This is a genomic window from Nocardioides dilutus, assembly GCF_054779555.1.
The window spans coordinates 617,400-672,568 of record NZ_BAAGYA010000001.1 but is presented as its reverse complement, the minus strand read 5'-3'; the positions used below and the strand labels follow the sequence as shown (position 1 = coordinate 672,568).

The following is a 55,169-nucleotide window of genomic DNA, read 5'->3' as shown; positions in this document are numbered from 1 at the left end:
GAGAAGACGGCCGAAGAGCTCGGTCGTCCCCCCGACGCCGTCGAGAGGAGTGGAGCGAGCCGCGATCCCGGCGTTGTTGACCAGGATGTCGAGGCCTCCCAGCCAGGTGGTCGCACGGTCTAACACCTCGGTCACCTCGTGCGATCGGGTCAGGTCGGCCCGGAAGCTGCGCAGCTGACCTTCACCTCCCGCATCGGCGACGTCGATGACCGCCACCCGGGCGCCGGCGCGGACCAGCGAAGCGGCGAACTCGCGGCCGAGGCCGCCGGCCCCACCGGTGACGATCGCCCGGCGGCCCGACAACGGCTGTGACATCACGGTGCACCTCCTGCTCGGTCCGAGAGTGCTCCCGGACGGGTGGGCCGGCCAAGGGGTCGGCCGCACCCGTCCAGGCAAGACGGCCTCAGCCGACCTGCCAGAGCGCCTTGAACTTGTCCTCGAAGCCCTTCGGGCCGAACCAGTCCGCGTCGGTCGGGAACACAGTGCCGACGTTGGACTCGTCCGCCACGGCCAGCGGAGCGTAGGCGTACGTCTCCGGGTCGATGCTTTCGCCGGCGTCGAGGCGCAGCATCGCGTCCATGACCATCCAGTACACGTACGGCTGCGCGTTGAGCGTGCCCGCGTCCATCCCCTCGCCCTTTGCAATCGCGGCGAGATCGGAAGGATTGGCACTGGCACTGATCAGCTTCACCTTGTCCGCCAGGCCCGCGGCCTCAAGGGCCTCGTACACCCCGGTGCCGAGGTCGGCGAACCCGAAGAAGATGTAGTCGATCTCCGGGTCGGACTGGAGCTTCGACACCACCTGGGAGGGGATCGACCCGTTGCTCATGTCGGGCACGCTCAGGCCGAGCTCCTCGTACGAGCAGGTCGGGCACGCCTCCTTCATGTGGGCGGCGTTGGCGTCGTTGGTGACCTTCATGATCGGGATGTCCGGGACATTGACGTAGAGCATCTTGGCCTTTCCGCCGGACTTGGCGATCGCCCAGTCCACGGCCGCCGGGTAGATCTTCCCGACCCACTCGGGACCTGCGCTCGAGACGTAGACGCCGTTGCCGTCGGCGCCCTCGGCCGGATCTGTCCCGTAGGTCACCATGACCGGGATACCTGCCGCCTTGGCCTTGGCAACCGCCTCACCAGCAGTCGCGAGCGAGAGCGCGGCGCCAACGATGTAGTCCGCCTCAGCGGCGATCGCCTGCTCGACGCCCGCCGAGAAGGCCTGCGCGTCGGTCGGGTCGAGCAGGACGGTGGTGAGGTCCCACCCGACGGCCTCGGCCGCGGCCTTCATGCCCTCCTGGGCGACCTGCGTCGTCGGCAGGTTGAGGACCAGGAAGTGCACCGACCGGCCCGTTGCCGGCTCGCCGGGCAACGGCTCGGAGACGTTGATCGTGCCGGGGTCGACGAGGTAGTCCTGCAGCCGGGTCGACGCCGCGTCCGCGGCCTCGGTGGCGGCGGCGTCGTCGCCGCTGGACGGGCTCGAGGTGCCCGACTTGTCGTCGGAGTCGCCGCAGGCGGCAGCGCCGAGAGCCAACACCAAGGCGGCGGCTGCGCCGCACGTGCGGCGGATGATGCGGTTGCTTCTCATGGACTTCCTCACTCGGGATCGGTCGGACAGCGGGCCGACAGGCACGTCTCCCGTGACGTCCTTGTGACTGGCGTCACCGTCAGCAGCGATCGCAAGCCAACACCTTCCGAACCGTTGTGGTCAAGTATTTCTCATGATAAATACCTGAAGTGAATCCAACTTGTTTCCAGTGCCCCGTGGGGGCCGGCCCAGCCGTCGGTCTCAGAGGCCACGTTCGGGAAGGAGCGTCATGCAGCCGTCGATGGCTCCGCGGACCGAGAGTGTCCGGTCCAAGCGAGGATCCATCGTGGACGCGGCAATCGACCGCTTCGGCAGCGATGGCTACGAGCACACGAAGTGGTCCACGATCGCCGACGACGTCGGGCTCGGGCAGACGGCCCTGTACCACTACTTCGAGTCGAAGGCGCACTGCCTCCTGACGATCATGCGCATCGAGCTGACGCAGTCGCTCGAGCGGTTCCGCCGCGTGACGAGCGTCGCGGACGACCCGGTCGAGGCGCTTCGCCTCGCGGTCCACTCGGCGTACGAGGGCACTCCGCGGGACGCCCTCCAGCGTCGGATCCTGCAGAACCATTTGGATCTGCTCAGCACGCCGAGGCCCTGGGAGAAGGAGGAACAGGAGCGCCAGAGGTCCCGCGCACTCGTCCGCGAGATCGAGGAAGCCTGGACCGATCTGATCGCGCGGGGGGTGCGCAGCGGTGAGTTCACCCAGCGCGACCCGCTGATGTCGGCACGAATGGTCCTTGCGCTCGTCGTGGGCGTGTGGCGCTGGTACCGCCCGGGCGGCCCACACACGCTGGACCAGATCGGCGCACTCAACGCGGACGCCGCTCTCCGCATCCTCGAGTAGGCCGTGGTTCTTCCCAGAGCTCCTCAGGACGACTACCGGTAGCGGCCCGACAGCATGCCACCGTCGACGACGTACTGGCCGCCGGTGCAGTAGGACGAGCGCTCCGAGAGCAGGAACAGCACCAGCTCGGCGACTTCCGCCGGGAGCCCGTAGCGGTTGATGGGCAGCTTCGGTCCGAGCCCGCTCGGCATCCCGGTGTCGACGGGTCCGGGGTGCACGGAGTTGACTCGAACGCCGTACTCGCCCAGCTCCATGGCCGCGGCCTTGGTCAGTCCGGTGACCGCGAACTTCGAGGCGACGTAGCCGATGGAGTTGGTGAAACCGGTGAGACCTGCCACGGACGAGATGTTGACGATCGAGCCTCGGCCGGCCGCCCGCATCACTGGCGACACAGCGCGCAGGCCGTAGAAGACACCGGTCTGGTTGACGGCGACGACGTCGGCCCAGTCCTCGTCGGTCATCTCCCAGTGCACCGCCCTGCGGATGATGCCGGCCACGTTGACCAGACCAGTCGGGCCGCCGTGCTCGGAGAGTGTCCGGTCGACGACGCGGTCCCAGGACTGCGCCTGCGTGACGTCGTGCTGGATACAGACGGTGCCGGGATGTTCGCGCGCGGGCTCGATGACGTCGGTGGCGACCAGGCGCCACCCCTCGTGCTCCAGTAGCGTGCAGATCGCCGATCCGATGCCGCCAGCCGCACCCGTGACGATCGCGACGGGCGAGTCCTCGCTGGAGTCGGTCACCGGACGGCGGGGATGACGTGGCGGCCGAAGAGTTCGAGCGACCTGGCTGCGGCGGCCTCGTCGGTGGCCTGGGTGACCACGCAGAGATGTGTTGCCGCGACGGCTGCGGCGTACTGCCGCACCTGGTCGGCGCATTCACCGGGTGTGCCCGCGATCGCGCGGTCCTCGGCGAACTCTCGGAGGGTCACCCGATCGCCGGCCTTGACCTTCGAGATGATCGCCGGGTCCTTGTCAGCCCGTGCGCCCGCGTCCCAGTAGTCGGTGTAGAAGCGCAGGACGGGCTCCAGCCACTCGGCCTCGACCTGTTGCTGCGTCTCGCCGATGCCCAACTGGCGCATCAGGCAGACGTCGCGGCCCCGTCCCTCGACCGGGGGTGCGGACCGGTACGCCGCCGACACCTCGGCCAGCTCTGACACCGGGCTGCTGAGCCCAGTCATCCACCCGTCGCCCAGCCGCGCCGCCCGCTCCATGGCGCGCCCGGTGCGGGCTCCGATCCAGATCGGTGGGTGCGGCGTCTGAAGGGGCCTCGGGACCAGGTTGGGCACGCTCTCGTCGTCACCCTGTGCTGTCCAGGCACGGGGGATCAGGTCGAGTGCCGCCTCCGTGCGGGACACCCGGTCCTCGTACGGCACGCCGAGGGCGTCGAACTCGTAGCGGCGGTAGCCGATCCCGACGCCCAGCACCGCGCGACCGCCCGAGATCTCGTCCAGCTGCGCGACCTGCTCAGCGATCTCGATCGGGTGGTGGAGCGGGAGGATGACGATCCCGGTGCACAGGCGCAGCCGCTGGGTCACGGCGGCGATGGCGGTGAGGACCTGCAACGGCGTCGAGAAGTAGCGGGGTGTGAAGCGATGCTGCCCGACGACCACGAAGTCGAACCCGACCTCCTCGGCCAGCTGGCACAGGCGTCTCGTGCCGCCGAACGGGTCGCGGTCGCTGCGGTCGATGATGTTGGGCAGAAGGAACCCGAATTGCATGGTGTGTGCTCCTGGAGGTCGGGCAAGGATGGATGCGATACCGGACGGTTGAGGCCGAGAGGTGCCCGTCCAGCGGCTACTCGCCAGCGGTCGTCCGCGCCGTGGCGGCGGCGGCAAGGCCGAAGACGACGGCCGATGCGACTCCTCCGGCATAGGCCCTGTTCCAGAGACCGCCGGTGTCCGACCCTGCGGCGAGCAACCCAGGGATGACCGCGCCCGTGGAGTCAAGAACTCGCGCTCGCGAGTCGATCTGGATCCCGCAGAAGGGGAACGTGATGGCCGGGATCGTCTCGAGGACGTAGAACGGCGGTTCATCCAGCGGAGCGGCGTCCAGGTGTCGCCCGGGGGTGAGTGTCCGACCGGCTCCGGCCCTGGTGTTGAAGAGCTCGATCGCCTCTCGGATCCTGCTGCCGTCGTACCCCCACTCCTCGGGGAGCAGGTCGAGCTCGTCGATCGTCCGTGCCACGCCGGTGCGGCCGCCACGGCGGGTGGCCAGCGCGAACTTGTCCAGAACGTCGGCGCCTTCCACATACGCCGACGCGTTCCAGGTGCGATGGACCCGACTGTCGAAGACCAGGAGCCCTCGTGCTTCGGGCTGCTCCGACAACGCGATGGTGGTCAGGTGGTCCCCGAGGGTCTCGTCGGCGAACCGCTCGCCGCTGAGATTGAACAGCAGCGCGTGCTCGCTGAAGTACAGCGACAGGTCGATGAAGTCGGCCGGGTCCGCGAAGGGGATGCCGCTCGGGACCAGGTGCCCGTAGAAGCCGGCTCGCTCGAACCCGACCGCGGCGCCGACAGATCGCGCCAGCTCCACGCCACCACCGCGGCTGTTCGGGTTCGAACGCACTGGGAGACTGCCCGCCCCCGGGCCCACGAGCTCCTCACGCAGCTTCGTACTTCCCTGGAAGCCGCCGGTGGCAAGCAGGGTGTGTCGGGCCCTCAGTTCGTGTGACCGTCCGTCGGCAGTTGTCACCCGCGCGCCGCCGATCACACCGTCGGCTTCGAGCAGCTCTGAGGTTGCGGCCCGTAGCCAGACTTGGCCGCCCGCCTGCTCGACCAGCTTGCGGCAGGTGTCGATGTAGTGGTTCGTGTCGAACTTGTGCCCGATTCCGAAGGGGAGGATCCGCTGCGGTCGGTCGACCTCCACGCCGGTCGAGTCGATCCAGGAGACCGCCTCGGAGAAGTTGTCCACGACGACCTCGCGCAACTCGCGAACCCCATGCGGGTTCTGCTCCTCCATGACTTCCCGTGTCGGCGCGGTCCAGATGTACCCCGCGTATCGTCCGGAACCCCCCACGTCGGTTCCGACCTCGATGAGCACGACTGACATCCCCTTGTGTGCGGCACTGGCCGCGGCGGTCAACCCCGCCATGCCACCGCCGATGACCAGAAGATCCACGTCGGGTGCCATCCACGATCCCTTGCGTTGAGGTGGTTCGCAGGCTAGCCCGGAAAACGAATTCGGTTCAAGTGTTCGGCCTCTATTCCTACGGAGGAATACTTGAACTCAGTTCACCTCTGGTGCGATACTCGTCGCAGTGACGGCCCTCACAACGCGATGCATCGGACGCCGATCACGTCGACTCGAGAGGTGACCACGTGTCTGCGGAACTGAGGTCAAGGTTTCAGGAGTTCATCCGGGCTCGCTCCGACGATCCCGAGTCCGTCCATGTCACCAACGCGCAGGCCCTCAGCGGCGGGTGGAGTCGCGTCATGTACACCGTCACGGTGGAACGTCAGGGCGTGGAGTCGAAGTACGTGTATCGGTCAGATCCCGATCCGATCGACGTCCATTTCCCCACGAGCCGATCTGACGAGTGGGAGGTGCTGACCGCCCTGGACGGGCTCGACACGGTTTCCATTCCCGAGCCGCTCTGGTTCGACAGCGACGGGTCGGACTTCGGACGCCCCGCGATCGTCATGGCTCATGTCGACTGCGAGAGTCTCCTGTCCATCGCTCGGCGGTCGGAGCAGCAGGACTTCCCATCCATGGCCTCACGCCTGGCGGAGCTGCTGGGATCCCTGCATCGCGTGCGCCCGGAGCAGCTTCCATCTCGACTTGGCCGCCACCGGGACTGGGACAGCTACATCGGCTCCCGGATCGAGCTGTGGCTCGATGCAGAACGACAAGCACTCGCTCCGGACCCGTTCCTGAGGCTCGTAGCCTCCTGGCTCGACGCCAACAGGCCCGAACCTGTCCCGCTGGGTTTGGTGCACGGCGACTTCCATCCGGCCAACGTCATCGTGACCAGTGACGACGAGTACATGGCGGTCGACTGGGAGCTGGCCCACGTGGGAGATCCCCGAGAGGACCTCGGCTGGATGGCCTTGGCCGCAGTGGCTCAACCTCCGGACCTCGTGGGTAGCGACCCTGACAGCTTCTACGCGAACTACTGCAAGGTGGCCGAGCTCCCAGTCGAGGCGATCGACGAGAAGGCACTCATGTACTTCCTCGTCCTGGGGTCGACCGACTGCTACCTCGGGAGCCTCGCGCGACTCGCGCGACTCTCGACAGGACAGTCGCGCACCGTCGGATCGGCCTACATGGCCCAGGTCTCACCCGGGATGGCGCGCATCATCTTCGACGCGATGAAGCGTCACGAACAACTGTCGAGGGGCTGACCCGCATGTTCACCCGACCCACCAGCGCTGAGCTGCTGGATGCTGTGAGCTCCCTTCTTCGCGACCTCCGCGACCACCCCGAGAGCGCGTCGGCTGCTCAGCTCGAGGTTGCCCTCGAGGTGACCGGTGTGATCGAGCGGCGCCTCGAGAACGAGCCACGCGGGCTCGTTGCCGGCATCCGGGAGATCGAGGATCTCTCGAGAACCGCCCTGGCGCTGCACGCCGACGACCCTGATCTGCGCGAAGCCATCGATTCCTACGAGCAAGCGTGGCCGGCGGGCCTCGACGCAGCTGAAGGTCTCAGCCAGTACGAGGCCGCGGGTGCGTTGCTCTCCGCGGTCTCCGATGTCTCGTACCGTCACTCGGACACCGATCTCATCGACCAGGTGTTCCAGGTTCACGCGCGTCGCTTCGAACGCCTCTCCCGTGTGGTGGGCGACTTCGAGGCGAAGGGACGCACCTGACGCACACGCAGAGCCACATGTCTCTGTTCGCCACAAGCGCACGTCACCTCGAAGGAGCGGCATGAGCAAGAAGCTGGACGGCAAGGTTGCGCTCATCACCGGCAGCACGCGCAGCATCGGCAGGGCGATCGCCGAGGAGTTCCTCGCCGAGGGCGCCTCAGTGGTCCTGAGCGGACGATCCCACGAAAAGGGCGCCTTGGCGCTCAAGGAGCTGGATGCGGGCGATCGCGCGCACTTCGTGGCGGCCGACGCGCTCGAGCAGGACCAGGTCGAGAAGCTGGTCGACCAGTCCGTCGAGCAATTCGGGGCGCTCGACATCCTCGTGAACAACACCGGCGGGTGTGACGGGTTCGCGTTGATCCACGAGCTGTCGGACGCGGCCTGGAACCGGGCGCTCGACTGGACGCTGAACTCCGCGTTCTGGGCGACTCGACGAGCCCTGCCCGGCATGCTCGAACGCGGATGGGGGCGGATCATCTGCATCTCGTCGGTCGAGGGCAAGCGCGCCAGCCAGCCCGCAATCGGCCACTACATCACCAGCAAGCACGCCCTGAACGGGTTCGTGAAGGCCGTCGCAGTGGAGTACGGCGCCCGCGGTGTGACCGCGAACGCGATCTGCCCCGGAGCCGTCGAGACTGACAGCATGGCGGTCGGCGGCCGCCTGGCTGCCGAGGCTGCCGGCATCAGCTATGAGGAGTTCCTCGGGCAGTACGCCGGTCAGGCGATGATCGGAAGGCTGAACACGGTCGAGGAGGTCGCCGCGGTCGCCGCCTTGCTCGCCGGCCCCGCCGGGGCCGGCATCACCGGCGCGCTCATCAACGTGGATGGCGGGACGAGCCCCTGGTGATCACCGCGGCCCGTTGTCCGGGAGCACAACGAGCCGCCCGGTCACCCCGCCCTCGTGCAGGCGGGCATAAGCCGCGACCACCTCGCTGAACGGCACCTCCTCCACCACGGGTTGCAGCAGTCCCTGCTGGGCGAGCTCCACAACGGCCACCAGGTCCGCTCGGGTCCCCCAGAACGGCGCGCTGACGCCCCAGCCCAGGGGCAGCGCCAGTCCCTTGCCGACCGCCATGCTGCCGCGCGCACCCCCGACGACGACCAAGCGTCCGCCCGGCTGGAGCACCGAGGCTCCGGCGGCCATGGTGTCGTCGGAGCCGACGAAGTCGAGGACGACATCGGCCCGGCCGCCGGCCATGGCCTCCTCGACCGTGGCTCCGGCAAGGTGGGCGCCGAGCTCCGTGGCCAGCTCGCGGGCCTCGGAGCGTGGGTCGACGGCGACGACCTGGGCCGACGTCGTCGCGCGGAGGATCTGCACGGCGAGGTGGCCGAGGCCGCCCACCCCGATGACGAGAGCCGTGCAGTCGCCCACCAGCGCGTCCTGCTCGCAGCGGATCGCGTGGTAGGCCGTGAGCCCGGCGTCGGCCAGAGGGGCGAGGACTGCCGGCGGGACGCCGTCGGCGGCCACGAAGTGGCGCTCGTCGGGCAGCAGGACGTAGTCGGCGAGCCCCCCGTCGCGGCCCAGCCCGCAGCCCACCCGGCCGCGCAGGTCGACGCAGTGGTTGTCCCGGCCGCGCAGGCAGTTGTGGCAGGACCCGCACGACCAGACGCCGTGGACCACCCCGTCGCGACCCACCAGCGCGGGGTCGGCGTCCTCGCCGACGGCGACCACCCGGCCCGCGACCTCGTGCCCGAGGGTCAGCGGCAGCTCGTAGGGCAACGTGCCGGCAGGGCACGTCATCACGAACAGGTCGGAGTGGCACAGGCCGACGGCGCGCACCTCGAGCAGCACCTCCCGCCCGCGCGCCACAGGCACCGGCACCTCGACGAGTTCCAGCGTCCCGCCCCAGTCCGGCAGGCGGTACGCCGACATCACGGCCAGTTCGGCACCTGCGGGCCGCGGCCGCCGACGGAGGCGAGGTAGCCGGCGGTGTCGGCCCGGCGCTCGCCCCACATGATCTCGAAGACCAGGCGCGAGATCTTCCAGGTGCCCTCGTGCAGGGTGAGCTCGTCGTGGTAGCGGCCGACGAGCAGGCAGACGTCGTCGTCGCCCTCGAACTTCTGGTACGACGTGTGGTAGACGAGCGCCGTCGCCCGGTCACCTTGCACGTCGACGTGGTAGACGCTCAGCAGGTGGTGCTGCCACACGCACGTCTTGGTCGCGTCCCGGATCCAGCCGATCACCGTGTCGGCGCCTTCGGCCGGGTCGGCGTTGCCGTACTGCGCCCAGAGGTCGGGGTGCAGCACGTCGACGAGGCCGTCCGGGTTGGCCGAGTCGATGCAGGATGCGTAGCGGTAGAGCGTGTCCTCGATGAGCAGGCGCTCCTCGACAGTGGTCATGGTCGGTCTCTTCCTGTTCGCTGGATGTGCATCAGACGGTCGCGCCGAGCCGGTAGCCCTCGGCGATCGCGTGGCCGATCCGCCGGGGAGTCACGCAGTCCCCGATCGCTGTCTCCGAGTCGCTGGGGCGTGCGCCGCGGATCAGCGCGTCGTCACCGATCCGCGGCTGGTGCCAGACGAGGAGGGCGGGCTCGGGGACCTCGAGGTCGGCGCCACCGAAGACGGGACGGAGCGCCGCGGGCCGCGCGGCGTCGTCCGGGACGACGAGCCGGGTGGCGACGTGCGTGGCCACGCCGGCATCGCCCAGCCGCCTCAGCAGCGGACCGACGCTCTCGTGGGGCACGCGAGGTGCCAGCGCTGTCATCGCGGTCGCGAAGATGACCTGCCAGCCCCGCTGGGCCAGCGCCTCGGCGGCGCTGTAGGCGGGCCAGAAGCCGTCGCCCTCGTCGTACACGACCGCCGGTCCGGGACCGGGTAGCGGCAGGGTGCCCGTGAGGACGTCCTCGACGGTGGCCGTCGGCCGGGAGCGCAGCGTGGAAGGCAGCGGCGCCGCCTTCGACCCGGTCGCGAGCACGACGTGGTCGGCGAGCCCCCGGATCTCTTCGAGGTCGTCCGGGGCGATCTCGGCTCCCAGGTTGACGTCCACCTTGAGCCGGCGTGTCTCCCGCTCCAGGTAGTCGACGATGTCGATCAAGGTCGCGCGGTGGGGCGAGGCCGCCGCGACCCGCACCATCCCTCCGAGCGCGGTGTCACGCTCGAACAGCGTGACCCGGTGGCCTCGTCCGGCACTGACGCGCGCGGCCTCGAGGCCGGCCGGACCACCGCCGATGACGTAGATCTCCTTGGGGCGGGTCACCTGGACCCCGACCGTCGCCGGTCGCCCGCGCCCCACCTCGGCGTTGACCGCGCAGTGGAGGTGCGGGTCGAAGGCGCGGCAGTCCTGGTTGATCCCCAGGCAGCCTCGGATCTCGTCGAGCCGCCCGGTCTGCGACTTGACCGGCAGGTCCGGGTCGGCGATGAGGGCCCGCGCCATGCCGACCAGGTCGGCGTGCCCGGCCTTGATGGCGTGCTCCGCGGTGCCGACGTCGCGAATCCGTTGCCCCACCAGGGTCGGGAGGCCCGTGGCGGCGCGGACCCGCGACGCGGACGGGACCGCCACCGCATCCGGACCGGTCGAGTCCTTCACGTAGGTTCCGCGCGTCCCGTGGGTGATGCTGAAGTAGTCCACGACGCCCAGCGCGGCCAGGTCCTCGCTGATCCGCACGCAGTCCTCGATGCCCATGCCTCCGGGGATGTCCTCCTCGCCGCTGAGGCGGACACCCAGCGCGAACCCGGCCGGGCTGACCGACCGCATCGCCTCGATCACCAGGTGGAGGAACCTCATCCGGTTCTCGAACGAGCCGCCGAAGCTGTCGGTGCGCCGGTTGGTCAGCGGCGACATGAACTGTGCAGGCAGGTAGCCGTGCGCGGCGTGGATCTCCACGCCGTCGAGGCCGGCTTTGACCAGGTTGTCCGTGGAGACCCGCCAGCCTTCGATGATCGCGTCGATGTCCGCGACGGTGAGCTCGTGCGGCGGGTAGGGATCCCTCGGTGTCTTGATCGACGACGGTGCCATGGGTGCCTGGTCGGACTCGCCCCCGATCAACTCCCGGCCGAGGTGGACGAGCTGCCCGACGAGGCGCGCACCGTGCCGGTGCACCACGTCCGCCTTCTCCTTCATCGCGGGCACGACGGCGTCCTGGTAGGCCTCGACCAGCTTGCCCGACCGCAGCGCGGACGTGGGATGGACGACCATGGCGCCGGCGACGACCAACCCCACGCCACCTTGCGCGAGGCGCTCGAAGTGCTCCACGTCGCGGTGCGTCGGGACGCCGTGCTCAACGAGGCTCGTGCCTGCGGGCAGCGCGACGAGCCGGTTGCGCAGGTCGAAGCCGCCGAGCCGGAACGGCGAGAAGACGTGTGGGTAGCTGTCTTCCATCAGTTGCTCCTGCGGACGGGTGTCTTCTGGGTCTGGGGCGACGAGGTGCTGCTGGTGCCGCGCCGGCCGGGTCTCGGGAGGGGCCGGCCGGCGCGGAGCCTGGTCAGGCCGCCGTGCCGGGTCCGGTCCCGCGGCGTACGCCGGCGGTGACGGCCTCGGGGAGCGCCTTGCTCGGGTCGACCGAGATCGTCTTGTAGTGCAGGAACTCCTGGTAGGCGGTCGGCCCGTGCTCGCGACCGATACCCGACTTCTTGTAGCCACCGAACGGCGAGCCGAGGTCGGCGGCGAACGTGTTCACGGAGTACGTGCCGGCCCGGATCTTGCGGGCGACCTCGAACCCGTGCGCGTCGTCGGCGGTGAACACCGCACCGGAGAGGCCGAGCTCGTTGTCGTTGGCGATCCGGATCGCGTCCTCCTCGCCGTGGTGAGGAATGAGGGAGGCCATCGGGCCGAAGATCTCCTCGCGGGAGACCCGCATCGTGTTGTCGGCATCGGTGACCAGGGTGGGCTCGTAGTACCAGCCCCGGTCCAGGCCGGCCGGCCGGCGACCACCTGTAGCGATCGTCGCGCCCTCCTTGCGGGCGAGCTCGACGTACTCCTCCACGCGGGCCCGCTGACGCTCGGTGACCAAGGGGCTGATCACCGTGTCGGCCTCCATGGGGTCGCCGATCTTCAGCGACCGGAAGCCCTCCACGAGTGCCTCGGCGTAGTCGTCGTACTGGGCGGCGGGGACGACGAGCCGGGTCAGGGCCACGCAGCTCTGGCCGGCGTTGGTGCCGACGCTGGCGCCGATGAGCACCGGAAGGGCGTCCTCCAGCTTGGCGTCGTCGAGCACGATGGCCGCCGACTTGCCGCCGAGCTCCAGCACACACGGCTTGATCAGCTCGCCGCAGGCGGCGGCGATGCGTGAACCCGTCTGCACCGACCCGGTGAAGCTCACCATGTCCACACCGGGGTGGCGGACCAGGTACTCGGCCTCGGGGGCGCGAGCGGCGACGATGTTGATCACCCCGGGCGGCAGGCCGACCTCCGCGCAGATGTCCCCGTAGATGAAGGTGGCGAGCGGGTTGGGCTCAGTCACCTTCACGACCGCGGTGCACCCGGCGATCAGTGCGGGCGCCACCTTCTGCGGGACTGCGGGGAACGCGAAGTTGTAGGCCGGGAAGGCGGCGACGACGCCGACCGGCTCCTGGACGACCAGGCTGGCGCCGGCCATCGGGATGATGCTGCCGCCCTCGGAGCTCGCCGCGAGCGGGCCGAGGTCGCTGAGCCGGACTTCCTCCGTCACGAGGCCGCGGCCGATCTCGGCGTTGTAGTTGAGGCTCATCACCGGGGAGACGACCTGGTAGACCTGCGAGAGGAACAGCGTGCAGCCGAGCTCCTCGGTGATCAGCTCGGCGAGCTCCTTCTGACGCCTGGCGATGGCGTCGGCCATCCGCGTCAGGTAGTCCGCTCGCTCGGCCGGGCTCAGCCGCGGCCACTCACCCTCGTCGAAGGCCCGGCGCGCGGCGCCGACGGCGGCATCGATGTCGGCCCGCGAGGCTGCCGGGACGTGTCCGATGACCTCTTCGGACCGGGGTGAGACGACGTCGAACCGGTCGTCGGTCTCGGCCCGGCGCCAGGCGCCGTCGATGAAGAAGTCCTGGTGGTCGAATTGCGTCATTGGGGTGACCCTTCACTGATGGGTTCGGGCCCTCGGCCCGCTGTGCTCTCGGATCCCCGAAGTGAACCAAGTTCGATTCAATTTAGAACATCGTGACGCCGACCACAAGAGGCAGATCCGCTCCTGGGTCGAGGTCTCTCGAAGGTCTTGTCACCGGCGCGTGACCGGCGTTACAGTCGAGGCTACTCGGACCCAAACCGAACTCAGTTCGTGCGCCGGTCACCGCCGACGCCTTCGCAGGGAGAGAGCACACGATGACCATGACCGACCCAGCACCCGTCGGCGGGGCGTCGACCGACCCGGTGGACCCGGCAGAGGTCCCGGCAGAGGTCCCGTCTCGGTTCTCCGGGCGGGTTCCCAGCGGCTGTCCCGTGGTCCACGTCGACGCCTCTCCTCCCCTGGAGGTCGGCAGTCACTGGCGCAAGGCCGCCGAGCTGCGCGAGACCAGCCCGGTCTTCCTCAACAGCCACGCTCAGGGCTACTGGATGTTCACCAGGTACGACGAGGTCCGGGAGATGTACCAGCACCCGGAGATCTTCTCCAGCGAGTCGATCACGCCCTGGGACCCCGAGCCTGCCTACCGGTTCGTCCCCACCCAGATCGACCCGCCCGAGCACAGCAAGTACCGCCAGCTGATCAGCCGCTGGTTCGCTCCCAACGCGGTCAACCGGATCGCCCCGCAGGCCCACGAGATGGGCAGGCGGCTGGTCAGCGACCTCGCGGGGCGCGGCGAGTGTGACTTCATCACCGACTTCGCGATGCGGCTGCCCACCGAGATCTTCTTGGAGATCATCGGCGTCCCGCACTCCGATGCCGACCTGTTCGTCCCGTGGGTGGAGGACTTCTTCGCCGGCTTCGGCGGCGACCTCGAGCAGCAGCAGGCGATGGGTGCGGCGCTGGGCTCGATCCGTCAGTACTGGATCGACGTGCTCGCGGCTCGGCAGGACGACACGGACCAGCGGGAGCACGACTTCGTGTCACTGCTGCTGCACTCGACCGTGGACGACGCCCCGCTGGGCGACGACCTGATCCTGGACATCCTGACCGTGCTGGTCCTCGCCGGCCTCGACACGACGCGCGGCCAGCTGGGCTACCTCTTCCGCCACCTCGCCGAGAACCCGGACGACCGGCGCCGCCTGGTGGCCGAACCGGAGCTGATCCCGTCGGCGGTCGAGGAGTCGCTGCGCCTCTACACGATCATCTTCGGTGACGGCCGCAAGGTGGCCCAGGACACGGAGTTCCACGGCTGCCCGCTGCGCAAGGGCGACATGGTCTACGGCCTGGTCTCCGGAGCCAACCGGGACCCGCGGGTCTACGACCGGCCCGACGAGTTCATCGTGGACCGCAAGGCCAACAACCACCTCGGGTTCGCGGGCGGACCGCACCGCTGTCTCGGGGCCCACCTGGCCCGGATGGTCATGAGAGTGGCCGTCGAGGAGTGGCTGAAGGTCATCCCCGACTTCGAGGTGGCGACGAAGACCCCCCTGATGGAGCGCGGCGGCGGCGCCATGATGACCCTGCTCAGCCTCCCGCTCACCTGGGAGGTGTCGGCATGAAGCTCGAGTTCAGTGCCACGCTGTGCCGGGGGCACGGCCGCTGCTACACCCTCGCCGAGGACCTGCTCACCGAGGACGACGAGGGCTTCGTGACCGCCCGCGGCCAGATCGTCGACGTACCCCCCGACCAGGTCGACGACGCGCGCAACGCTGCGGGTTCGTGCCCGGAGAGCGCGATCACGATCCTGGAGGACTGACCGGACCAGGTCAGGGATCAGGTGGCTCGACGCCCGGCGGCGATGCCGCCGTCGATGACGAGCTCGGCGCCGGTCACGTAGGCGCTGTCGTCGGAGACGAGGTAGAGCACGGCCTGCGCCACCTCGTCCGGCTGACCGCGGCGGCCCAAGGGGATCGTCCGCAGGTAGGCGGACCAGTCGACGTCGGCGAAGTCCGGGCGATCGGTGATGGCCGTGTCGATGCTGCCCGGGCTCACGGCGTTGACCCGGACGCCTCGCTCGGCGAGCTCGAGGGCGGCGACCCGGGTCAGCGCGGACACCCCCGCCTTGGAGGCGACGTAGGCGCCGAGGCCGGCGGTCGGCAGCACGCCGTTGAGCGAGGAGATGTTGACGATCGACCCGCCGTCGGCGAGGTGGCGACCGGCGACCCGGAGGCCCAGGAACGTGCCGGTCAGGTTGAGGTCCAGGATCCGGCGGAAGTCCTCAGCCGTGGTCTCGAGGATCGGTCGCCTCAGAGCTGCGCCGGCGCAGTTCACGAGCGTCGTCAGCCGGGACCCGCCCTTCTCGAGCTCGCCGACGGCCGCTTCCCACGCGGCCTCGTCGGTCACGTCGAGGGCGACGAACGAAGCCCGGTCGCCCAGCTCCGCCGCCAGCAGCCTGCCCGAATCCCGATCGACGTCGGCCAGGTGGACGACGGCCCCCTCCCGGTGGAGCAGACGGGCGATGGCCGCCCCGATGCCCGCCGCCGCGCCGGTGACGAGGGCGGTCCTGCCCACGCACCGCTGGGTCACCGGTCCCTCACCGCCACGCGAACGGGTCCGGCACCGTGACCGGTGCCGGACCCGCTCGAGGAGAGACCGATCCCTACTTGCCCCACAGCGCCTTGAACTGCGCCTCGTAGTCCTCCACCATCGGGAACGCCGCCGACGTGTCCTCCGGAGCGGTGTCCTTCTTGACCAGCCAGAACCGTGGGCCTGACTCGAGGACCGGCACCCCTGCCCAGTGGCGGGCGAGAGCGTCGAGCATCAGGTAGTCGTAGGAGTAGAGGTCGGTCGGCATCAGGGCCTCGATCGCCCCGGTCTCCAGGTCCGCGAAGTTCTGCGGACCGCCGCCCTGCCCGACGATCGTGACCTTGTCCGCGAGGCCCGCGGCCTTGAGCGCCGCCGGCAGTCCCGAGGCCAGCGCGTCGGTCACCGACAACGCCACGTAGTTGACGTCCGGGTGGCTCCGGAGGTAGGAGACGATCCGGTCGGGAGCGTCCTTGCCGAGGGCGGTCAGCGGGATGTCGAGGTTGTCGACACCGCACGAGGGGCAGTACTTCTTCATGCCCTCCTCGAAGGTGGCGCCGACCTCCGCCAGGATCTCGAACGCCGAGATGTTGACGTACACCGCGTCGGCCTTGCCCCCACTGTCACTGACGACCTCGGCGGCGAGGTAGTCGCCGATCGGGGCGTTCTGCTCGGCGGTGGCGGTGTTGTAGAGGATCCCGTCGTCGGTCGTCGCGAGCGAGCAGCACGTCACGAACTGCACGCCGGCGTCCTTCGCGTCCGCGATCTGCTTCGCGTAGGCGTCCTTGTCCGCGGCGTTGAGGATCACCGCGTCCGTGCCGTTGCGGATCGCTGAGTCGATGGCGCCCTGCACCTTCTCGGGAGACCCGTCGGTGGCGACCTGGTCGACGGTCCAGCCGAGGATCTCCGCCCCGCGGGCCAGGATGGGCCCTTGGACCGCACACGCCTCGACTCCGCAGCTGACGAAGGTGATCTTCTTGCCGGTCGGGATCGGCTTGTCGATGGGTGTGTCGACGCTGATCGTCGTGGGGCGCACAGCGGCCTTCGCGACCGTTGCCTTGGCGGCTTCGAGGCCGGCGGTGTCGACCTCCGTCGACGACGACGCTTCACTGTTGTCGCCGCAGGCGGTGGCGGCGAGCAGGATGGTGGCGATCGATGCGATCGTCACGACCCACCTCAGGCGGCGTTCGGTGGGGCTGTGTGCGGACATGGTTCTCTCTTTCTGTGTGGGCTTCTCTGTCCCGAGACGCATGAGTGACCCGTCGTCCGACGGCGTCATTTCGAGACGGGTTGACTGTCCGGATCCGGATCCGGATCCGGGTCAGCGGGACGGGCGGCGAGGGTGGTCCGGCGCTGCAGGCCGGTGACGGTGAGCGCGGCGATGAGGACGATCCCGACGAAGAGCGAACCCGACCACTGCGGTGCGTTGGCCAGACCGAGACCGGTGACCCCGGTGCCCAGCAGGAGAACTGCGATCACGGTCCCGCCCGCGTTGAACCGCCCGTTCTTGAGTTGGGTCGCCCCGAGGAACACCGCTGCGAAACCGGGAAGGAGGTAGGGCGTTCCGGCAGTCGGTGACCCCCCGCCGAGCACGGATGCCAGCACGATGCCGGCCGCCCCGGCGAGCACACCAGAAGTGACGAGACTGAGGAACTGCAGCCGAGCGACCCTGACACCGGCCAGCCGCGCGGCGTCCGGGTTGAAGCCCACGGCGTAGAGCCGTCGACCGGTCGCGGTGTGCTCGAGGACGTACCAGATGCCGACGGCGACGAGCGCGAAGTAGAACACCGGGAGGGTGATGCCCCCGACCGTGGTCTGGCCGATCTTGGAGAACCCGCCCGCGAGCTTGGCGTCGCTGATCGGGGTGTCGTTGGTGATCCAGGTGACCACCGCCTGGAGCAGCGAGCCGGTGGCGAGGGTCGCGATGAAGGAGTCGATCTTCATGCCCACGACGACGACGGCGTTGACGAGGCCGATCACGAGCCCGATCACGAACCCCATCAGGACCGCGGGCACCAGCGGGACGCCGTCGACCACCAGGTGCGTGACGGCGACACCGCACACGGTCATGTTCAACGCGAACGACAGGTCGAAGACCCGGGCTGCGAGGGGGATGGTGACCGAGAGGGCGGCGAGCCCGGTGATCGCGTTGGCGTTGAGGATCTGCTTGGCGGTCGTGATGTTGGGGAACGTCTCGGGCACCCACACCGAGAACACCGCGATGATGGCCAGCCAGACGTAGATGGCCCCGACCTTGTCGACGGCGAGGCGGGAGACCCACGTCGAGGCGACGCTCGGCGTGTGGGGTGCCGGGTCGGCTGGCTGGGCCGTGGTCATGACCCGTTCGTCGGCTTTCGAGCTCATTGGTCCGCTCCTTCGATGGCTCTGATCAGCACGTTCTTGGTCAATCCCTGGGCGGCGAGCTCCTCGGCGACCACGCCGTCGCGCAGGACGAGGATCCGCGTGCAGAGGGCGAGCAGGTCCCCCTCGTCGGACGAGGCGACGACCACCGCGAGACCTTGGGCGGCCAGCTCGGCGATGATCCGGTAGATCGACACGCGCGTGCCGATGTCCACACCCGCCGTCGGCTCACAGAGCACCAGGACCTGAGGATCTCCCGCCAGGCAACGGGCGAGGATCACCTTCTGCTGGTTGCCGCCGCTCAGGGTCGAGATCGGCGCCCCAGGTCCGGCGCTCACCAGGCTGAGTCGCTCGCTCCAGGTCTCGACGAGATCGGTCTCGTCCTTGGCCGACAGCCGCCCTCTGCTCCCGAGTCGCTGGAGGGAGGACAAGGAGATGTTCTCGGCGACCGTGAACTCCGCGATCACGGCTTCGGTCTGGCGGTCGGCGGGGACGAGCGGGATGTCGAGGTCGCGCGCCTGGCGTACGTCGTACCACCTGTCCGACAGCGCCGGAAGCCGGATCTGCCCGTCGGCGAGGACGCCGGCCTTCCCGGCAAGGGCGTAGGGCAGCTCGAGCGCGCCTGCGCCCGCGAGCCCCGCGATGCCGACGATCTCGCCGGCGCGCGCCTCGAGGTCGACGCCTCGCAGCCACTTGCCGCGGACGCCCCGGGCCTCTAGCCGGACCGGCTGGTCGGTCTGGGTGACGATCGGTGCGCGGAAGTCAGGATCGACCTCGTCGCCGACCATCCGGTTGGCCAACGCGCGGGAGTCGAGCGTGCTCACGTCGTAGGTGCCGACTCGTCGCCCTCCACGCAGGACGGTGACCCGATCGGCGAGGGAGAAGATCTCGTCCATCCGGTGCGAGACGTAGAGGACGCTCGTGCCGCGTCTGCGCACCTGGTCCACGACCTCGAAGAGCCGCTCGACCTCGTCGTACGGCAGCACCGCAGTCGGTTCGTCGAGGACCAGGACGCCACCGCCGTCCCAGCCCTGAAGCGCCGCCGCGATCGCCACCACCGTGCGCTGCACCGGGGTCGCCGCGGCCAGCGGCCGGTGGATGTCGAGGTCGACGTCGAACGCCGCGAGCACCCGGCGGGTCTCCGCCTCCTGCTGCTTCCACAGCACGCGCCCACCGAAGCCACGCGCGAAGCCTCCGTGCAGCGCCAGGTTGTCCTGGGCGCTGAGCTCCAGGATCAGACCGAGGTCCTGGTGCACGAAGCGCAGGCCGTCGGGCACCGACCTGCCCGCCTCGAAAGGAACGCCGTTGAGCTCCGCGGTGGCACCCGGATCCGCCGAGTGATAGCCCGCCAGCACCTTGATCAGCGTCGACTTGCCCGAGCCGTTCTGGCCCATGAGCGCGTGCACCTCACCGGGGCGGATGTCGATCGAGACGTCGTCGAGGGCCCGGGTGCCCGGGAAGGTCTTCGACAGACCGCGGACCGTCAGCACCGGCGCTGCCGACGCGTCGACCCGAGCCGGCCCTCGTTGGCCGCCGGACGCGTCACGTTGGGGGGCGTTCGTCGTCATCGGACACCACCGCTCTCTGGATCGAAGCGAACCGAGTTGAGTTCAGTTCATTCCAGAGTCAAGCACGCCATCCCGTGTGATGGCAACCACAGAGCACGACAAATTTGAACCGACTTTGGTTTCGTCAGGCGGTTGCCGAGCGAGACGAGAGCCTTGCCAAGTCAAAATGAATTCAGTTAAGTTACCGTCCTGCTGTCGAGCGCCCGAGGGGGACTCAGATGTCGTTCGTGCTGATCCATGGGGCCGCGTGCGGATCGTCGAGCTGGGAACGCCTGATCCCGCTGCTGGACGGCGAGGTCCTCGCTGTGGATCTGCCCGGGCGTGGCAGCAGGGCTGACCAGGACGTCCGCGCCGTCACCCTCGAGGACTGCGGCAAGGCAGTGGTGACCGACATCCTGGCCGCCGACCTCACTGACATCGTCCTGGTCGGCCACTCGTTCGGCGGGGTCACCGTGCCCCGGGTCATGTCCCTCCTGCCGGAGCGGATCCGCCAGGTCGTGCTCGTATCAGCCGTCGTGCCCGAGGACGGCACCCGGGTCCTCGACCAGATCGACCCCGACGTGCGCGCCGCGGTCGAGGCCAGCATCGCCGGAGGCATCTACTCGATCGACGCTGAGGCCGCGCGGGCGATGCTGTGCAACGACGCGGACGCCGAGCAGTCGGCCTTCATCCTGGAGCGGATGGTCGACGACTCAGCCGCGCTGCTCACCGAGGTCGTGGACCTGAGCGGCTACACCCTCCCCGTGCCGCGCACCTACGTCCACCTCTCCGAGGACCACTGCTATCCCCCGGAGCTGCAGACACGGTCGAGCGAGCGCATCGGTGCCGACGTCGTCACACTCGACGCGGGCCACATGGCCCTGGTGACCAGACCGGACGAGGTCGCCTCGATCCTCAACGGCTTGCACGCGAGCTGACACACATCCTCGCTTGCCTGGTGGCTCACCCCAGGCGAAATGGCCGACAGCCGGACCCCACGGGGTCCGGCTGTCGCCGATGTCCTGAGACATCACATCGGTCGGGCTGACAGGATTTGAACCTGCGGCCTCCTCGTCCCGAACGAGGCGCGCTACCAAGCTGCGCCACAGCCCGATCGCGGGCCCGATCCGGCTGGGCCCACAAGCCGGGGAGCATACCGGAGCGGACGGGGCGCTCCCCAATCGGTCAGGCGTCCCGGGACGTCAAGGTGAGAAGGGTGGCCTCGGGCCGGCAGGCGACCCGGATCCGTGCGTAGGGCGACGTCCCGAGGCCGGCCGACACGTGGAGCCACGAGGACCCGGGGTCGCCGGGCCGCGAGTCGGCGGGGTGTCGGTGCAGCCCCTTGGCCCGGGCGGGCTCGAGGTCGCAGTTGGTGGTGAGCGCGCCGACGCCCGGCAGGCAGACCTGGCCGCCGTGGGTGTGGCCGGCCAGCACGGCGTCGTAGCCGTCGCGGGCGAACTGGTCGAGGACCCGCAGGTAGGGCGCGTGCGCGACGGCCAGGCGCACGTCGGCGTGCGGGTCGGCCGGGCCGGCGACGTCGTCCAGCCTGTCGTAGCCGAGGTGCGGGTCGTCGACACCCGCGATCGCGAAGGTGAGGTCACCGACCTTGACCGACTCCTTCCGGTTGGTGAGGTCGGTCCAGCCGGCGGCGGCGAAGGAGTCGCGCAGCTCGGGCCAAGGGAGCTTCGGCGTGTGTGTCGAGCGGCGGCCGTCGTCGGGGAGCAGGTAGCGCAACGGATTGCGCAGGCTCGGCTCGAAGTAGTCGTTGGAGCCGAAGACGAACACTCCCGGCACGTCGAGCAGGGCGCCCAAGGAGGACGCCACGACGGGCACGGCGTCACGGTGCCCGAGGTTGTCGCCGGTGTTGACGACCAGGTCGGGGCGCAGCAGCGCCAGCCCGCCCAGCCACTCCTGCTTGCGCCGCTGGCCGGGTGTCATGTGGATGTCGCTCAGGTGCAGCACCTTGAGTGGACGCGCCCCGGCAGGGAGCAGCGGCACCTCGACCCGGCGCAGGGTGAACTGTCGGGCCTCCCAGGCGGCGTATGCCGTCAGTGCGGTGCCGGCGACGGCCCCGGCGCCGGTCAGGCCGCCGACAATGCGGGTGAGTGACACGCCGCCACACTGACACAATCGACCACATGAGCAACCTCAAGGACCGCCTGCGCACCGACCTGACCGCCGCCATCAAGGCGCGCGACGAGGTGCGGTCCTCCACGATCCGGATGGTGCTCACCGCGATCACCAACGCCGAGGTGGCCGGCAAGGAGCACCGCGAGCTCACCGACGACGACGTGATCGGCGTGCTCTCCAGCGAGGCGAAGAAGCGCCGGGAGGCGGCCACCGCCTTCGAGGAAGGCGGTCGCGCGGAGATGGCGGACAAGGAGCGCGCCGAGGCCGCGGTCCTGGCCGACTACCTCCCCGAGGCGCTCAGTGACGAGGACGTCGCCGCCATCGTGACCGCCGCGATCGAGCAGACCGGCGCCGCGGGCGAGGGCATGAAGGCCATGGGCAAGGTGATGGGCGTCGTGCAGCCTCAGGTGAAGGGCCGTGCCGACGGCGGCGCGGTCGCGGCGGAGGTGCGCCGCCAGCTCGGCTAACGGCCGCCGTTCCCGTTCCCGTTGCCGTTGCCCCCGCCGTTGCCCCCGCCGTTGCCCCCGCCGTTGCCGTCTCCGCCGCCGTCCTGACAGCGCTTGCGCTTGCACGGGGGCGGCGCGGCGACGGTCTCGCCCGCGCCGGGCACGGTGGAGGGGTAGACGAAGTCCACGTAGTCGAGGGAGTCGTCGTAGATCTTCATCGCGTCACCCCAGATGGGGGCGGCGAAGCCGGACCCGGACGCGGAGGGGACGTACTCCCCGCCGATGGTCTGGCCGGCGAGCCCGATCGGCACGCCCAGCGCGTTGGCGCCGCCGATCATCGCGGCGGCGGCCAGCTGAGGCGTGTAGCCGACGAACCAGACCGACTTGCCCTCCTGCGTGGTGCCGGTCTTGCCGGCGGCCGGCTGGTCCAGCGCCTGGGCCTGGGCGAAGCCGCCCTCGATCACACCGCGGAGCACGTCGTTGACGGCGTCGGCCGTGCTCTGCTGCATCACCTGGGCACAGTTGGACGCATAGTCGCGGATCTGGTTGCCGGCCGAGTCGAGGATCGCCTCGACGGGACGGGAGTGGCAGTGCAGGCCTCGGGCGGCGAAGGTGGCGTAGGCCTCGGCCATCTCCAGCGGGCTCACCGGCGCGACACCCAGGGTGAACGACGGGACCAGCTCCGCGCCGTTGCCCTGCCGGTCGCCGTTGGGGCTGGTCAGGTCGACACCCATCGCCTTGGCCATCTCGTAGGGCTTGCAGATGCCGGTCTCCCGGGTCAGCTGCATGTAGAAGGTGTTGACCGAGTAGCGGGTGCCGGAGTAGAGGTTCATCCGGCCGCTGGAGGTCGAGTTGTCGATGTTGAACGGCGGCCCGCCCTGCTCGGAACCGGGGCAGCTGGCGAAGTCGCTCGGGTTGAAGCTCATCGACGGCGGGGAGTTGTAGACCTTGTTGAGCGGGATGCCTTGCTCGAGTGCCGCGGCGAGCGTGAACACCTTGAACGTCGACCCGGCCTGGCAGCACTGCGAGTCGCCGAACTTCTGGGGGACGACGTAGTTGAGGTAGGTCTCGCCGGCTCGCTTGTTGCGCCCCATCGGCCGCGACTGGGCGATGGCCTTGACGTTGCCGGTCCCGGGCTCGACCACGGCGAGCGCGCCGATGGCCTGGTCGCGCTGGAAGACGTGGGCGCGGACGGCGTTGTCCGCCACCCGCTGCATGCCGACGTCGACGGTGGCCTTGATGGTGAGACCGCCGGTCTGCAGGAGGCGCATCCGATCCTCGGGGGTCTTGCCGAGGCGGGGGTCCTTGGACAGCCAGTCCAGCACGTAGTCACAGAAGAACGGCGCGTCGGTGCGCACACAGCCGTTGCGGGACTCCTGGACGTCGAGGCCGAGGTCCCGCTCCTTGAGCCGCTCCGCCTTCTCCCTGCTGATCACATTGAGCTCGGCCATCCGGTCGAGGACGACGTTGCGGCGGGCGACGGCTTTGTCCTCGCTGTTGGTCGGGTCGTACTCCGACGGGTTCTTCACCAGGCCGGCGAGCAGTGCCGCCTGCCGGGCCTTGAGCTGACTCGCGTTGACCCCGAAGTAGTGCTTGGCCGCCATCTGGATGCCGTAGACGCCGTCACCGAAGTAGGCGGTGTTGAGGTAGCGCTCGAGGATCCAGTCCTTGCTGTAGTTCTCCTCCAGCGCGGCGGCGTAGCGCAGCTCGTTGAACTTGCGCGCGTAGGTGTCGTCCGACGCCGCCGCCTGCTCCTCGGGTGTGTCGGCCTGCTGGATGAGGGTGAGCTTGACGAGCTGCTGGGTGATCGTCGAGCCACCCTGGACGACTCCGTCGTTGGCCTGGTTGGTGATCATCGCCCGCAGCGTGCCCTTGAAGTCGAGCGGGCCGTGGTCGTAGAAGCGGTAGTCCTCGATCGCCACCACGGCCTTCACCATCATCCGCGAGACGTGCCGCAGCGGCACGTTGACCCGGTTGCCGCCGTCGACGTAGAGGGTCGCCAGCACGTTGCCCTTGTTGTCCAGAACCAGGCTGCGCTGCGGCAGCGCCTCGGTGGTGAGCTCCTGGGGGAGCTCCTCCATGGTGTCGGCGAGGTTCTGGGTGCCCACCCCGGCCAGCCCGGCGAAGGGGATCGCCAGGCCGGCGACCACGACGCCGAGCACGACCGAGACGGCCGCCATGACCACCAGGTGTGACAGCACGCGGTGCGCCGGGAGGCGCTCGCTGCGGGGCATGGGCACGGCCCCAGAGTAATGGGGCGGCACCAACGGGCTGTTTTCGCGAAAGCCCGGGGTATACCCCCTGGGGTACATGCCCCAACCTGGGGTGCAGAACGCCTCATCAACGCCACGGACACGGAACTGACCCCGGATCAGGCGTCAGATGCTCGTGCGACCCACAGAACAGTCGGCCGAACGACCCCCTCCCAGGGGACCTATGACCGTTCGGGACTAGTCATTTCGGACTATGGAGGTCGAATCGATCGCCCGCTGCCCCCAAACCTGTTTACTTCGTAACTTTCTTCCTACGGGGAGGGAGCACCCCGAGACCTCAGCCCCTAGGGGCAAACAGCGAAATCTCGGAGATCAGGTGGGCAGAACAATGTGGATCGAGGACTGGACCCCCAAGGCCGTGTGCCGCAGCGCGCAGCCCGATGAGCTCTTCGTCCGCGGGGCCGAGCAGAACAAGGCCAAGCAGATGTGCACCGGCTGCCCGGTGCGTACCGAATGCCTCGCCGAGGCCCTCGACAACCAGATCGAGTGGGGCGTGTGGGGCGGCATGACCGAGCGGGAGCGCCGGGCGCTGCTTCGTCGTCGTCCGAACGCCTCGTGGCGCTCGGTCCTCGAGGCGGCCCGCACCAAGGCCACCGAGACCGTGGTCAACGCCTGAGGCACTGGCGACACCTGCGACACCCAACTGAATACCCACAGACCCGTCCTGGCGTGGGAACTGCACTCGCGTCAGGGCGTAGAGCTCGCGGCCGGTTGACGTCACGAAAGTGACCTTCATCCGGCCGCCAGCATATTTCCGACCTCCCTGAGCCCCTCCAGGTCGTGCACATCCCCCGCCAGCGCAGGCACCACGACCGTCGGCACCTGCGGGTGCGCGGCCGCGAACCGGCCGCGCAACACCGCCTCGCGCTCGCACATCCGGACCCGGTCGGCGTGCAGGCGGAGCAGACCGGCCGTGACCGAGCCTCGTCCCGCCCGCTGCAGCCGGCCGGCCGCCGACATCGCCTCGTCCGCGGACAGCGTGCCCGTCGGTGCCGGAGTGGCCCGGTTGACCACCAGTCCGGCCAAGGGCATCCGCTCCTCCCCCAGCCGCTCCACGAAGTAGGCCGCCTCGCGCAACGCGTCGGACTCGGGGGCCGCCACGACCAGGAACGCCGTCCCGTCTGCCTGGAGCAGCGCGTAGGTCTGCTGGGCGCGGGCCCGGAAACCCCCGAACACCGTGTCCAGGGCGGCTACGAAGGTCTGCAGGTCGGTGATGAACTGCCCGCCAAGGATCCGCGACAGCGCGCCGGTGACCAGGCCGAGACCCGCGGTCATGATCCTGGCCGGTCCCCGGGCCGGTGCCAGGAGCATCCGCACGAATCGGCCGTCCAGGAACGATGACAGCCGCTCCGGTGCATCGAGGAAGTCCAGAGCAGATCGGGACGGCGGGGTGTCCACCACGATCAGGTCGTAGGTGCCGGTCTGCTGGGAGTCGCGCTGGAGCTGGCCCAGCTTCTCCATGGCCATGTATTCCTGGGTCCCGGCGAACGAGCTCGACAGCGCGATGTAGAAGGGGTTCTCGAGGATCTGCTTGGCCTTCTCCGGCGTGGCCTGGCTCTCCACGACCTCGTCGAAGGTCCGCTTCATGTCCAGCATCATCGCGTCGAGCGAGCCACCCTGACCCGCGCCGCCCACGCCGACCACCGGACGCGGAGTGTTGTCGAGCGCCTCGATGCCCATCGACTGCGCTAGCCGGCGGGCGGGGTCGATGGTCAGGACGACGACCCTGCGGCCCCGTTCGGCCGCGCGCAGGGCCAGCGCCGCGGACGTGGTGGTCTTGCCGACGCCGCCCGAGCCGCAGCAGACGATGATCCCGGTGCCGGGGTCGTCGATCAGCGCGTCGACGTCGAGCACCTTCGTCGCGGTCGCATGGGCGGCCAGCGGGCCGACGCGGGGGTGGCTCCTGGTCATGCCAACCCCTGGTCCTTGAGGGCCTGGGCCAGCTCGTAGAGCCCGCCCAGGTCGACACCGCCGGCCAGCCGGGGCAGGTCGTACGCCGGCACGCCGAGGCCCTTGACGACCTTGCGCTGCGAGTCCTCCAGCGCCCTCCGCTCGGCGTGGTCCCGCGCCTCCGACAGCAACCCGTCCAGCAGCGCCTCGTCGACGTCGACCCCTGCTTCGACGAGGTCGGCCCTGATCCCCTCCCGGTCGAGGATGCCCTTGCGGGCCGCCGCCAGGTCCTTGACCTTGAGGTCGCGCGGGCGCACCAGGTTGACGACGACGCCACCGACCGGCAGCCCGGCGTCGTGCAGGTGCTCGATGCCGTCCGCGGTCTCCTGGACCGGCATCTCCTCGAGCAGGGTCACCAGGTGCACGGCGGTCCGCGGTGACCGGAACAGGGTCATCATCGTGTCCGCTTGGTGCTTGATCGGCCCTACCTTGGCCAGGCCGGCGAGCTCGTCGCTCACGTTGAGGAACTGGGTGATGCGCCCCGTCGGCGGGGCGTCGAGCACCACGGCGTCGTACTGGCGGGCGCCCTTGTTGCGGCTGTTGCGCTGCACCGCCTCGAAGACCTTGCCGGTGAGCAGGACGTCGCGGACCCCCGGCGCGATGGTGGTCGCGAACTCCACGACCCCGAACCGGTCCAGCGCCCGCCCGGCGCGACCCAGCTTGTAGTACATGGAGAGGTACTCGAGCAGCGCGGCCTCGGGATCGATGCTGAGGGCGTGCACGGTCCCTGCGGACTGGCCCTCGGCCGCGAGGCCGGTCGCCAGCCGGCGTTCCTCGTAGGGCATCGGCTCCACGTCGAAGATGCGGGCGATGCCCTGGCGGCCCTCGACCTCGCAGAGGAGGACGTGCTTGCCGTGGGAGGCGAGCGCGAGCGCGAGCGAGGCAGCCACTGTGGTCTTGCCGGTCCCGCCCTTGCCAGTCACCACGTGCAGGCGCACGCGGGGCCAGTCGGTGCTCACGCGGACAACCGTAGGACTAACGTGCAGGCCCATGGACAAGGTGGTCTCGTCGGCGGCCGATGCGGTCGCGGACATCCCGGACGGTGCGACGCTCTCGGTCGGGGGCTTCGGGCTATGCGGCATCCCCTCTGTGCTCATCAAGGCGTTGCTGGATGCAGGCACGACCGACCTGGAGGCGGTGTCCAACAACGCCGGGGTCGACGACTGGGGTCTCGGGCTGCTGCTGGGTGCGGGGCGGCTGCGGCGGATGGTGGCGTCGTACGTCGGTGAGAACCAGGAGTTCGCCCGGCAGTACCTCGCCGGTGAGCTCGAGGTGGAGCTGACGCCGCAGGGCACGCTGGCCGAGCGGATGCGGGCCGGCGGGTCGGGGATCGCGGCGTTCTACACCGCCACCGGGGGCGGCACGCAGGTCGCCGAGGGCGGGCTGCCGTGGAAGTACGACGCCGAGGGCAACGTCATCAAGTCCTCCCCGCCCAAGGACACGAGGACCTTCGACACCGTGGACGGTGCTGGTCAGATCGTGGCGCGGGAGTTCGTGCTGGAGGAGGCGATCGTCGCGGACTTCGGGCTGGTGCGGGCCTGGAAGGGCGACCGGCACGGCAACCTCGTCTACCGTGACTCCGCGCGCAACTTCAACCCGCTCGCAGCGATGTGCGGGCGGGTCACCATCGCCGAGGTCGAGGAGCTGGTCGAGCCCGGCGACATCGACCCCAACCACGTGCACACCCCGGGGGTGTTCGTCCAGCGGGTGGTCGCACTCACCCCGGAGCAGGCCGCCGACAAGCGGATCGAGAAGAGGACGGTCCGCCACAGAGAGGGTGGAGCCCGATGAGCTGGACTCGTGAGCAGATGGCCGCCCGGGCGGCCTCGGAGCTGACCGACGGCTCCTACGTCAACCTCGGGATCGGGCTGCCGACCCTGGTGCCGAACTACGTGGCCGACGACGTCGAGCTGGTGCTGCAGTCGGAGAACGGCATCCTCGGCGTCGGGGCCTACCCCTTCGAGGGCGAGGAGGACCCCGACCTCATCAACGCCGGCAAGGAGACCGTCACCCTGCGCCGCGGGGCGTCGTTCTTCGACTCCGCGACGTCGTTCGGGATGATCCGCGGCGGCAAGATCGACGCGGCCATCCTCGGGGCGATGCAGGTCTCGGCCACCGGCGACATCGCCAACTGGATGATCCCCGGCAAGATGGTCAAGGGAATGGGCGGCGCCATGGACCTGGTCCACGGCGCCAAGCGGGTGATCGTGCTGATGGAGCACACCGCCCGCGACGGTTCATACAAGATCGTCAACGAGTGCTCGCTGCCCTACACCGGCCGCGGCGTGGTCCAGCGGATCATCACCGACCTCTGCGTCCTCGACATCACCCCGACCGGCCTCACGCTGGTCGAGCTGGCCCCCGGCGTCACCGAGGACGAGGTCCGCGAGAAGACCGAGCCCGAGCTGGTGTGACTGTCGTCGGCGTTGCCTAGGGTCGTCATATGGCGATCGCGACCTGGCAGGACCTCTGCATCGACGCCGTCGACGCCGAGCGGCTCGGACGGTTCTGGGCCGAGGTCCTCGGCCTCACCTACGTCGCGCACGACGACGGCGACGCCCAGCTCGACGGGCCGACGCCGGAGCACCGGGTCTGGATCAACGCCGTCCCGGAGCCGGTGACGGTCAAACAGCGCGTCCACCTCGATGTCCACGTCGCCTCCGTCGACGACGTGCTCACGCTCGGCGCCACGGCCGAGGACGTCGACTCGTTCAAGTGGAAGGTGCTGCGCGACCCTGAGGGCGGTGAGCTGTGCGTGTTCGAGCGCGCTCCCGACGACGAGCGACTGCGGAGCTACCGGCTCTACGAGATCGTCGTCGACTCGGTTGCGCCGCGCACCATCGCCCGCTGGTGGGCCGACGTCCTCGGGGGCACGCCCGGCGGGAAGGACGAGGACGAGGCATGGGTGGAGCGGATCCCGGGCGCGCCGTTCGACTGCATCGTCTTCGGGACCGTGCCGGAGTCCAAGACCGTCAAGAACCGGATCCACTGGGACGTCAAGACCGACGACCTGTCGCTGCTCACAGAGGCCGGCGCCACGGTGCTCCAGCGACACCCGCGCTGGACGGTGATGGCCGACCCGGAGGGCAACGAGTTCTGCGCCTTCCTGCCTGACCGGGAGGAGTGATGGCGGCCGAGCTGCCCGAGCTGCTCGTCCCCGACGCCGCGGCCCTGCGCGACTGGCTCGAGGAGCACCACGCGAGCTCGGACGGCGTACGGCTCGTGCTGGCCAGGAAGGGCAGCACGGAGACCACGCTGACCTGGGCGCAGGCCGTCGAGGAGCTCCTGTGCTACGGCTGGATCGACGGCCAGGGCGGCAAGCGCAACGAGGGCAGCTACACCATCCGGATCACGCGTCGCCGGCCGCGGAGCATGTGGTCGCAGCGCAACGTCGAGCTCGTCGAGCGCCTGGAGGAGCAGGGTCGGATGCGCGCCGCCGGACGGGCCGCTGTCGAGGCGGCCAAGGCCGACGGCCGGTGGGCGGCGGCGTACGCCGGCCCGGCGAGCGCCGAGACCCCGGACGACCTGCTGGTCGCGATCGCTGCCGAGCCCGAGGCCCAGCGGATGTTCGACGTGCTCACCAAGACCAACCGCTTCGCGCTCTACCACCGGCTCAACGCCGTGAAGCGGGCCGAGACGCGGGAGCGCAAGATCCGCGAGTTCGTCGCGATGCTGGCCCGGCACGAGGCGCCGTACCCCCAGAAGGCACGACCTGAGTAACGTGCCCGCATGACCAAATGGGAGTACCTGACCGCGCCGATCCTCACGCACGCGGCGAAGCAGATCCTCGACAACTTCGGGGCGGACGGCTGGGAGCTCGTGCAGATCGCTCCCGGTATGAACCCGGAGAACCTCGTGGGCTACTTCAAGCGCCCGGTCGAGGGCTGAGCGGCGGTGAGCACTCCCGAGGAGCGACTCGCAGAGCTCGGCCTGGAGGTGCCGGCAGTGGCCGCGCCCCTCGCGGTCTACGTGCCGGCGGTGCGGTCCGGCAACCACGTCTACACCTCCGGGCAGGTGCCGCTGCGCGCGGGTGAGCTGATGGCCACCGGCGTCGTCGGGGCGGGCGTGACCCCGGAGGAGGCGTTCGCCTGCGCCCAGCAGTGCGCGCTCAACGCGATCGCCGCGGTCAAGGCCGAGATCGGCGATCTGTCCCTGGTGAAGCGCGTCGTCAAGGTCGTCGGCTTCGTGGCCAGCTCCCCCGACTTCACCGGCCAGCCGGGCGTGGTCAACGGCGCGTCCGAGCTGCTCGGCGCGGCCTTCGGCGACGCCGGGGTCCACGCGCGCTCGGCGGTAGGCGTGGCCTCGCTGCCGCTCGGTGCGCCGGTCGAGGTGGAGATCATCGTCGAGATCGCCGACCCCGCGTGAGGACCGCGCCGTGAAGATCCCCCTCCCGCCGGTGCCGTTGCCGGCGCGGCTCGCCGACGTCGCCAAGGAGTACGCCGAGGGCAGCCGGACGCCGGTCGAGCCGCGCAACGCGGCCACCGTGGTCCTGCTCAAGCCCTCCGAGGAGGGCCCGGTCGTCTACCTCCTGCGGCGCCACGTCTCGATGGAGTTCGCCGGCGGCATGTTCGTGTTCCCGGGCGGCGGGGTCGACGAGCGGGACTTCGACGCCTCGGTCGGCTGGGCGGGGCCGCCGCCGGCCGACTGGGCCCAGCGGCTGGGCACCGACGAGGACATGGCCCGGGCGCTCGTGTGCGCGGCGGTGCGGGAGACGTTCGAGGAGTCAGGGGTCCTCCTCGCCGGCACGTCGCCCGACGACGTCGTCGCCGACACCACGGGTGAGGACTGGGAGGCCGACCGGGTCGCCCTCGAGTCGCGCGAGCTCGCCATGCACGACTTCCTCAACCGGCGCGGCCTGGTGCTGCGCACGGACCTGCTGGGTTCGTGGGACGGGTGGCTGACGCCGGTCTTCGAGCCCAAGCGCTACCGCACCTGGTTCTTCGTCGCCCTGCTGCCCGAGGGCCAGCGCACCCGGGATGTCTCCTCGGAGTCCTCCGAGGTGGTCTGGCTCCCCGCCCGGGTGGCCGCCGACCGGGCCGACGCCGGCGAGGTGTGGATGCTGCCCCCGACCTACCTCACCTGCCTGGAGGTCGGCACCTTCGACACCCCTGAGTCGGTCCTGGCGGCCGCGGACCGTGAGGTCGACATGTTCACCCCGGCGGTCGAGCCGTCGGGCGAGGGCTGGACCCTGTCGATGCCCGACCGGCTCCGTCCCCTGGTCGCGCAGCGGCACCGCCCGTGACCGACGCCTGGTCCGGAGGCACCTTCGGCGACCGGGCGCGCTGCCTGCTCGCACCCAACCCGGGGCTGATGACGCTCGACGGCACCAACACGTGGCTCCTGCGCGAGCCCGGCTCATCACGGTCGGTGGTCGTCGACCCGGGCCCGATCGAGGACGGTCACGTCGACCGGGTCGACGAGGAGACCGGCGACGTCGCCCTGGTGCTGCTCACGCACCACCACTTCGACCACTCCGAGACCGCGGTCGACCTGGCGACCCGCAAGGGCTGCCCCGTGCGCGCCCTCGACCCGGCCTACTGCCACCAGGCCGATCCGCTCGCCGACGACGAGGTCATCGACGTCGACGGCCTACGGCTCCAGGTCGTGCTGACACCCGGGCACACCGAGGACTCGGTCTCGCTGCTGCTGCCCGCCGAGCGGACCCTGCTCACCGGCGACATGGTCCTGGGTCGCGGGACAACGGTCATCGCCTGGCCGGACGGCAACCTCGCGTCGTACTTCGAGTCCATCGAGCGGATGCGCGACCTGGCCGCCTCCGGTTCCGTCGAGTCCCTGTGGCCGGCCCACGGGCCAGTGCTCGACGACGCCCGCGGGGTGCTGGACTACTACCTGGTCCACCGCCGTCAACGGCTCGCCCAGGTCGAGGACGCCCTGACGCAGCTGGGTGTCGACGTGCCCGACCTCGAGGACGAGGCGCTCCCCCGTCGGGTCGTCGAGATCGTCTACCAGGACGTCGACGAGTCGCTGTGGGGCGCCGCCGAGTGGTCGGTCCGGGCCCAGCTCGCTTTCCTCGCCGCCCGTTGATTCGGGACATCCTGTTCGCCGAATCCGGACTTCCTTTCCCCTGACTCGGGACATCACACGTCCACAGCGTGAACGACAAGCGGTCTCTCCACAGGCCGGGTAGCTGCTGGCTGCGGTAACCCGGCGTGGCCAGCACCGTGTCGGCATGAATCTGCTGCCCAGCTGGCCCGACCATCCGTTCACCCCGGCGGACCTTCGCGCGCTCCAGATCCCAGAGGGACGGCTGCGTCGAGCCGTCAGAGCAGGCGACGTACGACAGGTCGTCCGCGGAGTCTTCGTGTCGGCGGAGACTCCGGACACCATCGAGATGCATGCGCGTGCGGTCGCGCGGGTGGTTCGTCCACACCACGTCGTCTCTGGTCGCACCGCGGCCTGGCTCCACGAAGTCGACGTCTTCGTGTGGGGCGAGCGCGACCTGGTGCCGGTCGTCGAGACCTGTGCACTGCGCGGACACGAGCCCACGGCGATCAGCGGGGTGGACGGACGCACCCGTGACCTCCGCCCGGAGGACATCACCACGGTGCATGGCGTCAGTGTCACCACCCCCCTCCGCACAGTCCTTGACCTCGGCTGCTGCCTTCGGCGTCGCGAGGCTTACGCTGCGCTCAACGCCATGGCAGCACGGCATGGCTTGACCCGCGAGGACTATCTCGCCTCTCTGCCGCGCTTCCGGCGCCGTCGCGGTGTGCGCCAGCTGCGCCCGCTGGTGCAGATCGTCGAACCGCGCGTGGAGTCCGAGCGCGAGTCCTGGGTGCTCCTGGAGATCCACGACGCGACCCTGCCGTGCCCCAAGCCGCAGTACTGGATCCACATCGACGGAGTCCCGACCTTCCGTCTCGACTTCGCCTATCCCCACCTGCGGGTCTGCGTCGAGTACGACGGCGAGGAATGGCACCTGAAGACACCCGAGCAGCGGGAGGACGACGAAACCCGGCGCGGCTGGCTGCGCGACAACGGCTGGACCGTCATCGTCGTGCGCCGCGGCGACTTCACGGGCCAGGCGCGCGACCGGTGGCTCGCCGAGCTGCGCCAGGCACTACGGCCGGGATACAGCAACCGGCGCTGGTGACGGGTTCCCCCGACTCAAGGGTCAGGAAGTCATGACTCGACGGACAGGATGTCCCGAGTCAACGGGCCCGGCGGGCCAGGCGCTCGACGTCCATGATCACGACCGAGCGCGGCTCCAGGCGCAGCCAGCCGCGGGAGGCGAAGTCGGCCAGCGCCTTGTTGACGGTCTCGCGGGAGGCGCCGACCAGCTGGGCCAGCTCCTCCTGGGTGAGGTCGTGATGGACGTGCACGCCGTCGTCGGCGGTGCGGCCGAACCGGTCCGCGAGGTCGAGGAGCGCCTTGGCGACCCGACCGGGGACGTCGGAGAACACCAGGTCGGCAACGACGTCGTTGGCCTTGCGCAGCCGGCCGGCCAGCTGGGCGAGCAGGCCGCGGGCGACGACGGGGCGGCCCTCGAGCCAGCGCAGCAGGTCCTCGTGGGAGAGCGAGGCGAACGTCGAGTCGGTCACCGCGGTGACGGTGGCCGACCGCGGGCCGGGGTCGAACAGCGACAGCTCACCGAACATCTGGCCCGGGCCCAGGATCGCCAGCAGGTTCTCCCGGCCGTCGGACGACGTGCGCCCGAGCTTGACCTTGCCGTCGAGCACGACGTAGAGCTTGTCACCGGTGTCGCCCTCGTGGAACAGCACGTCGCCGCGCCGCAGGCGGCTCTCGGCCATCGACGACCGCAGTGCTGTGGCCGCCTCGTCGTCGAGGGCGCTGAACAGCGGCGCCTGACGGAGTACGTCGTTGTCCACGGCTTTTCCTCTCGACTGCGCGCTCGGGCAGCGCCACTCAGGCGCCGGCGACCGGACACCGCGAGAATCCTAACCAGTGGAATGGGTCACAGGCACCAGACCTGCCGAGAGCGGACGTCCGAGCGGGACGTCAGAGGTAGCGCAGGGCGAGGTAGGGCGCTGTCAGCCCGACCGTGACCACGGTGACGACCAGGCCGTACTTCGTGAACTCCCAGAACCCGATCCGGTGGCCGGCCCGCTCCGCCAGGCCGAGCATCACCACGTTGGCAGAGGCCCCGATGGCCGTGGCGTTGCCGCCCAGGTCGGCACCGAAGGCCAGCGACCACCACAGTGCCTCTCCGTTGCCGGGCATGGTGGGCACCAGACCCACGACGACCGGGGACATGGTGGCGACGTAGGGGATGTTGTCCACGATCGCCGACAGCACCGCCGATCCGAAGAGCAGCACCATCGAGGCGAGCCCCAGCCGGCCGTCGGTCGCCTCGGCGAGGCTGGTGGACAGGTCGCCGATGACTCCCGACTTGACCAGGCCACCGACCATGATGAAGAGGCCACCGAAGAACACCAGCGTCGGCCACTCGACCTCGCTGAGGGCGTCACTGAGCTCCACATCGGTGACCAGGAGCAGCAGACCCGCCCCCAGCAGCGCCACCACCGAGGGCTCGTAGTGCAACACCGGGTGCAACACGAAGGCAGCGACGACGACGGCGAGCACCGCCAGCGACTTGACGAGTAGGCGCGTGTCCTTGATGGCTTCCCGCTCGTCCAGCGCCATGACCGATTCGGCCCGCTCCTCGTCGTAGACGAACGCCGAGCGGAAGAGGACCCGGCACATCAGGCAGAAGACGACCATGAGCACGACGACCCATGGGGCCATGTTGATCAGGAAGTCGTTGAACGTCAGGTCTGCCCGGCTCGCGATGATGATGTTGGGTGGGTCACCCACCAGCGTGGCTGCGCCGCCGATGTTGGAGGCGAGCACCTCGGCGATCAGGAAGGGAACCGGCCGCAGCCCCAGCCGCTCGCAGACCAGGAAGGTGACCGGCGCGATCAGCAGGACGGTCGTGACGTTGTCCAGCACCGCTGAGGCCACCGCGGTCAGCACGCACAGCATCACCATCAGCCGGTAGGGCCGGCCCCGGGAGCGCTTGGCGGCCAGGATCGCGAGGTACTCGAAGACGCCGGTCTGCCGCATCACCGAGACGATCACCATCATCCCGAGGAGCAGGAAGATGACGTTCCACTCGATCCCGCTCTCCTCGTCGAAGAAGGCGGCCTCCGCGTCGCTGATGTGCAGCAGCAGCACCAGACCGGCGCCGACCAGCGCCACTTTGGTGCGGTGCACCCGGTCGGCCACGAGGAAGATGTAGGCGCCTGCGAACACGGCGACGGCCAGGAAGGCGTCCACGGAGCTCCGATCGGGTCGACGACGACGACGCCGACCAGACTTCCCGGCACACCGGTGCCCACCCTAGTGGCCGCGGGATCGCTGTTGACGCGAGGCTAGGCTCGGGACGTGAAGGCCCGCGACCTCGCCGTCCCTTATCCCACGGTCCAGATGCAGACCGATGCGCTCACCGCCGCTCGCCTGCTGACCGAGCACAACCGCCCCGGGCTGATCGTCGTCGACGAGAACAACCACCCCGTCGCCGTGCTCCCCGGTTCACAGGTGCTGCGGGCGCTGGTCCCGACCTACGTCCAGGACGACCCGGCGCTGGCCCGGGTGCTGGACGAGAAGTTCGCCGACACGATCAGCGACCGGCTCGCCGACCACACCGTCGCGGAGCTCGTTCCCAAGGACCGCCCGGCTCTCCCGGTGGCCAACGACGACGACACCGTCCTGGAGCTGGCGGCGATGATGGCCGCCAACCGCTCGCCGTTGGTCGCGGTGCTCGACGGCAAGGGCAAGGGCGCCGCGCTGCTGGGCGCCGTGAGCATCTACGACCTCCTGGGCCGGCTCCTCCCGGCCGCCAAGGCCGACTGACACACACGCTGGCGCGTCGGCACCGCCGCCTATCCTTTCCGCGTGCCCCGCGCTGCCGCAGTTCCACCTACCCGCACCGGGCTGGTGCGGCAGGCGCGCCGGATCGACCGCGTCCTCGCCGAGACCTACCCGGACGCCAGGTGCGAGCTCGACTTCGACAACCCCTTCGAGCTGCTCGTGGTCACCGTGCTGAGCGCGCAGACCACCGACAAGCGAGTCAACGCCGTCCGGCCCACGCTGTTCGCCGCCTTTCCCGACGCGGCCGCCATGGCCGCGGCCGACCGGGAGACCCTGGAGGGGATCATCGGCCCGCTGGGGTTCTTCCGCGCCAAGACCGAGTCGCTGCTCAAGCTCAGCGCCGCCTTGGTCGAGCGGCACGACGGCCAGGTGCCGCCCCGGCTCAAGGACCTCGTCGAGCTCCCGGGCGTAGGTCGCAAGACCGCCAACGTGGTGCTCGGCAACGCCTTCGGCATCCCCGGCATCACCGTGGACACCCACTTCGGCCGGCTCGCCCGCCGGTTCGGCTGGACCGAGGAGACCGACCCGGTCAAGGCCGAGCACGCGGTGGGGGCGCTGTTCCCCAAGCGCGACTGGGTGATGCTCAGCCACCACCTGATCTGGCACGGCCGCCGGTGCTGCCATGCCCAGAAGCCGGCCTGCGGTGCCTGCCCGGTCGCCAAGTGGTGCCCGTCCTACGGCGCCGGCCCGACCGACCCCGAGACCGCGGCCAAGCTGCTCCGGACCGAGGGGCGCGCATGAGACGCACCACTTGGGCCACAGCGGCGCTGGTGGCCCTGCTCGCTAGCTCCCTGTCGTCCTGCGGAGGGGACGATGACAAGGCCGACATGCTCCCGCCGCCGGATGGGCCGCCGCCGTCCTCAGTGAAGGTCGACACCCCCGAGCTGCGCCAGCTCAAGGCCGCGGCCGGGATCGAGGACTGCGAGCCGGGCCCCGGCGGCGGCGCGCTGCCCGCCGTGGAGGTCGCCTGCCTGGGCGGCGGTCCGGCCGTCGACCTCTCCTCGCTGCGCGGCCCGATGGTGATCAACATCTGGCAGTCGGCCTGCACGGCCTGTGAGAAGGAGATGCCGATCCTGCAGGGCTTCCACGAGGCGTACGGCGACCGGGTGGCCGTGCTGGGCATCGACTCGACCGACGTGTTCCCAGGCACCGCGCTCGAGCAGCTCGACGAGCGCGGCGTGACCTACCCGCAGCTCGCGGACCCGGGCGGCGACCTCCAGGACACGGACACGTTCTCCCGGGTGCGCGGCTATCCCTACCTGGCCTTCGTCGACACGGACGGGCAGATCACCTATGAGAAGTTCGGAGCCGTGGAGTCCGCCGACGAGCTCGAGTCCCTGGTCGAGGAGCACCTCGGGGTGAGCCTGTGACCCGGCACCCTGGACTCCCCGACTGGCTGCGTCCCGTCGAGGACGCGGCCCGCTCGATCACCGTCCACGACCTCACCCGCTTCATGCCACCCGAGGACGAGGAGACCCGGGAGTCGGCGGTGCTGATCCTCTTCGGCGAGCACCCCGACCACGGGCCCGACCTGCTCCTCACCGAGCGCAGCCACACCATGCGCTCCCATCCCGGGCAGGTCTCGTTCCCCGGCGGCACCATCGACGCCGGCGAGACCCCGGAGCAGACCGCGCTGCGAGAGGCCTGGGAGGAGACGGGCCTCGACCCCGACGGAGTCGACGTCTTCGCCGAGCTGCCGCCGCTGTGGCTGCCGCCGAGCGGGTTCTCGGTGATCCCGGTGCTGGGGTGGTGGCGGGAGTCCAGCGTCGTGAGCGTGGTCTCCCCCGACGAGGTGCACGCCGTCTACCGGGCCCCGCTCTCCGAGCTGCGCGACCCCACCCACCGGATCACGGTCCAGGGTCCGGTGCCGGGCTGGCGCAGCCCGGGGTTCCTGATCGGCGACGACCACGACGTCATCTGCTGGGGGTTCACCGCCGGGGTGATCGCCCGGCTCTTCGAATACCTCGGCTGGATCGAGGACCTGCCCGACGCACCCGTGCAGGAGCTGCCCGACTACATGCTGGTCGGCCGACGGGTCATGAGCGCCGAGGATCTCGAGGACCTGCCCAAGCCCAACACCGACTTCCTCAAGCGGCGCACGTGACGCCGCGATGAACGTCCTCGACTGGATCCTCGTCGCGGTGGTCCTGGCCTACGCCCTGTCCGGCTACTGGCAGGGGTTCGTCACCGGCGCCTTCGCCACCTCCGGACTCCTGCTCGGCGGGCTGCTCGGCGTCTGGCTGGCCCCGATCGCCCTCGGCGACGCCCAGCCCTCGCTCCTGGTCTCCCTTGGGGCGCTCTTCATCGTGATCCTGGCGGCCTCCCTCGGCCAAGGACTGCTCCAGTTCGTCGGTGCCCGGATCCGCGACCGGATCACCTGGCAGCCCGCGCGCGCCATCGACGCGGTCGGCGGTGCCGCCCTCAGCGCCGCGGCCGTCCTTGTCGTCGCCTGGGCCCTGGGGGTGGCAGTCTCCGGCTCCCGGATCGGCGGGATCACCGGACCGGTCCGCAGCTCCGCGGTGCTGGCCCAGGTCAACGAGGTGATGCCGGCCGCCGCGGGCCAGTTCCTCGAGGCCTTCAACGACGTCGTCGGCACGACCTTCTTCCCGCGCTATCTCGAGCCGTTCTCACCCGAGCGGATCGTCGAGGTGAGCCCTGGGGACAAGCGGATGAAGAGCGACCCCGACGTCGTCCGGGCAGGCGAGTCGGTGCTCAAGGTGCGCGGCACCAACGACTGCGGCCGTGGGGTGGAGGGCACGGGCTTCCTCTACGCCCAGGACCGGCTGATGACGAACGCGCACGTCGTCGCCGGTGTGGACGACCCGGAGGTGGTCGTGGGTGACGACAACGTGCCGGCGACCGTCGTCGAATACGACCCGGAGCTCGACATCGCCATCCTCGAGCTCGACAGCGGCTCGCTGCCGCTGCTGCCCTTCAACGACCCGGCGACGCCGGCGAAGTCCCGCGACTCCGTCGCGATCCTCGGTTATCCCGAGGACGGGCCGTTCGACGTACGCGCCGGGCGGATCCGCGACGAGCAGCGGCTGAGCTCGCCCGACATCTACGGCGACGGCAAGGTCATCCGTGAGGTCTACTCGTTGCGCGGGCTGGTGCGGCCCGGCAACTCCGGCGGCCCGATCGTCAGCTCGGCCGGCGAGGCCGTCGGCGTGGTGTTCGCGGCCTCGGTCACCGACGAAGACACCGGCTACGCGCTGACCGCGGCCCAGGTCGCCCAGGCGGCCGCCCTGGGCGTCACCAGCGAGGACGCGGTGTCGACCGGGGACTGCGCCGGCTGAGGTAGCCGCTACGCCTGACCCTTCAGAGCCTTCGGGATCTCCTTGCCCTGCTCGATCGCCCGCTCCGGTGCCTTGACCTGCTTGACCTTGCGGTAGCCGAGGAACCCCAGCAGCCCGGCGAGCAGGATGTAGAGGCCGAACACGATCAGGAACGACCAGTGCAGGCCCAGCCCGGCCCAGTGGATGAAGTAGGCGATCGCGACCGACAGCATGATGACGCCGAGCAGGGCGATGAACGCGGCGCCGGCGAACAGCGCGATGCCCATCCCGCCGGCCGTGACGCTCACCTTGAGCTCGGTCTTGGCGAGCTCGATCTCCTTGGTGATCAGCGAGGAGATGTCGCGACTGGCGTCGGCGACGAGCCGGCCGATCGTCGGGTCGTCAGGGCTGGGCCGCTCGGAGCTCACGCACAGGACAGTACCCAAGGGCGGCCGGCGGTCAGGAGGGGTCTTCGACCCGGTATACGTCCGGTATCCCGTCGTGGTCGTCGTCCCGCTCCTCGGCCTCACAGATCCGTCGGTAGACCCGGTTGCGGGCCCGGAGAACCGAGGCGGCCATGAGGCCGGCCAGCATTGACCCCACCAGGACCGCGACCACAACGTGGTCGTGCTCGGCCGAGCGCTCGAAGGCCAGCTCACCGATCAGCAGCGAGACCGTGAAGCCGACGCCGGCGAGCATCGACAGCCCGATCACGTCGACCCAGGACAGGTCGTCGTCCAGGTCCGCGTGGGTGAAGGTGTGCAGGAGCCAGGTGGACCCCGCGACACCCAGGGTCTTGCCCACGACCAGTCCCGCGACGACGCCGAGCGCCACGGGGTCCGACAGCGCCTCCCGGAGACCGTGGAGGCCGCCGATGACGACCCCAGAGGCGAAGAAGGCGAAGACCGGTACGGCGAACGCGGCGGAGACCGGGCGCACCCGGTGCTCCACCGCCTCGGCGGGGCCGGGGCCCTCGTCGCCGTCACGGGCCCGCACGGGGATCGTGAAGGCCAGCAGGACGCCGGCCACCGTGGCGTGCACCCCGGACTCGTGGACCAGGGTCCAGGTCGCGAAGGCGAGCGGCAGGAGTAGCCAGGGCGAGAAGACCCGCCGCTGCACCAGCACCCCGAACGCCAGCGTCGGCAGCGCGGCGAGCGCCAGGAACGCCAGGTCGAGGGACTCGGTGTAGAAGACCGCGATCACCGTGATCGCCAGGAGGTCGTCGACGACGGCCAGGGTGAGCAGGAAGGTCCGCAGGGCCACCGGAAGGTGGGTGCTGATGACCGCCAGGATCGCGAGGGCGAACGCGATGTCGGTCGCGGTCGGGATCGCCCAGCCGCGCAGCGAGCCGTCGCCGTAGGCCGCGATGGCGACGTAGAACAGGGCCGGCACGACCATCCCTCCGACCGCCGCGACGACCGGCAGCGCCGCGCGTCGGGGGTCGCGCAGGTCGCCGGCGACGAACTCGCGCTTGAGCTCCAGGCCGGCCACGAAGAAGAAGACCGCCAGCAGCCCATCGGCGGCCCACGTCGCCAGGGTCAGGTCGAGGTGCAGTGCCTCCGGACCGACGACCAGGTCACGCAGGTCGAGGTAGACCTCGGAAGCCGGGGTGTTGGCCCAGACCAGGGCGACGGCCGCGGCCACGATGAGCAGCAGTCCGCCCGTCGTCTCCGCACGCAGGATCTCCGCCACCCGCGATGCCTCGGGGAACGTCCCGCGCGCGAACAGGCGCGAACGATCAGGGGTTGGCTGCTGCACGAGGGCACTCCCGGGGTCGACGACATCATGCCGACCAGGCTTCCCGGCGCTCCACCTCCCAGGCTACCGGCGCCCTCCACGCGCCGCCGGTGCGGCCGCCGACCGGGAACGCGTAGCTCACCGTCGCACCGTCGCGCTCGCGTTCGGCGTCCGGTGCCTGTCGCGCGACCATCCGCGACACCGCACGGTTGCGGGACTCGCTGAACACCTCGATCCGCTCGATCCCACGGGTGCCGGCGGTGGCGATCAGTCGATGGGCCAGCTCGGTGCCGATGCCCCGGCGCTGGTGGCTGTCCGTCACCACGACCGCGACCTCGGCCGCCCGGGACGGGCCGAGCCGCACCCATACGCCGTGGGCGACGAGTCGTTCGGCGTCCCACGCCAACAACGTCCCACCGCGCACGCCGTCGGGCAGCAGGGCGTCGACGAGCGCGGGTGACGGCCCGGCGCCGAGTGCGGTCTGGAAGCGGGCGTAGGCGGAGTCCTCGGAGAGACCGGCCAGCAGACTTTGGAGCGCAGCCCGGTCGCGGGTGGAGCCGGGCCGGTAGGCCACGTGACTCACGACGCCCGCCCGCCCAGGAAGCCGACGGACGCGGCGATGACGCCGGGGTCGCGCAGGATCCGCCCGTGCCCCAGACCGCTCGTCTCGAGCAGGGTCGCGCGCGGGCCGTACGCCGCCGTCACCAGGTCGGCCTGCCCGCGATCCACGACCCGGTCGCCGGTGTCGTGCACGACGAGGATGTCCCGACCGGGGGCCGGGTGCGCGGAGAACCGGTCCCAGATCCCGGTGTCGCCGTCGAACCACCGGCGCTCGATGGCTCGCCGCAGCTCTCGGTTGACGGCCGCCCCGGCGCCGATCCGCCGGCAGAACGTGTCGACCAGCGACCCGAAGTCCCCCACCCCGCTGATGGCGACCAGCCGATCGGCCGCGAGGCCGTGCCGGGCGGCGTAGAGCGACACCGGGACCCCGAAGGAGTGGGCGACTACGCCCTCGAAAGGGCCGTGACGCTCGGCCAGCTCGGTGATCACGACGTGGTGCTCGGGGATCGTCCGCGCGGGACCGCGAGTGGCGCCGTGCGCCCAGGCGTCGTAGGCCATGGGACTCCAGCCGTCGGCCACCAGAGCAGTCACGAAGTCCGCGAAGCGCGAGGCCCGGGACGCCCAGCCGTGCACGAGCAGCACCGGCCGGGCACCGTCCCCCCATCGGTAGGTGACCACCGGGTGCCCGGCACGGCCGGCCACACCGATCCGAGCCGCGCCCAGCACGGCGCGCTCGTCCGGACCCACCAGCGCCGGACGTCCCGGACGACGCCACAGCTCGAGCGCGGCAGAACCGGCCAGCCGGGGCGCGATCCGGGCGACCACGTCGAGGGTGGCGCCGATGCCGGCCGCGAGTCCGGTCGGGGTGGCCGGGTGGGCGTGGGTGTGGGTGTGGGTGTGGGTGTGGGTCATTGCGGAGCTCCCTGCGGTTGGAAAACAATACGAACGATCGTACTATTTGTTTCCCAACGTAGCCAACCGATTTAGGCTGTAGGCCACATGAGCAAGCAGGACGAGCAGGAGCCGCGCGACGGCCGGATCCGCCGCGGCGACCGCACCCGGCGCGCGGTGCTGGCCCGCGCCGTCGACATCGCCTCCGTCGACGGGCTGGACGGCCTCTCCATCGGGCGGTTGGCCGGCGAGCTCGAGATCAGCAAGAGCGGCCTGATCGGGCACTTCGGCTCCAAGGAGGAGCTTCAGCTCTCGACCATCCGGGCAGCCCGAGCGATCTTCGCGACGACCGTGCTCGAGCCGGCGATGGTGAACACCCGGGGCATCGTCCGGGTGCGGGCGCTGCTCGAGGCCTGGCTGGCCTACTCCAGCGACCGCCGGTTCCCAGGTGGCTGCTTCTTCGCCCGGGCGATGCACGAGTACGCCGCGCGCCCCGGCGAGATCCGGGACGCCTTGGCCGTCGTCGACGACGAGTGGCTCAGCCTGATCGCCACCTCGATCGAGGAGGCGCAGGCCGCCGGGGAGATCGACCCCACCGTCGACGCCGCCCAGCTCGCGTTCGAGCTCGACGCCTATCTCGACTCGGCCAACCTGCGCTCGCTGCTCGGCCGCGCCGACGTCTACGAGCGGGCCGCCCGATCGATGGCCGAGCGCCTCGAGTCGGTCGCGACGGTGCCCGCGGGGAGCTAGTCCTCGCCCTTGCCCTTGTCGAGACCTGCGGAGATCAGGTCCATCACCGAGCCGTCGGCCAGGGTGGTCACGTCGCCGACCTCACGGTGCTCGGCGACGTCCTTGAGCAGCCGCCGCATGATCTTGCCGGACCGGGTCTTCGGGAGCTCGGGGACGATCATGATCTGGCGCGGGGTGGCGATCGGCCCGATCTGGGTGCGGACGTGCTTGCGCAGGTCCGAGACGATGTCCTCACCACCGTCGCCGGCCTCGTCGCGCAGGATCACGAACGCGACGACCGCCTGCCCGGTGTCCTCGTCCTTGGCGCCCACCACCGCCGCTTCGGCGACCTTGGGGTGCGAGACCAGAGCGGACTCGATCTCGGTCGTGGACAGCCGGTGCCCGGAGACGTTCATGACGTCGTCGACTCGGCCCAGCACCCACAGGTCGCCGTCCTCGTCCTTCTTGGCGCCGTCACCGGCGAAGTACCAGCCCTGGTCGGCGTACTTGGACCAGTAGGTGTCCTTGAACCGCTGGTCGTCACCCCACAGGGTGCGCAGCATCGAGGGCCAGGGCGCGGTGAGGACGAGATAGCCGCCGGAGCCGTTGGGCACCGACTCGCCCTCCTCGGTGACCACGTCTGCCGAGACCCCGGGGATCGGGACCATCGCCGAGCCCGGCTTGCCGTGGGTGACGCCCGGCAGTGGGCTGATCATGATCATGCCGGTCTCGGTCTGCCACCAGGTGTCGACAATGGGAGTCCGCTCCCCGCCGATGACCTCGCGGTACCAGACGTAGGCCTCGGGGTTGATCGGCTCACCGACGGAGCCCAGCAGCCGCAGGGACGTCATGTCGTACTTGTCCGGGATCTCCCGGCCCTGCTTCATGAACGAGCGGATCGCGGTCGGTGCGGTGTAGAAGACCGAGACCTTGTAGTCCTGGATGATCTTCCACCAGCGGCCCTTCTCCGGGCTGTCCGGCGTGCCCTCGTAGAGCACCTGCGTGGTGGCGTTGGCGAGCGGGCCGTAGACGAGGTAGCTGTGGCCGGTGACCCAGCCCACGTCGGCGGTGCACCAGTAGACGTCGGTGTCAGCCTTGAGGTCGAAGACCGCCCAGTGCGTGTACGCCGCACCGGTGAGGTAGCCCCCCGTCGTGTGCAGGATCCCCTTCGGCTTCCCGGTCGACCCTGAGGTGTACATGACGTAGAGCGGGTGCTCGGAGTCGAAGAACTCACACTCGTGCTCGGGCGAGGCCTTGTCGACCGTGTCGTGCCACCACACGTCGACGTCGTCGTCCCACTCGACCTCCTGTCCGGTGCGCCTGACGACCAGGACCTTCTCGACCGCGCCACCCTGCTCGGCGACCTTGCCCCGGGCCTCGTCGACGGCCGGCTTGAGGGCCGACGCCGTGCCGCGCCGGTAGCCGCCGTCGGCGGTGATGACCACCTTGACGCCACAGTCGACCACCCGGGTCGCGAGCGCGTCGGAGGAGAAGCCGCCGAACACCACCGTGTGCGGGGCGCCGATCCTGGCACACGCCAGCATCGCGACCACGGTCTCCAGGATCATCGGCATATAGATCGCGACCCGGTCGCCCTTGCGCACACCGAGGTCGGTCAGGGCGTTGGCGGCCCGGCAGACCTCGTCCTTCAGCTCGGCGTAGGTGATCGAGCGGGCGTCGTCCTCCGGCTCGCCGACCCAGTGGATCGCCACCCGGTCGCCGAGCCCGTTGGCGACGTGCCGGTCCACGCAGTTGTACGCCGCGTTGAGCCGGCCGCCCACGAACCACTTGGCGAACGGCGGGTCGTCCCAGTCCAGGACGCGGTCCCACCGCTGCGCCCAGTCCAGCCGCTCGGCCTGCGCGGCCCAGAACGCCTCCGGATCGGCCGCAGCCCGCGCGTAGGCCTCCTCCTTGAGGTTGGCGTTGGCGGCCAGCTCGGCCGGCGGCTCGAACCGCCGCTCCTCACGGGACAGGTTTGAAAGTGTCTCAGTGGACAGGGTCTCTTCGCTCACGGACTCACTCCTCGTTCGTCACCACGGGCCTCGCTGGAAACTGACACCGGACACGGTCAGCCTGCACCGACCCTCCACCAGACAGGGTTGCCGGGGGGTTGCCCCCCGACAACCCCCCGGTCTCCCCTCCTGGGTGGGTGAAGTCCTACCCGGAGCCCCGTGTCTACGCAGCGTGTCTACACAGCCTGCCCACCGTGGGCGTCCAGCTCGCCGTGGGCGTGCTTGGCGACGAGGTCGGTTCGACCCGGGTAGCGGATCTCCTCCACCAGCTCCTGCATGAGCGCGGTCGGCTTCGTGGTGAACTGCGAGACCACGATGGTCACCACGAAGTTGATCAGCATCCCGATGAAGCCGAAGCCGACGGGGGCGATGTCCAGGATCGGATCCTTGCCCAGGAAGAACCACGCCGACTCCGACGGCAGCGTCCAGACGAAGTAGGCCACCGTGACCGCGAGTCCGACCCCCATGCCCGTCGCGGCTCCCGCCGCCGTGCATTTCTTCCAGAATATGCCCAGCACCAGGATCGGGAAGAAGCTCGCAGCCGCGAGGCCGAACGCGAGTGCCACCACCTGACCGGCGAACCCGGGAGGGTTGGCCCCGAGATAGCCGGCGGCCAGGACGGCGACCGCCATCGAGACCCGGGCGACCATGAGCTGCCGCTTCTGGTCGGCTTCCCGGTTGATCCGCTTGTGGTAGACGTCGTTGGCCACCGCGGAGGAGATGACCAGCAGCAGACCTGACGCGGTCGAGAGCGCTGCCGCCAGTCCACCCGCCGCCACGAGTCCGACGATCGGTGCCGGGAGGCCTCCGATCTCGGGCGAGGCGAGCACCAGGATGTCGTTGTTGATCAGCACCTCGTTGCCGGCGCCGCCGGTGAACTCGATGGCGCCATTGCCGTTGAGGTCGGTCACCGCACCGCCGTCGACGCCCGTGATGAGGCCGACGTCGGCCCACTTGTCGAACCACGACGCGTCGGCGAGGTTGCCGGCCTGCGACTCGCTGAGGATGTTGTACTTCGCGAACGCCGCGACGGTGGGAGCCGTGGTGTAGAGCAGCGCGATGAAGAACAGCGCCCACAGTGCCGAGTAGCGCGCGGCCCGCACGTTCTTGGCCGTGTAGAACCGCACGATCACGTGCGGGAGGCCTGCCGTGCCGAACATCAGGGTGGCCGTCAGGAGGAACATGTTGAGCTGGCCGCTGCCGGTGAGGGCGGAGGTGTACTCGGCGAATCCGAGCTCGGCCTGCAGCACCTCCAGCTCGTCGAGGATCTGGCCGAACCCGATCTGCGGCAGCGGGATGTCGGTCACCTTGGTCGAGATCGCCACCGCGGGGATGAGGTAGGCGACGATCAGCACGGTGTACTGGCACACCTGGGTCCAGGTGATGCCCTTCATGCCGCCGAGCACGGCGTAGAAGAACACGATCGCCATGCCGATCAGGACGCCGACGGTGGTGTCGACGCTGAGGAACCGGCTGAAGACGACACCCACACCGGCCATCTGGCCGACGACGTAGGTCAGCGAGACCACGATTGCGCAGACCACGGCGATGAGCCGGGCGGTCTCGTTGTAGCGGTCACCGACGAAGTCCGGGATCGTGAACTTGCCGAACTTGCGCAGGTAGGGCGCCAGCAGCATCGCGAGCAGGACGTAGCCGCCGGTCCACCCCATCAGGAACGCAGAGCCGGAGTAGCCGTTGTAGGCGAGCGCGATGAGGCCCGCCATCGAGATGAACGACGCGGCGCTCATCCAGTCGGCCGCGATCGCGGCACCGTTGGCCGGGGCCGGGATGCCCCCGCCGGCGACGTAGAAGCCGGACGTGGTGGAGACCCGGCTCGCGTAGGCGACGTAGATGTAGACCGAGAACGTCAGGACGACGAAGACGAGGGTCCAGGTCTGGATGGCAGTCATCTAGTGAGCCCCCTGCTCGTACTCGTCGATGTCGTTGATGTCGATGCCGTAGCTCTCGTCGAGCTTGTCCATCCGCCACACGTAGATCGCGATCAGCGCGAGGAACACCAGGATCGATCCCTGGTTGGCGAACCAGAAGCCCAACGGGAAGCCGCCGATCTCGATGTTGTTCAAGGCGTCGGCGAAGAAGATCCCGGCCCCGAAGGAGACAAGGGCCCAGATCGCCAGCAGGACGGACATCAGGGTCAGATTCGAGCGCCAGTACTTTCGGCGTTCATGCTCGTCCACGGCACCCTCCAGGTTGGTCACGACTGCGGAGCCACCCGGTTGTGAGCTCCGCCCGCCACGAAGGCAAGCAACGCGGCAAGGACACGGTCAAGACGCATCTATGGCGTCGGTCACACCTTGCGCCCAGTGGCCGGATGGGCTCGGCGAACGGTTCGGCAAGGAATCGGGCGCCACTCATCGGGGCTCCGAGGACCCGTTCGTCGTACGGAACTGACCGCTCGTCGCGTCAGGGCCGATGGTGCGGAGCGACGAGCGGTGCGTCCGTCGGCGCTCGAAGGGGTGCGCGACCCTGTGACCGCGTCTACCGTCTGTCCATGACCAGCCCCAGCGCCGACCGCGTCTCGCTCGGCGGGTCGTCCCGCCCCCGTCGCCCCATGCACCCGGCCCGCCGGAGGCTGATCCTGGGCATGGTCCTGATCATGGTCGGGTCGTTCCTCCCCTGGCTCTACGTCGGTGGGATCGCGAAGTCCGGGGCGTTCGGCCCTGGCCTGTGGACCTTCTACGCCTCCATGCTCGGTCTGGCCGCGGTGCTGCTCCCCTTCCACCGCATCGGAGCAGCACATGCGGCGGTCATGGCCGCCGTGGCCCTGGGGATCCCGGCGTGGCAGGTCGTGCACGCCATCGGCCTGGTGGGTTTCACCGGCTGGATGCCGGGTCCGGGTCTGGTCATGGTGGTAGCCGGCGGTGTGGTGTCCGCCGCGTGCTCGGTCAGGCTCCTGCGGGACCCCGCACCCACTGGCTGAGGCTCACCCCCGATCGAGGGGAACCACCTCTGGGGCGTGCAGCCGAACGATGAACCGGCTCGCGTGGCCGGGCACGGAGCCGCGCGTCAGCAGCGATACGCAGACCATGGCGGCGAACGCGAGCGGCACGCTCCAGGCGGCGGGCTGACCGAGCAGGACGTCCCGCCACGACTCGGGCGCCCGGACGTAGAGCGTCCAGGCCACGCCCGCCCCAGAACCGATCCCGCCGGTCACCAGCCCGGCCACCGCGCCCGCCGGCGTCAGGCCGCGCCACCAGATGCCGAGCACCAGCAGGGGGCAGAAGGTCGAGGCGGCCACCGCGAAGGCCAGACCCACAGCGCGAGCGACGGAGAGGTCCGGGGCCAGGACGGCGGCGGCCAGCGGTACGCCGACCGCGACCGTTGCGGCCACGCGGAACGCGGTCACCCCTGAGTAGCGACCGCCCAGCACGTCCTGCGCGAGCACACCGGAGACCGCGATGGTCAGGCCGGAGGAGGTGGAGAGGAACGCCGCGAACGCGCCCGCGGTCACCAGCCCCGTAAGCAGGTCGCCTCCAAGACCGCCGAGCATCAGGCGGGGGAGCTCCAGCACGACGGTGTCGTCCGCCTCCGCGCCGTAGGCCCGGCCCAGCGCGGCGTAGACCGGCGGCAGCAGGTAGAAGACGCCCAGAAGCGCCAGCACGACGAGCGTGGTCCGACGGGCGGCCCGCCCGTCCGGGTTGGTGTAGAAGCGGACCACGACGTGCGGCAGCCCCATGGTGCCGAGGAAGGTCGCGAGGACGATCGAGTACGTCGTGTAGAGGCCTTTGCCGCCCTCGCCGAGCGGCATCGACCAGCCGGCCCCACCCCCGGTCGGGTGCGGGCTCCCGTCACCGGCCCAGATCGCGAGCAGAACCGCGGCCGGCACCAGCAGCGCGGTGAGCTTCAACCAGTACTGGAAGGCCTGGACGAACGTGATGCTGCGCATGCCACCGCTGCTGACGTTGACGACCACGACCGCACCGACGACCACCGCACCGACCCACTTGGGCGCGTCGACCGAGGCAGCGAGGGTGAGCCCCGCGCCCTGGAACTGCGGCAGCAGGTACAACCAACCGATCGCCACGACGAGCACCGAGCACAGCGCCCGAACCCGCGGGCTGCCGAGGCGAGCCTCGGCGAAGTCGGGCAGTGTGTAGGCACCGCTCCTCCTCAGCGGCGCGGCGACGAGCACCAGCAGCACCAGGTAGCCGGCGGTCCAGCCCACCGGATACCAGAGCATCTGCGCACCGGCGGTCAGCACCAGCGCCGCGACGCCGAGGAAGCTGGCGGCGGAGAGGTACTCGCCGCCGATGGCGCTGGCGTTGAGACCGGCCCCGACACTGCGAGAGGCGACGTAGAAGTCGCTCGTGGTTCGCGAGATCCGCAGCCCGTAGGTGCCGATGCCGAGGGTCGCCAGCCCGACCACCAGCAGCGCGACCAGACCGGGTACGCCTTCGGTGCTCACTCGGTGCTCACTCGGGCTCCTCCGGCACGTGGAGCAGCACCGCGAAGTCGCGCTCGTTGCGTTCCACGCTCCGCACGAACCACCAGCCCAGGACAATCAGCCACGGGTAGACCAGGATGCCCAGCAGCAACCAGGCCAGCGGCAGTCCCGCGGCGTCCACCTTCGCCAGGTCCGGGAAGAGGTGGAAGAGCAGCGGCAGGCTGCCGACCGTCAACGCGAGCACGCCGAGGATGCGCAGGGCGAGCCCCAGCTGCGCGCGGAGCAGGCTGCGCAGGTAGACGTCGCCGAGCGGGGTCTGCTCGTCGATGTCGCCCGTACGGGCCCGAGGCGCGTGGGCGCGGCGCGGCGGGCCGGAGACCCGCACCCGGGCCGGGCGGTGATCGCTCATCGCTTGCCCAGGAGGTCACGCAGCTCGCGGGTGTGCCGACGGCTCACCACCAGGTCGGTCGACCGGTCTCGCGGGCCGACGGCGACGGTGCAACGCCCGGACTCCATCCGCATCTCGGTGACATGGGCGAGCGCGACCAGCAGCGAGCGATGGATCCGGATGAACCCCGCGTCGCGCCACTCCTGCTCGAGCGTGGTGAGGGGCACCCGGATCAGGTGGCTGCCCTCGGCGGTGTGGAGTCGCGCGTAGTCGCCACGCGCCTCGACGTACATCACGTCGCGACGGTCCACGAACCGCGTGACCCCGCCGAGCTCGACGGGGATCTGCAGGTCCTCGACCGGCGCCGGTGTCCGATCCCCCCCGTCGATCACCCGCCGGACAGCCTCGGCCAGCCGCTCCGCGCGGACCGGCTTGAGCACGTAGTCGACCGCGTGCAGCTCGAAGGCGTCGACCGCATGCGACTCGTGGGCGGTGACGAAGACGACCGGGGGCGGCGTGCGGAACCGCTTGAGCACGTGGGCCAGCTCCAGCCCGTTCAGTCCGGGCATCTGGATGTCGAGGAAGACCACGTCGACCTCGCGTTCCTGCAGGGTGCGCAGCGCGTCGGTCGCCGAGTCGCACGCGATGACCTGCCCGATCCGGGGGTCCTTGTCGAGGAGGTACTTCAGCTCGTCCAGCGCTGGTCGCTCGTCGTCGACGACCAGCGCGCGCAGTCGGCTCATGACCCCTCCCCCTATGCCGAGACACCGGGTGCGAACTTGGGCACCCGGACGGTGACCTTGGTACCCGCGCCGGGCGCGGTCTCCACGACCAGGCCGTAGTCGTCGCCGTACGTCGCGCGCAGCCGGGCGTCGACGTTGCCGAGCCCGACGGAGTCGAGCGACTCCTCCCCCGCGAGGGCCCGCCGCACCTTCTCCGGGTCCTCGCCCGCGCCGTCGTCCTCGACCTCGATCAGGCAGTCGTGACCACGGTCGTAGGCCTGGATGGTGATCGTCCCGCCGCCGGCGGCACCCTCGAGGCCGTGCCGGACCGCGTTCTCGACCAGTGGCTGGATGCACAGGAAGGGCACCGCGACGGGTAGGACCTCCGGCGCGATGCTCAGCTTGACGCTCAGCCGATCGCCGAAGCGGGCCTGCTCGAGCAGGAGGTAGCGCTCGATGGAGCGCAGCTCCTCGGTCAGGGTCGTGAAGTCGCCGTGCCGCCGGAACGAGTAGCGGGTGAAGTCGGCGAACTCCGTCAGGAGCGACCGAGCACGATCGGGGTCGGTGCGCACGAAGCTCGCGATCGCGCTGAGGGAGTTGTAGATGAAGTGCGGGCTGATCTGCGCGCGGAGCGCCCGCACCTCTGCCTCCATCAGCCGGGTGCGGCTGGCGTCGAGCTCGGCCAGCTCGAGCTGCCCGGACACCCACTGCGCGGTCTCGTCCGCTGCCAACGCCAGCCCCGCCGTGGGGTAGGTCGCGAACGCGGCCAGCGTCCCGACGATCCGCTCGTCCACGACCAGGGGGCTCACCACCGCCGTGCGCACCGGACACCCCGTCGCATGGCACGGCAGGTCGCCGCGGCCGAAGCTCTGGGTTCGCCCCTTCTCGACCGTCGTGGCCACCAAGCCGCGGACCTGAGCCCTGTGGTGGTCACCCTCGCCGTCCCAAGTGAGGCAGTCCTCGGTGTCGGTGACAGCCAGCGCGGGCGTCCCGAGCAGATTGCGCAGGTGCCGCACCGCTCGCTCCGCCGTCGCGCTGGTGAGGCCCTCCCGTAGCGCCGGCGAGGCCAGCGACGCGGCGTGCAGGGTCCGGAAGGTCGCGCGGTCGGCCTCCGAGCCGAGGTGTGTTCTCCGCCACAGCCGCATGCACACAGCATGACGGAATCTCCCCCGACCCGTGAGCCGTGAGCCTGTGAGCGGCGTGAGGCTGTGAGAACAAGTTGACGGTTCGGAGACGACGAGCCGACGGCCCCGTCACATCGGAAACCCACGATCGGACCACCCGATCAACGCAGGAGACCCGATGACCCTGACCGACAACCACACTGAGAGCGGTGCGCCGACCGCACCCCACCGCCGCACCGGGCGCTGGATCGACGACTGGCGCCCCGAGGAACCCGAGTTCTGGGAGACGACCGGCAAGAGCATCGCTCGACGCAACCTGATCTGGTCGATCTTCTCCGAGCACCTCGGCTTCTCGGTATGGCTGATCTGGAGCGTCAGCTCGGCCTTCCTGCTCGCGCAGGGCTTCACCTTCACGCCGCAACAGCTGTTCTTCCTGGTCGCCATCCCCAACCTGGTCGGCTCCTTGTTGCGGGTCCCCTACACGCTCATGGTCGGCAAGGTCGGCGGCCGCAACTGGACGATGGTCAGCGCCGCGCTGCTGCTGGTGCCGACGCTCCTGTTCGCCTACGCCGTGACGAACCCGAGCACGCCGTATTGGGCGTTCTGTCTGATCGCCGCGACTGCGGGCTTCGGCGGCGGCAACTTCTCCAGCTCGATGGCGAACATCAACTTCTTCTACCCGACGTCCAAGAAGGGCGCCGCCCTCGGCCTCAACGCCGCCGGTGGCAACATCGGCGTCTCGATCATCCAGTTCGCCCTGCCGCTGCTCGTGGGCGGCGCCGGCATCTTCGGCCTGGTCAAGGCATCCGAGGGCGGTATCAACCTCGAGCGGGCGGCCTGGGTCTACGCCGGACTCGCCGTCGTGGCCACGCTGGCGGCCTACTTCTTCATGGACAACCTCGGCACCGCCAAGACCGACACCAAGGCACAGCTGAGCGTGCTGAAGAACAAGCAGACCCTGGTGATGGCGTTCCTCTACATCGGCACCTTCGGCTCCTTCATCGGCTACTCCGCGGCGATGCCACTGCTGATCAAGCTGAACTTCTGGGTGCCGGACCCGGCACCACTCGGCACCGGCATCTACTTCGCGTACTTCGCGTTCCTCGGCGCCCTCGTCGGCTCGGTCACCCGCCCTCTGGGCGGCTGGCTGTCGGACAAGTTCGGCGGCGCGAAGGTCACTCTCGTCGCGTTCGCCGGCCTGATCACCTTCACCGCCGCCGTGCTGTGGACGCTCATGCAGCTCACGCCGAACCCGACGGCCGACGTCGCGATCGCCGAGGACAACAAGTCCTGGTTCCCGCTGTTCCTCGGATTCTTCCTGCTGGTCTTCGCCTTCACCGGCATCGGCAACGGATCGACGTACAAGATGATCCCGGCGATCTTCAAGACCGAGGCGGAGCGGGTCGGCGAGGCCGGCAGCCCCGAGCGCGAAGCGGCCATGCTGAACGCCACCAAGCGGGCCTCCGCCGCCATCGGCATCATCGGCGCGGTCGGCGCGCTCGGCGGCTTCCTGATCCCGATCACGTTCAGCTCCCCGTGGGTCACTGCCCCGATGGAGGCGACAAAGACCGCGTTCATGATCTTCACCGCCTTCTACATGGTGTGCGCCGCGGTGACCTGGTTCGTCTACCTCCGCAACCCGCACCCGGCCAGGGCCCACCTCAGCTACGCCGGAGTCGGGATCTGACCTCCCTGTGACCGACACCCACTGTCCCTACTGCTCCCTGCAGTGCGGCATGAGCCTCGAGCGTGCGAACCGCACGCTCGAGGTTCGGCCGTGGGCGGAGTTCCCCGTCAACGAGGGCGCGCTGTGCCGCAAGGGGTGGACCGCCGCGTCCCTCCGCGGCCACCGCGAGCGGCTCACCTCGCCGCTCGTGCGCGACCGGTCCACGGGTGAGCTGCGGACGGCGAGCTGGGACGAGGCGCTCGACCTGGTCGCGGCCGGCATCGCCGGGATCCAGGCGGACTCGGGTCCCGACGCGGTGGCGGTCTTCGGCGGGGGCGGCCTCACCAACGAGAAGGCCTACCAGCTCGGCAAGCTCGCCCGGGTCGCGCTGGGCACCAGCCAGATCGACTACAACGGCCGCTGGTGCATGTCGTCGGCGGCCTCCGCGGGCAACCAGGCCTTCGGGGTCGACCGGGGGCTCCCGTTCCCGTTGGCCGACGTCGAGGAGACCGACGTCCTGGTCCTCGTCGGCTCCAACCTCGTCGAGACGATGCCGCCCGCAGGCCGCCACCTCGACCGGCTGCGCGAGCGCGGCGGCCGCATCGTCGTCATCGACCCGCGGCGTACGCCGACCGCCGAGCGCGCCGACCTGTTCCTGCAACCCGTTCCCGGCGCCGACCTGCCCCTGGCCCTCGGCGTCCTCCACCTGCTCGACGCCGGCGGCGCGGTCGACGAGGACTACGTCGCGGCCCGGACCACCGGCTTCGAGGAGGTCCGGCGCGGGGCGGCCGCGTGGTGGCCTGAGCGGGTCGAGCGGGTCAGCGGCGTCCCCGCCTCCGAGCTCCGCGAGCTCGCGGACCTGCTCGCCGGCGCCGGGCGGGTCATGGTGCTGACCGCCCGCGGAGCCGAGCAGCACGCCCAGGGCACCGCCACCGTCCTCGGCTGGATCAACGTGGCGCTCGCCCTGGGCATGTGCGGGCGCCCCTTCTCCGGCTACGGCTGCCTCACCGGCCAGGGCAACGGGCAGGGCGGCCGCGAGCACGGCCAGAAGGCCGACCAGCTGCCGGGCTACCGGATGATCGACGACCCGGCCGCCCGGGCGCACGTCGCGGCCGTGTGGGGCGTGACGCCCGAGTCGCTGCCCGGTCCGGGCCGCTCGGCGTACGAGCTGCTGGACTCGCTCGGCACCGCGGACGGCCCCCGGGGCCTGCTGGTGTTCGGCAGCAACATCGTTGTCTCCGCCCCCAACGCGACCCACGTGACCGAGCGGCTGGCCTCGCTCGACCTGCTCGTCGTCGCCGACCTGGTGATGTCGGAGACCGCGGCGATGGCCGACGTGGTGCTGCCGGTGACCCAGTGGG

57 protein-coding genes and 1 tRNA gene (2 of these 58 cut by a window edge) are annotated in these 55,169 nt (G+C 70.1%); 27 read left to right on the top strand and 31 right to left on the bottom strand.

Features of this window, described 5'->3' with window-relative positions; all coding sequences use genetic code 11:
* Window positions 1-315, bottom strand: partial view of an SDR family NAD(P)-dependent oxidoreductase gene (locus ACYVC6_RS03280; protein ID WP_460710924.1) — the 5' portion only. It extends 573 nt beyond the left edge of the window; 315 of the gene's 888 nt are visible here — the first part of the coding sequence; the start codon lies at window positions 313-315; the stop codon falls past the left edge of the window.
* An 88-nt stretch (window positions 316-403) separates the two neighbouring features.
* Window positions 404-1,582, bottom strand: coding sequence for a sugar ABC transporter substrate-binding protein (locus ACYVC6_RS03275; protein ID WP_460710922.1), 1,179 nt, complete (start codon window positions 1,580-1,582; stop codon window positions 404-406).
* Between the two features lie 286 nt (window positions 1,583-1,868).
* Between ACYVC6_RS03275 and ACYVC6_RS03270 the strand changes: the two genes are divergently transcribed.
* Window positions 1,869-2,432: a TetR/AcrR family transcriptional regulator gene (locus ACYVC6_RS03270; protein ID WP_460710920.1), complete on the top strand. Its 564-nt coding sequence runs from the start codon at window positions 1,869-1,871 to the stop codon at window positions 2,430-2,432.
* A gap of 32 nt (window positions 2,433-2,464) precedes the next feature.
* Here ACYVC6_RS03270 and ACYVC6_RS03265 read toward each other — a convergent pair whose 3' ends face one another.
* The 3 genes from ACYVC6_RS03265 to ACYVC6_RS03255 form a co-directional block, all read right to left on the bottom strand.
* Complete coding sequence (locus tag ACYVC6_RS03265; protein WP_460710918.1) at window positions 2,465-3,175, bottom strand: SDR family NAD(P)-dependent oxidoreductase; 711 nt, start codon at window positions 3,173-3,175, stop codon at window positions 2,465-2,467.
* Window positions 3,172-4,152, bottom strand: coding sequence for an LLM class flavin-dependent oxidoreductase (locus ACYVC6_RS03260; protein WP_460710916.1), 981 nt, complete (start codon window positions 4,150-4,152; stop codon window positions 3,172-3,174). The genes ACYVC6_RS03265 and ACYVC6_RS03260 overlap by 4 nt, the downstream gene beginning before the upstream one ends.
* A gap of 76 nt (window positions 4,153-4,228) precedes the next feature.
* Window positions 4,229-5,563, bottom strand: coding sequence for an FAD-dependent oxidoreductase (locus ACYVC6_RS03255; RefSeq protein ID WP_460710914.1), 1,335 nt, complete (start codon window positions 5,561-5,563; stop codon window positions 4,229-4,231).
* A gap of 188 nt (window positions 5,564-5,751) precedes the next feature.
* Here ACYVC6_RS03255 and ACYVC6_RS03250 point away from each other — a divergent pair, with 188 nt between their 5' ends.
* The 3 genes from ACYVC6_RS03250 to ACYVC6_RS03240 all read left to right on the top strand — a co-directional run bounded on the left by ACYVC6_RS03250 (window position 5,752) and on the right by ACYVC6_RS03240 (window position 8,085).
* Window positions 5,752-6,774, top strand: a complete 1,023-nt coding sequence (locus ACYVC6_RS03250; RefSeq protein WP_460710912.1) for a phosphotransferase family protein — start codon at window positions 5,752-5,754, stop codon at window positions 6,772-6,774.
* A gap of 119 nt (window positions 6,775-6,893) precedes the next feature.
* Window positions 6,894-7,238, top strand: coding sequence for a hypothetical protein (locus ACYVC6_RS03245; RefSeq protein WP_460710910.1), 345 nt, complete (start codon window positions 6,894-6,896; stop codon window positions 7,236-7,238).
* Between the two features lie 61 nt (window positions 7,239-7,299).
* Entirely contained in the window at window positions 7,300-8,085 is a 786-nt protein-coding gene (locus tag ACYVC6_RS03240; protein ID WP_460710908.1) for an SDR family NAD(P)-dependent oxidoreductase, read from the top strand.
* Here ACYVC6_RS03240 and ACYVC6_RS03235 read toward each other — a convergent pair whose 3' ends face one another.
* From ACYVC6_RS03235 to ACYVC6_RS03220, 4 genes are all read right to left on the bottom strand, one after another.
* Window positions 8,086-9,111, bottom strand: coding sequence for an NAD(P)-dependent alcohol dehydrogenase (locus tag ACYVC6_RS03235; protein WP_460710906.1), 1,026 nt, complete (start codon window positions 9,109-9,111; stop codon window positions 8,086-8,088). It lies immediately after the preceding gene.
* Window positions 9,111-9,578, bottom strand: a complete 468-nt coding sequence (locus ACYVC6_RS03230) for a nuclear transport factor 2 family protein (RefSeq protein WP_460710904.1) — start codon at window positions 9,576-9,578, stop codon at window positions 9,111-9,113. The genes ACYVC6_RS03235 and ACYVC6_RS03230 overlap by 1 nt, the downstream gene beginning before the upstream one ends.
* Before the next feature lie 31 nt (window positions 9,579-9,609).
* On the bottom strand, window positions 9,610-11,556 hold the full coding sequence (locus ACYVC6_RS03225) for an oxidoreductase (RefSeq protein WP_460710902.1): 1,947 nt from the start codon (window positions 11,554-11,556) through the stop codon (window positions 9,610-9,612).
* A 103-nt stretch (window positions 11,557-11,659) separates the two neighbouring features.
* Window positions 11,660-13,219 carry an aldehyde dehydrogenase gene (locus tag ACYVC6_RS03220; RefSeq protein WP_460710900.1) on the bottom strand — a complete coding sequence of 520 codons (1,560 nt, stop codon included), beginning with the start codon at window positions 13,217-13,219 and terminating at the stop codon, window positions 11,660-11,662.
* Between the two features lie 260 nt (window positions 13,220-13,479).
* Between ACYVC6_RS03220 and ACYVC6_RS03215 the strand changes: the two genes are divergently transcribed.
* Together ACYVC6_RS03215 and ACYVC6_RS03210 are read left to right on the top strand one after the other, a co-directional pair.
* Window positions 13,480-14,775 carry a cytochrome P450 gene (locus ACYVC6_RS03215; protein ID WP_460710898.1) on the top strand — a complete coding sequence of 432 codons (1,296 nt, stop codon included), beginning with the start codon at window positions 13,480-13,482 and terminating at the stop codon, window positions 14,773-14,775.
* Window positions 14,772-14,972 (top strand): ferredoxin, encoded by a 201-nt coding sequence (locus tag ACYVC6_RS03210; protein WP_460710896.1) that lies wholly within the window; start codon window positions 14,772-14,774, stop codon window positions 14,970-14,972. Before ACYVC6_RS03215 ends, ACYVC6_RS03210 begins: the two co-directional genes overlap by 4 nt.
* Window positions 14,973-14,989: 17 nt before the next feature.
* Here the strand turns inward: ACYVC6_RS03210 and ACYVC6_RS03205 are convergent, their stop codons facing one another.
* The 4 genes from ACYVC6_RS03205 to ACYVC6_RS03190 all read right to left on the bottom strand — a co-directional run bounded on the left by ACYVC6_RS03205 (window position 14,990) and on the right by ACYVC6_RS03190 (window position 19,668).
* A complete protein-coding gene (locus ACYVC6_RS03205; RefSeq protein ID WP_460710894.1) occupies window positions 14,990-15,727 on the bottom strand; it encodes an SDR family NAD(P)-dependent oxidoreductase in 738 nt (245 codons plus the stop codon).
* Between the two features lie 88 nt (window positions 15,728-15,815).
* Window positions 15,816-16,949, bottom strand: a complete 1,134-nt coding sequence (locus ACYVC6_RS03200; RefSeq protein ID WP_460710892.1) for a sugar ABC transporter substrate-binding protein — start codon at window positions 16,947-16,949, stop codon at window positions 15,816-15,818.
* Window positions 16,950-17,014: 65 nt separating this feature from the next.
* Window positions 17,015-18,103, bottom strand: coding sequence for an ABC transporter permease (locus ACYVC6_RS03195; protein ID WP_460710890.1), 1,089 nt, complete (start codon window positions 18,101-18,103; stop codon window positions 17,015-17,017).
* On the bottom strand, window positions 18,100-19,668 hold the full coding sequence (locus ACYVC6_RS03190) for a sugar ABC transporter ATP-binding protein (protein WP_460710888.1): 1,569 nt from the start codon (window positions 19,666-19,668) through the stop codon (window positions 18,100-18,102). Before ACYVC6_RS03190 ends, ACYVC6_RS03195 begins: the two co-directional genes overlap by 4 nt.
* A gap of 218 nt (window positions 19,669-19,886) precedes the next feature.
* On the opposite strand from ACYVC6_RS03190, the gene ACYVC6_RS03185 reads away from it, so the two are divergent.
* Window positions 19,887-20,585: an alpha/beta fold hydrolase gene (locus ACYVC6_RS03185; protein WP_460710886.1), complete on the top strand. Its 699-nt coding sequence runs from the start codon at window positions 19,887-19,889 to the stop codon at window positions 20,583-20,585.
* A gap of 101 nt (window positions 20,586-20,686) precedes the next feature.
* Here ACYVC6_RS03185 and ACYVC6_RS03180 read toward each other — a convergent pair.
* Together ACYVC6_RS03180 and ACYVC6_RS03175 are read right to left on the bottom strand one after the other, a co-directional pair.
* Window positions 20,687-20,760 (bottom strand) — tRNA-Pro (locus ACYVC6_RS03180).
* A 72-nt stretch (window positions 20,761-20,832) separates the two neighbouring features.
* A complete protein-coding gene (locus ACYVC6_RS03175; RefSeq protein WP_460710884.1) occupies window positions 20,833-21,759 on the bottom strand; it encodes a metallophosphoesterase in 927 nt (308 codons plus the stop codon).
* Between the two features lie 26 nt (window positions 21,760-21,785).
* Here ACYVC6_RS03175 and ACYVC6_RS03170 point away from each other — a divergent pair, with 26 nt between their 5' ends.
* Window positions 21,786-22,244, top strand: a complete 459-nt coding sequence (locus tag ACYVC6_RS03170; RefSeq protein ID WP_460710882.1) for a GatB/YqeY domain-containing protein — start codon at window positions 21,786-21,788, stop codon at window positions 22,242-22,244.
* Here ACYVC6_RS03170 and ACYVC6_RS03165 read toward each other — a convergent pair.
* Entirely contained in the window at window positions 22,241-24,457 is a 2,217-nt protein-coding gene (locus ACYVC6_RS03165; RefSeq protein ID WP_460713299.1) for a transglycosylase domain-containing protein, read from the bottom strand. The genes ACYVC6_RS03170 and ACYVC6_RS03165 overlap by 4 nt on opposite strands.
* Before the next feature lie 367 nt (window positions 24,458-24,824).
* On the opposite strand from ACYVC6_RS03165, the gene ACYVC6_RS03160 reads away from it, so the two are divergent.
* Window positions 24,825-25,112 (top strand): WhiB family transcriptional regulator, encoded by a 288-nt coding sequence (locus tag ACYVC6_RS03160; RefSeq protein ID WP_460710880.1) that lies wholly within the window; start codon window positions 24,825-24,827, stop codon window positions 25,110-25,112.
* Window positions 25,113-25,228: 116 nt separating this feature from the next.
* Here ACYVC6_RS03160 and ACYVC6_RS03155 read toward each other — a convergent pair whose 3' ends face one another.
* Both ACYVC6_RS03155 and ACYVC6_RS03150 read right to left on the bottom strand, forming a co-directional pair.
* Entirely contained in the window at window positions 25,229-26,407 is a 1,179-nt protein-coding gene (locus ACYVC6_RS03155) for an ArsA family ATPase (RefSeq protein WP_460710878.1), read from the bottom strand.
* Complete coding sequence (locus ACYVC6_RS03150) at window positions 26,404-27,405, bottom strand: ArsA-related P-loop ATPase (protein ID WP_460710876.1); 1,002 nt, start codon at window positions 27,403-27,405, stop codon at window positions 26,404-26,406. The genes ACYVC6_RS03155 and ACYVC6_RS03150 overlap by 4 nt, the downstream gene beginning before the upstream one ends.
* Window positions 27,406-27,436: 31 nt before the next feature.
* On the opposite strand from ACYVC6_RS03150, the gene ACYVC6_RS03145 reads away from it, so the two are divergent.
* The 9 genes from ACYVC6_RS03145 (at window position 27,437) to ACYVC6_RS03105 (ending at window position 33,560) form a co-directional block, all read left to right on the top strand.
* A complete protein-coding gene (locus ACYVC6_RS03145) occupies window positions 27,437-28,237 on the top strand; it encodes a CoA transferase subunit A (protein WP_460710874.1) in 801 nt (266 codons plus the stop codon).
* Entirely contained in the window at window positions 28,234-28,860 is a 627-nt protein-coding gene (locus tag ACYVC6_RS03140; protein WP_460710872.1) for a CoA transferase subunit B, read from the top strand. Before ACYVC6_RS03145 ends, ACYVC6_RS03140 begins: the two co-directional genes overlap by 4 nt.
* A 29-nt stretch (window positions 28,861-28,889) precedes the next feature.
* On the top strand, window positions 28,890-29,573 hold the full coding sequence (locus ACYVC6_RS03135; RefSeq protein ID WP_460710870.1) for a VOC family protein: 684 nt from the start codon (window positions 28,890-28,892) through the stop codon (window positions 29,571-29,573).
* Window positions 29,573-30,166, top strand: a complete 594-nt coding sequence (locus ACYVC6_RS03130) for a YdeI/OmpD-associated family protein (protein ID WP_460710868.1) — start codon at window positions 29,573-29,575, stop codon at window positions 30,164-30,166. The genes ACYVC6_RS03135 and ACYVC6_RS03130 overlap by 1 nt, the downstream gene beginning before the upstream one ends.
* Window positions 30,167-30,175: 9 nt before the next feature.
* Complete coding sequence (locus tag ACYVC6_RS03125; RefSeq protein WP_275744066.1) at window positions 30,176-30,334, top strand: DUF4177 domain-containing protein; 159 nt, start codon at window positions 30,176-30,178, stop codon at window positions 30,332-30,334.
* Between the two features lie 6 nt (window positions 30,335-30,340).
* Window positions 30,341-30,811, top strand: a complete 471-nt coding sequence (locus tag ACYVC6_RS03120; protein ID WP_460710866.1) for a RidA family protein — start codon at window positions 30,341-30,343, stop codon at window positions 30,809-30,811.
* 10 nt (window positions 30,812-30,821) lie between these two features.
* Window positions 30,822-31,688 (top strand): NUDIX hydrolase, encoded by an 867-nt coding sequence (locus ACYVC6_RS03115; RefSeq protein WP_460710864.1) that lies wholly within the window; start codon window positions 30,822-30,824, stop codon window positions 31,686-31,688.
* Complete coding sequence (locus tag ACYVC6_RS03110) at window positions 31,685-32,491, top strand: MBL fold metallo-hydrolase (protein WP_460710862.1); 807 nt, start codon at window positions 31,685-31,687, stop codon at window positions 32,489-32,491. The genes ACYVC6_RS03115 and ACYVC6_RS03110 overlap by 4 nt, the downstream gene beginning before the upstream one ends.
* Window positions 32,492-32,636: 145 nt before the next feature.
* Complete coding sequence (locus ACYVC6_RS03105) at window positions 32,637-33,560, top strand: hypothetical protein (protein ID WP_460710860.1); 924 nt, start codon at window positions 32,637-32,639, stop codon at window positions 33,558-33,560.
* Window positions 33,561-33,618: 58 nt separating this feature from the next.
* On the opposite strand, the gene ACYVC6_RS03100 is transcribed toward ACYVC6_RS03105, so the two are convergent.
* Together ACYVC6_RS03100 and ACYVC6_RS03095 are read right to left on the bottom strand one after the other, a co-directional pair.
* Window positions 33,619-34,296, bottom strand: a complete 678-nt coding sequence (locus ACYVC6_RS03100) for a Crp/Fnr family transcriptional regulator (RefSeq protein ID WP_460710858.1) — start codon at window positions 34,294-34,296, stop codon at window positions 33,619-33,621.
* 130 nt (window positions 34,297-34,426) lie between these two features.
* Window positions 34,427-35,704 carry an ArsB/NhaD family transporter gene (locus ACYVC6_RS03095; RefSeq protein ID WP_460710856.1) on the bottom strand — a complete coding sequence of 426 codons (1,278 nt, stop codon included), beginning with the start codon at window positions 35,702-35,704 and terminating at the stop codon, window positions 34,427-34,429.
* Window positions 35,705-35,812: 108 nt separating this feature from the next.
* On the opposite strand from ACYVC6_RS03095, the gene ACYVC6_RS03090 reads away from it, so the two are divergent.
* From ACYVC6_RS03090 to ACYVC6_RS03070, 5 genes are read left to right on the top strand one after another with little or no spacing between them, the layout of a single operon-like run.
* On the top strand, window positions 35,813-36,280 hold the full coding sequence (locus tag ACYVC6_RS03090) for a CBS domain-containing protein (protein WP_460710854.1): 468 nt from the start codon (window positions 35,813-35,815) through the stop codon (window positions 36,278-36,280).
* Between the two features lie 42 nt (window positions 36,281-36,322).
* Entirely contained in the window at window positions 36,323-37,039 is a 717-nt protein-coding gene (gene nth, locus ACYVC6_RS03085; RefSeq protein ID WP_460710852.1) for an endonuclease III, read from the top strand.
* Window positions 37,036-37,668, top strand: coding sequence for a TlpA family protein disulfide reductase (locus ACYVC6_RS03080; RefSeq protein ID WP_460710850.1), 633 nt, complete (start codon window positions 37,036-37,038; stop codon window positions 37,666-37,668). The genes nth and ACYVC6_RS03080 overlap by 4 nt, the downstream gene beginning before the upstream one ends.
* Window positions 37,665-38,402 carry an NUDIX hydrolase gene (locus ACYVC6_RS03075; protein WP_460710848.1) on the top strand — a complete coding sequence of 246 codons (738 nt, stop codon included), beginning with the start codon at window positions 37,665-37,667 and terminating at the stop codon, window positions 38,400-38,402. Before ACYVC6_RS03080 ends, ACYVC6_RS03075 begins: the two co-directional genes overlap by 4 nt.
* A gap of 7 nt (window positions 38,403-38,409) precedes the next feature.
* On the top strand, window positions 38,410-39,594 hold the full coding sequence (locus ACYVC6_RS03070; RefSeq protein WP_460710846.1) for a MarP family serine protease: 1,185 nt from the start codon (window positions 38,410-38,412) through the stop codon (window positions 39,592-39,594).
* A gap of 8 nt (window positions 39,595-39,602) precedes the next feature.
* Here the strand turns inward: ACYVC6_RS03070 and ACYVC6_RS03065 are convergent, their stop codons facing one another.
* The 4 genes from ACYVC6_RS03065 to ACYVC6_RS03050 are packed head-to-tail and all read right to left on the bottom strand — an operon-like array spanning window position 39,603 to window position 42,783.
* Window positions 39,603-40,001, bottom strand: a complete 399-nt coding sequence (locus ACYVC6_RS03065; RefSeq protein WP_460710844.1) for a phage holin family protein — start codon at window positions 39,999-40,001, stop codon at window positions 39,603-39,605.
* A gap of 31 nt (window positions 40,002-40,032) precedes the next feature.
* Window positions 40,033-41,331 carry a Na+/H+ antiporter NhaA gene (gene nhaA / locus ACYVC6_RS03060; RefSeq protein WP_460710842.1) on the bottom strand — a complete coding sequence of 433 codons (1,299 nt, stop codon included), beginning with the start codon at window positions 41,329-41,331 and terminating at the stop codon, window positions 40,033-40,035.
* A 25-nt stretch (window positions 41,332-41,356) separates the two neighbouring features.
* Window positions 41,357-41,893, bottom strand: a complete 537-nt coding sequence (locus ACYVC6_RS03055; RefSeq protein WP_460710840.1) for a GNAT family N-acetyltransferase — start codon at window positions 41,891-41,893, stop codon at window positions 41,357-41,359.
* Complete coding sequence (locus ACYVC6_RS03050; protein WP_460710838.1) at window positions 41,890-42,783, bottom strand: alpha/beta hydrolase; 894 nt, start codon at window positions 42,781-42,783, stop codon at window positions 41,890-41,892. The genes ACYVC6_RS03055 and ACYVC6_RS03050 overlap by 4 nt, the downstream gene beginning before the upstream one ends.
* An 87-nt stretch (window positions 42,784-42,870) precedes the next feature.
* On the opposite strand from ACYVC6_RS03050, the gene ACYVC6_RS03045 reads away from it, so the two are divergent.
* Entirely contained in the window at window positions 42,871-43,512 is a 642-nt protein-coding gene (locus ACYVC6_RS03045) for a TetR/AcrR family transcriptional regulator (RefSeq protein WP_460710835.1), read from the top strand.
* Here the strand turns inward: ACYVC6_RS03045 and acs are convergent.
* The 3 genes from acs to ACYVC6_RS03030 all read right to left on the bottom strand — a co-directional run bounded on the left by acs (window position 43,509) and on the right by ACYVC6_RS03030 (window position 47,701).
* The gene (gene acs, locus ACYVC6_RS03040; RefSeq protein ID WP_460710833.1) at window positions 43,509-45,503 is read right to left on the bottom strand and encodes an acetate--CoA ligase; all 1,995 of its coding nucleotides are present in this window, start codon (window positions 45,501-45,503) and stop codon (window positions 43,509-43,511) included. The two genes, ACYVC6_RS03045 and acs, sit on opposite strands and share 4 nt — an antisense overlap.
* A 176-nt stretch (window positions 45,504-45,679) precedes the next feature.
* The gene (locus tag ACYVC6_RS03035; protein ID WP_460710831.1) at window positions 45,680-47,413 is read right to left on the bottom strand and encodes a sodium:solute symporter family protein; all 1,734 of its coding nucleotides are present in this window, start codon (window positions 47,411-47,413) and stop codon (window positions 45,680-45,682) included.
* Window positions 47,414-47,701 (bottom strand): DUF4212 domain-containing protein, encoded by a 288-nt coding sequence (locus ACYVC6_RS03030; RefSeq protein ID WP_460713297.1) that lies wholly within the window; start codon window positions 47,699-47,701, stop codon window positions 47,414-47,416.
* A gap of 314 nt (window positions 47,702-48,015) precedes the next feature.
* Between ACYVC6_RS03030 and ACYVC6_RS03025 the strand changes: the two genes are divergently transcribed.
* Window positions 48,016-48,444: a hypothetical protein gene (locus tag ACYVC6_RS03025; RefSeq protein ID WP_460710829.1), complete on the top strand. Its 429-nt coding sequence runs from the start codon at window positions 48,016-48,018 to the stop codon at window positions 48,442-48,444.
* 3 nt (window positions 48,445-48,447) lie between these two features.
* Here ACYVC6_RS03025 and ACYVC6_RS03020 read toward each other — a convergent pair whose 3' ends face one another.
* From ACYVC6_RS03020 to ACYVC6_RS03005, 4 genes are read right to left on the bottom strand one after another with little or no spacing between them, the layout of a single operon-like run.
* On the bottom strand, window positions 48,448-49,929 hold the full coding sequence (locus ACYVC6_RS03020) for a sodium/solute symporter (RefSeq protein ID WP_460710827.1): 1,482 nt from the start codon (window positions 49,927-49,929) through the stop codon (window positions 48,448-48,450).
* 7 nt (window positions 49,930-49,936) lie between these two features.
* Entirely contained in the window at window positions 49,937-50,317 is a 381-nt protein-coding gene (locus ACYVC6_RS03015) for a hypothetical protein (protein ID WP_460710825.1), read from the bottom strand.
* The gene (locus ACYVC6_RS03010) at window positions 50,314-51,039 is read right to left on the bottom strand and encodes a LytR/AlgR family response regulator transcription factor (protein WP_460710823.1); all 726 of its coding nucleotides are present in this window, start codon (window positions 51,037-51,039) and stop codon (window positions 50,314-50,316) included. Before ACYVC6_RS03010 ends, ACYVC6_RS03015 begins: the two co-directional genes overlap by 4 nt.
* Before the next feature lie 11 nt (window positions 51,040-51,050).
* Entirely contained in the window at window positions 51,051-52,163 is a 1,113-nt protein-coding gene (locus tag ACYVC6_RS03005; RefSeq protein WP_460710821.1) for a sensor histidine kinase, read from the bottom strand.
* 157 nt (window positions 52,164-52,320) lie between these two features.
* Between ACYVC6_RS03005 and ACYVC6_RS03000 the strand changes: the two genes are divergently transcribed.
* Together ACYVC6_RS03000 and ACYVC6_RS02995 are read left to right on the top strand one after the other, a co-directional pair.
* Window positions 52,321-53,829: an MFS transporter gene (locus ACYVC6_RS03000; RefSeq protein WP_460710819.1), complete on the top strand. Its 1,509-nt coding sequence runs from the start codon at window positions 52,321-52,323 to the stop codon at window positions 53,827-53,829.
* Between the two features lie 7 nt (window positions 53,830-53,836).
* Window positions 53,837-55,169, top strand: the 5' portion of a protein-coding gene (locus tag ACYVC6_RS02995) for a molybdopterin oxidoreductase family protein (protein ID WP_460710817.1). Its footprint extends 713 nt past the window's final position; only the first 1,333 of its 2,046 coding nucleotides appear in the window; it begins with the start codon at window positions 53,837-53,839; the stop codon falls past the right edge of the window.

Bases quoted from the DNA above. Each gene is read 5' to 3' on its own strand.
- ACYVC6_RS03220 (WP_460710900.1), bottom strand. From the start codon at position 13,219: ATGACGCAATTCGACCACCAGGACTTCTTCATCGACGGCGCCTGGCGC.
- ACYVC6_RS03025 (WP_460710829.1), top strand. From the start codon at position 48,016: ATGACCAGCCCCAGCGCCGACCGCGTCTCGCTCGGCGGGTCGTCCCGC.
- ACYVC6_RS03135 (WP_460710870.1), top strand. From the start codon at position 28,890: ATGGCGATCGCGACCTGGCAGGACCTCTGCATCGACGCCGTCGACGCC.
- ACYVC6_RS03185 (WP_460710886.1), top strand. From the start codon at position 19,887: ATGTCGTTCGTGCTGATCCATGGGGCCGCGTGCGGATCGTCGAGCTGG.
- ACYVC6_RS03050 (WP_460710838.1), bottom strand. From the start codon at position 42,783: ATGACCCACACCCACACCCACACCCACACCCACGCCCACCCGGCCACC.
- ACYVC6_RS03125 (WP_275744066.1), top strand. From the start codon at position 30,176: ATGACCAAATGGGAGTACCTGACCGCGCCGATCCTCACGCACGCGGCG.
- ACYVC6_RS03070 (WP_460710846.1), top strand. From the start codon at position 38,410: ATGAACGTCCTCGACTGGATCCTCGTCGCGGTGGTCCTGGCCTACGCC.
- ACYVC6_RS03000 (WP_460710819.1), top strand. From the start codon at position 52,321: ATGACCCTGACCGACAACCACACTGAGAGCGGTGCGCCGACCGCACCC.
- ACYVC6_RS03170 (WP_460710882.1), top strand. From the start codon at position 21,786: ATGAGCAACCTCAAGGACCGCCTGCGCACCGACCTGACCGCCGCCATC.
- ACYVC6_RS03155 (WP_460710878.1), bottom strand. From the start codon at position 26,407: ATGACCAGGAGCCACCCCCGCGTCGGCCCGCTGGCCGCCCATGCGACC.
- ACYVC6_RS03190 (WP_460710888.1), bottom strand. From the start codon at position 19,668: ATGACGACGAACGCCCCCCAACGTGACGCGTCCGGCGGCCAACGAGGG.
- ACYVC6_RS03145 (WP_460710874.1), top strand. From the start codon at position 27,437: ATGGACAAGGTGGTCTCGTCGGCGGCCGATGCGGTCGCGGACATCCCG.
- ACYVC6_RS03210 (WP_460710896.1), top strand. From the start codon at position 14,772: ATGAAGCTCGAGTTCAGTGCCACGCTGTGCCGGGGGCACGGCCGCTGC.
- ACYVC6_RS03165 (WP_460713299.1), bottom strand. From the start codon at position 24,457: ATGCCCCGCAGCGAGCGCCTCCCGGCGCACCGCGTGCTGTCACACCTG.
- ACYVC6_RS03240 (WP_460710908.1), top strand. From the start codon at position 7,300: ATGAGCAAGAAGCTGGACGGCAAGGTTGCGCTCATCACCGGCAGCACG.
- ACYVC6_RS03235 (WP_460710906.1), bottom strand. From the start codon at position 9,111: ATGTCGGCGTACCGCCTGCCGGACTGGGGCGGGACGCTGGAACTCGTC.
- ACYVC6_RS03200 (WP_460710892.1), bottom strand. From the start codon at position 16,949: ATGTCCGCACACAGCCCCACCGAACGCCGCCTGAGGTGGGTCGTGACG.
- ACYVC6_RS03230 (WP_460710904.1), bottom strand. From the start codon at position 9,578: ATGACCACTGTCGAGGAGCGCCTGCTCATCGAGGACACGCTCTACCGC.
- ACYVC6_RS03015 (WP_460710825.1), bottom strand. From the start codon at position 50,317: ATGAGCGATCACCGCCCGGCCCGGGTGCGGGTCTCCGGCCCGCCGCGC.
- ACYVC6_RS03035 (WP_460710831.1), bottom strand. From the start codon at position 47,413: ATGACTGCCATCCAGACCTGGACCCTCGTCTTCGTCGTCCTGACGTTC.
- ACYVC6_RS03005 (WP_460710821.1), bottom strand. From the start codon at position 52,163: ATGCGGCTGTGGCGGAGAACACACCTCGGCTCGGAGGCCGACCGCGCG.
- ACYVC6_RS03130 (WP_460710868.1), top strand. From the start codon at position 29,573: ATGGCGGCCGAGCTGCCCGAGCTGCTCGTCCCCGACGCCGCGGCCCTG.
- ACYVC6_RS03225 (WP_460710902.1), bottom strand. From the start codon at position 11,556: ATGGAAGACAGCTACCCACACGTCTTCTCGCCGTTCCGGCTCGGCGGC.
- ACYVC6_RS03140 (WP_460710872.1), top strand. From the start codon at position 28,234: ATGAGCTGGACTCGTGAGCAGATGGCCGCCCGGGCGGCCTCGGAGCTG.
- ACYVC6_RS03215 (WP_460710898.1), top strand. From the start codon at position 13,480: ATGACCGACCCAGCACCCGTCGGCGGGGCGTCGACCGACCCGGTGGAC.
- ACYVC6_RS03010 (WP_460710823.1), bottom strand. From the start codon at position 51,039: ATGAGCCGACTGCGCGCGCTGGTCGTCGACGACGAGCGACCAGCGCTG.
- ACYVC6_RS03045 (WP_460710835.1), top strand. From the start codon at position 42,871: ATGAGCAAGCAGGACGAGCAGGAGCCGCGCGACGGCCGGATCCGCCGC.
- ACYVC6_RS03105 (WP_460710860.1), top strand. From the start codon at position 32,637: ATGAATCTGCTGCCCAGCTGGCCCGACCATCCGTTCACCCCGGCGGAC.
- ACYVC6_RS03260 (WP_460710916.1), bottom strand. From the start codon at position 4,152: ATGCAATTCGGGTTCCTTCTGCCCAACATCATCGACCGCAGCGACCGC.
- ACYVC6_RS03080 (WP_460710850.1), top strand. From the start codon at position 37,036: ATGAGACGCACCACTTGGGCCACAGCGGCGCTGGTGGCCCTGCTCGCT.
- ACYVC6_RS03160 (WP_460710880.1), top strand. From the start codon at position 24,825: ATGTGGATCGAGGACTGGACCCCCAAGGCCGTGTGCCGCAGCGCGCAG.
- ACYVC6_RS03195 (WP_460710890.1), bottom strand. From the start codon at position 18,103: ATGAGCTCGAAAGCCGACGAACGGGTCATGACCACGGCCCAGCCAGCC.
- ACYVC6_RS03275 (WP_460710922.1), bottom strand. From the start codon at position 1,582: ATGAGAAGCAACCGCATCATCCGCCGCACGTGCGGCGCAGCCGCCGCC.
- ACYVC6_RS03255 (WP_460710914.1), bottom strand. From the start codon at position 5,563: ATGGCACCCGACGTGGATCTTCTGGTCATCGGCGGTGGCATGGCGGGG.